Origin of the sequence: Dietzia massiliensis (genome assembly GCF_018390595.1) — a bacterium.
Lineage (GTDB): Bacteria > Actinomycetota > Actinomycetes > Mycobacteriales > Mycobacteriaceae > Dietzia > Dietzia massiliensis.
In genome coordinates this window covers 1-45490 of sequence record NZ_JAHBAV010000025.1, presented here as the reverse complement: position 1 = coordinate 45490, position 45490 = coordinate 1, and the positions used below count along the sequence as shown (strand labels likewise).

At 62.7% G+C, this 45490-nt stretch carries 34 protein-coding genes and 4 pseudogenes; 15 read left to right on the top strand and 23 right to left on the bottom strand.

Annotation, left to right across the window (positions count from 1 at the left end):
• The first annotated feature begins 295 nt into the window (after window positions 1–295).
• From KHA85_RS08995 to KHA85_RS08980, 4 genes are all read left to right on the top strand, one after another.
• A complete protein-coding gene (locus KHA85_RS08995; RefSeq protein ID WP_213185534.1) occupies window positions 296–1570 on the top strand; it encodes a T3SS (YopN, CesT) and YbjN peptide-binding chaperone 1 in 1275 nt (424 codons plus the stop codon).
• A 155-nt stretch (window positions 1571–1725) separates the two neighbouring features.
• Entirely contained in the window at window positions 1726–2544 is an 819-nt protein-coding gene (locus KHA85_RS08990; protein WP_213185533.1) for an LEM-3-like GIY-YIG domain-containing protein, read from the top strand.
• Window positions 2545–2991: 447 nt separating this feature from the next.
• Window positions 2992–4190 (top strand): IS3 family transposase gene (locus KHA85_RS08985; RefSeq protein WP_213185532.1). Its coding sequence is split into 2 segments (ribosomal slippage): window positions 2992–3247 and window positions 3247–4190, totalling 1200 coding nucleotides; the frame shifts between segments, so codons are not numbered across the junction.
• A gap of 10 nt (window positions 4191–4200) precedes the next feature.
• Window positions 4201–4575 carry a DUF5067 domain-containing protein gene (locus KHA85_RS08980; RefSeq protein WP_308936904.1) on the top strand — a complete coding sequence of 125 codons (375 nt, stop codon included), beginning with the start codon at window positions 4201–4203 and terminating at the stop codon, window positions 4573–4575.
• Window positions 4576–4802: 227 nt separating this feature from the next.
• On the opposite strand, the gene KHA85_RS08975 is transcribed toward KHA85_RS08980, so the two are convergent.
• The 5 genes from KHA85_RS08975 to merA form a co-directional block, all read right to left on the bottom strand.
• The gene (locus KHA85_RS08975) at window positions 4803–5546 is read right to left on the bottom strand and encodes an ATP-binding protein (RefSeq protein ID WP_213185530.1); all 744 of its coding nucleotides are present in this window, start codon (window positions 5544–5546) and stop codon (window positions 4803–4805) included.
• Complete coding sequence (gene istA, locus KHA85_RS08970; protein WP_213185529.1) at window positions 5543–7117, bottom strand: IS21 family transposase; 1575 nt, start codon at window positions 7115–7117, stop codon at window positions 5543–5545. Before istA (KHA85_RS08970) ends, KHA85_RS08975 begins: the two co-directional genes overlap by 4 nt.
• A 502-nt stretch (window positions 7118–7619) precedes the next feature.
• Window positions 7620–8411, bottom strand: coding sequence for a recombinase family protein (locus tag KHA85_RS08965; RefSeq protein ID WP_213185528.1), 792 nt, complete (start codon window positions 8409–8411; stop codon window positions 7620–7622).
• Between the two features lie 190 nt (window positions 8412–8601).
• Window positions 8602–9198 (bottom strand): recombinase family protein, encoded by a 597-nt coding sequence (locus KHA85_RS08960; RefSeq protein WP_182641728.1) that lies wholly within the window; start codon window positions 9196–9198, stop codon window positions 8602–8604.
• A gap of 231 nt (window positions 9199–9429) precedes the next feature.
• Window positions 9430–10830, bottom strand: a complete 1401-nt coding sequence (gene merA, locus KHA85_RS08955; protein WP_213185527.1) for a mercury(II) reductase — start codon at window positions 10828–10830, stop codon at window positions 9430–9432.
• A gap of 105 nt (window positions 10831–10935) precedes the next feature.
• On the opposite strand from merA, the gene KHA85_RS08950 reads away from it, so the two are divergent.
• From KHA85_RS08950 to KHA85_RS08905, 10 genes and pseudogenes are all read left to right on the top strand, one after another.
• Window positions 10936–11325, top strand: coding sequence for a heavy metal-responsive transcriptional regulator (locus tag KHA85_RS08950; RefSeq protein ID WP_213185526.1), 390 nt, complete (start codon window positions 10936–10938; stop codon window positions 11323–11325).
• Window positions 11326–11587: 262 nt separating this feature from the next.
• Window positions 11588–12022 (top strand): helix-turn-helix domain-containing protein, encoded by a 435-nt coding sequence (locus KHA85_RS08945; protein WP_213185525.1) that lies wholly within the window; start codon window positions 11588–11590, stop codon window positions 12020–12022.
• A 63-nt stretch (window positions 12023–12085) separates the two neighbouring features.
• The gene (locus KHA85_RS08940; protein ID WP_213185524.1) at window positions 12086–12700 is read left to right on the top strand and encodes a PIN domain-containing protein; all 615 of its coding nucleotides are present in this window, start codon (window positions 12086–12088) and stop codon (window positions 12698–12700) included.
• Window positions 12701–12788: 88 nt separating this feature from the next.
• Window positions 12789–17728, top strand: a pseudogene (locus KHA85_RS08935) (DEAD/DEAH box helicase).
• Window positions 17725–18645 carry a restriction endonuclease gene (locus KHA85_RS08930; protein WP_213185523.1) on the top strand — a complete coding sequence of 307 codons (921 nt, stop codon included), beginning with the start codon at window positions 17725–17727 and terminating at the stop codon, window positions 18643–18645. Before KHA85_RS08935 ends, KHA85_RS08930 begins: the two are co-directional and overlap by 4 nt.
• Window positions 18646–18717: 72 nt before the next feature.
• Window positions 18718–19326, top strand: a complete 609-nt coding sequence (locus tag KHA85_RS08925; protein ID WP_213185522.1) for a hypothetical protein — start codon at window positions 18718–18720, stop codon at window positions 19324–19326.
• Window positions 19327–19334: 8 nt separating this feature from the next.
• Complete coding sequence (locus tag KHA85_RS08920; RefSeq protein ID WP_213185521.1) at window positions 19335–20306, top strand: exonuclease domain-containing protein; 972 nt, start codon at window positions 19335–19337, stop codon at window positions 20304–20306.
• 183 nt (window positions 20307–20489) lie between these two features.
• On the top strand, window positions 20490–22553 hold the full coding sequence (locus KHA85_RS08915) for a phospholipase D-like domain-containing protein (RefSeq protein ID WP_213185520.1): 2064 nt from the start codon (window positions 20490–20492) through the stop codon (window positions 22551–22553).
• A 130-nt stretch (window positions 22554–22683) separates the two neighbouring features.
• On the top strand, window positions 22684–22929 hold the full coding sequence (locus KHA85_RS08910; protein WP_213185519.1) for a type II toxin-antitoxin system prevent-host-death family antitoxin: 246 nt from the start codon (window positions 22684–22686) through the stop codon (window positions 22927–22929).
• Window positions 22930–22950: 21 nt separating this feature from the next.
• On the top strand, window positions 22951–23208 hold the full coding sequence (locus KHA85_RS08905) for a type II toxin-antitoxin system RelE family toxin (RefSeq protein WP_213185518.1): 258 nt from the start codon (window positions 22951–22953) through the stop codon (window positions 23206–23208).
• A 124-nt stretch (window positions 23209–23332) separates the two neighbouring features.
• Here KHA85_RS08905 and KHA85_RS08900 read toward each other — a convergent pair.
• The 18 genes and pseudogenes from KHA85_RS08900 to KHA85_RS17995 all read right to left on the bottom strand — a co-directional run.
• Window positions 23333–23914: pseudogene (locus tag KHA85_RS08900) on the bottom strand (RtcB family protein); the annotation flags it as partial.
• A gap of 113 nt (window positions 23915–24027) precedes the next feature.
• Window positions 24028–24795 (bottom strand): ATP-binding protein, encoded by a 768-nt coding sequence (locus KHA85_RS08895; protein WP_213185517.1) that lies wholly within the window; start codon window positions 24793–24795, stop codon window positions 24028–24030.
• Entirely contained in the window at window positions 24795–26396 is a 1602-nt protein-coding gene (gene istA, locus KHA85_RS08890) for an IS21 family transposase (RefSeq protein ID WP_213185516.1), read from the bottom strand. The genes KHA85_RS08895 and istA (KHA85_RS08890) overlap by 1 nt, the downstream gene beginning before the upstream one ends.
• A gap of 43 nt (window positions 26397–26439) precedes the next feature.
• A complete protein-coding gene (istA, locus tag KHA85_RS08885) occupies window positions 26440–27480 on the bottom strand; it encodes an IS21 family transposase (RefSeq protein WP_308936903.1) in 1041 nt (346 codons plus the stop codon).
• A gap of 146 nt (window positions 27481–27626) precedes the next feature.
• Window positions 27627–27839, bottom strand: a pseudogene (locus KHA85_RS08880) (IS1634 family transposase); the annotation flags it as partial.
• A 117-nt stretch (window positions 27840–27956) separates the two neighbouring features.
• Window positions 27957–28268, bottom strand: coding sequence for a hypothetical protein (locus KHA85_RS08875; protein WP_213185514.1), 312 nt, complete (start codon window positions 28266–28268; stop codon window positions 27957–27959).
• Between the two features lie 197 nt (window positions 28269–28465).
• The gene (locus KHA85_RS08870) at window positions 28466–29806 is read right to left on the bottom strand and encodes a UDP-glucose dehydrogenase family protein (protein ID WP_213185513.1); all 1341 of its coding nucleotides are present in this window, start codon (window positions 29804–29806) and stop codon (window positions 28466–28468) included.
• A gap of 30 nt (window positions 29807–29836) precedes the next feature.
• Window positions 29837–31039 (bottom strand): glycosyltransferase family 4 protein, encoded by a 1203-nt coding sequence (locus tag KHA85_RS08865; RefSeq protein ID WP_236885419.1) that lies wholly within the window; start codon window positions 31037–31039, stop codon window positions 29837–29839.
• 311 nt (window positions 31040–31350) lie between these two features.
• Window positions 31351–32442: a non-hydrolyzing UDP-N-acetylglucosamine 2-epimerase gene (gene wecB, locus KHA85_RS08860; RefSeq protein WP_213185511.1), complete on the bottom strand. Its 1092-nt coding sequence runs from the start codon at window positions 32440–32442 to the stop codon at window positions 31351–31353.
• Window positions 32439–33599 carry a glycosyltransferase gene (locus KHA85_RS08855; protein ID WP_236885418.1) on the bottom strand — a complete coding sequence of 387 codons (1161 nt, stop codon included), beginning with the start codon at window positions 33597–33599 and terminating at the stop codon, window positions 32439–32441. Before KHA85_RS08855 ends, wecB begins: the two co-directional genes overlap by 4 nt.
• 1282 nt (window positions 33600–34881) lie before the next feature.
• Window positions 34882–35892, bottom strand: a complete 1011-nt coding sequence (locus KHA85_RS08845) for a Gfo/Idh/MocA family protein (RefSeq protein ID WP_213185508.1) — start codon at window positions 35890–35892, stop codon at window positions 34882–34884.
• A gap of 1 nt (window position 35893) precedes the next feature.
• On the bottom strand, window positions 35894–36982 hold the full coding sequence (locus KHA85_RS08840; protein ID WP_213185507.1) for a DegT/DnrJ/EryC1/StrS family aminotransferase: 1089 nt from the start codon (window positions 36980–36982) through the stop codon (window positions 35894–35896).
• Window positions 36979–37575, bottom strand: coding sequence for an acyltransferase (locus tag KHA85_RS08835; RefSeq protein ID WP_213185506.1), 597 nt, complete (start codon window positions 37573–37575; stop codon window positions 36979–36981). The genes KHA85_RS08840 and KHA85_RS08835 overlap by 4 nt, the downstream gene beginning before the upstream one ends.
• The gene (locus KHA85_RS08830; RefSeq protein WP_213185505.1) at window positions 37575–38891 is read right to left on the bottom strand and encodes a nucleotide sugar dehydrogenase; all 1317 of its coding nucleotides are present in this window, start codon (window positions 38889–38891) and stop codon (window positions 37575–37577) included. The genes KHA85_RS08835 and KHA85_RS08830 overlap by 1 nt, the downstream gene beginning before the upstream one ends.
• A complete protein-coding gene (locus tag KHA85_RS08825; protein ID WP_213185504.1) occupies window positions 38891–40798 on the bottom strand; it encodes a polysaccharide biosynthesis protein in 1908 nt (635 codons plus the stop codon). The genes KHA85_RS08830 and KHA85_RS08825 overlap by 1 nt, the downstream gene beginning before the upstream one ends.
• A 46-nt stretch (window positions 40799–40844) precedes the next feature.
• Window positions 40845–42239, bottom strand: coding sequence for a tyrosine-protein kinase domain-containing protein (locus KHA85_RS08820; protein ID WP_213185503.1), 1395 nt, complete (start codon window positions 42237–42239; stop codon window positions 40845–40847).
• Between the two features lie 770 nt (window positions 42240–43009).
• A pseudogene (locus tag KHA85_RS08815) lies at window positions 43010–43378 on the bottom strand (acyl-CoA dehydrogenase family protein).
• Window positions 43379–44159: 781 nt separating this feature from the next.
• Window positions 44160–44954 carry an amidohydrolase gene (locus KHA85_RS17995; protein WP_236885414.1) on the bottom strand — a complete coding sequence of 265 codons (795 nt, stop codon included), beginning with the start codon at window positions 44952–44954 and terminating at the stop codon, window positions 44160–44162.
• A 112-nt stretch (window positions 44955–45066) separates the two neighbouring features.
• Between KHA85_RS17995 and KHA85_RS18280 the strand changes: the two genes are divergently transcribed.
• Window positions 45067–45490 (top strand): hypothetical protein (locus tag KHA85_RS18280; protein ID WP_213185502.1); only part of this gene is annotated, 424 nt, incomplete at its 3' end.

Here is a 45490-nt window from a genome sequence, read left to right as displayed (position 1 = left end):
GGACCCCTACATCTTGTGCCTCACCGCATCACCGGCGAACCCCAGCTACGCACTCCGGATCCGGAAGAGCCCCTTATGTCAAGCTGCGGTTGGACCCCCACTACCGCGACGAGGTATCGGAGGCCATCACGCAGGTGCCAGCGGGTCGGTAGTGAAATCGGTGCGTGCCAATGGAAGGCCGGAGAGACTCGACCCCCTCGGACGTCGGCCGGGTCCAGCTTTTCGGAAAGCCGACGGATCGGGCAAGGATCACTAATCCGGAGAAGTTGTCGTACATGAACTTTACTCTCAGGGCATGAGAGAAGGACCGGGCATCAACGACCTCATCGGCGGAGCATGGGATGAGTACGAGCACCTGCTCGCCACACGGATCAAACAGCTCGAGCGCGGTAGCCATTTCTCCTTTGCGCTCACCGAATCGGACGACGACACGACCCCGTACTTCCAGATCTCGACCTCGAGTGACGGTGAGCATGTCCTCGCAGAGGTATCGAGCAATCAGGTCCTCACCGGCAGGTACCGACTCGAACCCCACCAGATTGGTGACCTACTCCACCTGGGATGGCTTCCGCCGACTCCCCCCATGGACAAAGACCAGATCCCCAACTTCTTCGTCGTCGAGGAGTCAAGCAACCCCGCGGTCGCAACCCTCATCGTGGCGACACTCCGCTCCGTCTTCGGCGTGCCCCATCCGGACTTCCTCGACCCCGCACCTCGAGAGGACGATCTCCACAGTCGAGGATCGGAGCCATTCGATCCGCACGAGGGCGAAGACCCGCTACCCGTCGACGACGCCTTCCACCCACGCGATTTCGACGAATTGCGGTGGGCGCTCTCCCAGGCGATGCGGAATCACTTCGGCGCCTACCGAGCGCCCTCCGAGGACGGGTCCTTCAGCATCCGGGTCGGCACGACCATGATCAAGGTGCGCCCGTACGAGCAAGGCATCATCGAGGTCCTCGGTTTCGTCGTCTCCGGTATGCGGCGGCCTGCTCTCGCGGTCGAGAGGCTGGTGGAACTCAACGCGCAGACCTTCTTCGCCAGATTCGAGATCGTCGGCGACAGCATCATCGCCTCGTGCGACTTCCCGGCGCTTCCTTTCGTCCCCCGCCACCTCTACACGGTGCTGAATTTGCTGAGCTCGACCGTCGACGCGGTGGACGATGAGCTCGCCGAGATGACAGGTGGCGCCACCATGTTCGGCGAGTGGGCCGAGAACCATCGCGACATGGAACCGTCCGACTACGATCCGGATGCCGATGAGGACGCCGAAGACGCCGAGCCCCTGCCCGAAGAACTCCTCGCCCTCATCCACATGGACAACGAAGATTCCACCGAGCTCGACCCTGACCTCGTCGCACGCCTGATGCACTGCGACCAGGCGCTGATCCTCAGGTGTATCAGGTTGTGCGAGGAGCAGATGATCTCGTGGAACGAGTCAGCTCGCTCCGCCGACAACAAAGGCGACGACGATGAGACCGCGGCGTGCCGACACGAGGCCGACGCCTGGGGGGCGACGGTGCCGATCCTCACGAGGGCACTGCACTCGATTGCCTCAGGGACGGAGTGAGCACGAGGCAGACCGTGCCAGGTCAAGCTCCCACCAAGTTGCACGCTCTATGGGGCACCACTCCCCTCACCTCGAAACAGACCAGCCCGGAGTACCACCTAAGCGCCAGAAATCAGTTTTCCGTAGTTGCCGCTTCTGACGTGCACACTGTGCTAATGAACAACTTCACGACGATGGACAGCTTCCCCACCGGTGTATCCGAGAAGCTCGCCTACTACGTGTACGCCCTGGTGGACCCGCGAACAGAACAGATCTTCTACGTCGGCAAAGGGCATGGCGAGAGGATCTTCGCGCACGCTCGTGCGGCGGCGATCAAGCAAGACGAGGGTATGAACGTCAAACTCGACCGCATCCGGGACATTACGAAGTCGGGGAGGTCAGTCGGTGTCTACGTGATCAGGCACGGCATCCCGAGCGAAAAGTTGGCATACGAGATCGAGGCCGCGGTCATCGACACCATGAAGCTCGCCAACATCCTGAGCGACGACGACGCGGCGGAACCGCTGACCAACATCGTCAGCGGCCACCGCAGCGCCCAGGTCGGTCTCATGGACCTGCCGACGCTGGTTTCGGAGTACACCGCACCGCGCGCGCCAGACATCACGGAACCGAGTCTGCTCATCCGGATCTCGCGGTTGTGGACACCGACGATCAGTGAGATCGACGGTGGACAGGGCCTATACGAAGCGACCCGACAGTGGTGGAAGCTCGGAGAGCGCCGCGGCAAGGCCCGCTACGCCTTCGCCGTGAGCAACGGCGTCGTCCGCGCCGTCTACGAGATCGACCAGGATTCCTGGGAAGGCGGAAAGCACCACAAGCGTGAGGAAGAATGGAGAATCGTCTCTGCTGCCGAAGCCGAGCGCTGGCGCTTTTCCGGACGATCCGCTTCGTCGATGGCTTCCTTTGTGGGCACTGATGTGTCGCGGTACTTCACCGCGGGGTCCCAGAACCCCATCCGGTACGTCAACTGCTGAGGAGACCGACTGGACCCTGACCCGATTTCCCGGACATGGGGCTGGTGCGGCACTGCTGCTGATCACGGGGCAAAAACTGAACGAGGTTGCACCACGTGGGTTGCGACGTGCGATTCATCTCTAGTTCAGGCTAGTTCAGGGGAGCGACGCAAGTGCGGCATGATCGTGTCTATGAAAAAACCTTTTGCCTTTCTAGCTCCGCTTACGCTCGCGGTAGCCATCGCACTCGCAGGATGTAGCGGGTCAGATACGTCGGGCGGATTCACCAGCGAAAGCGCCGTTGAGGTTGACGTCCCATAGGCGGAATCTCCTGCGAGCGCGACCTTCCAGGACGGCGTCTTGACGACCCCCGAGGTGACGATCAGTGTCAACGACTATCGCGTCATCCAGCCGGGTGGGGTGTATCAAAGATTTTGGACAACCTCTTGAGGCGAGAGGATCGAGATCATGGCAGCGAGTTCGAGGCGGAAGTTCAGTCCGCAGTTCAAGGCCGAGGCGGTGCAGCTGGTCCTGCAGAGTGACCGCTCGATTGCCGAGGTGGCCGGGGAGTTGGCGATCAACCCGGGCACCCTGGGCAACTGGGTTCAGAAGCACCGGCAGGCCAATCCGGAGCCGGACACGTCGATGAGTCCGGCCGACCACGGCAGGCTGGCCGAGCTCGAGGAGCAGAACCGCAAGCTGAAGATGGAAAATGAGTTCCTAAAAAAAGCCGCGGCCTTCTTCGCCCGGGAGCAGGACGATGCGAGAAGTCAGTCCTGATCGAGGCGGAGAAGGCGAACTTTCCGATCGACTGGATGTGCGCCCAGCTCGGCGTGGCCCGCTCGTCGTTCTACGCGTGGCGCGCCCGCGCCGGGCAGGTTACAGCCACCCAGGCGCGCCGCGAAGCGCTGAAGATGGAGGTCGAGCGCGTTTTCCATAAGCAGCGCGGCACTGCCGGGTGCCGGCGCATCGCTGCCATTCTCAATGACGAGGGGCACCCGGCCTCGGTGGGGCTCGTGGCCGACCTGATGCGCGAGCTCGACCTGGCGGCGATCCAGCGCAAGGCCTACAAACGCACCACCGTCCCGGACGAGAAAGCCCAAGTCTTCGCCGACAAGCTGGGCCGCGACTTCGCCCCGAGCAGTCACCGCCCCGGCACCGCACTGGTCGGCGACATCACCTACCTACGCACCGGCCAGGGGTGGCTGTACCTGGCCACCGTGATCGACCTGGCCACGCGCAAGGTGATCGGGTGGCAGACCGCTGAGCACATGCGCGCCAGCCTGGTCGTCGACGCCCTGGAAATGGCCCGTACGCAGGGCCAAGCCGCCGAAGGGGCAATATTTCACTCCGACCACGGGTCTCAGTACACCTCCGACGAATTCGTCACCTACTGCACCCAGCACGGGTTCGTGCAGTCGATGGGCCGCACCGGGGTGTGCTGGGACAACGCCGCGGCGGAGACGTTCTTCGCCACCCTGAAAAACGAGATGTACCACCAGCAGGTGTTCCATACCCGCGCCCGAGCACGGTTCGCCGTCGCCGAGTACATCGAGGTGTTCTACAACCGTCAAAGACCGCACTCCAGCCTGGGCTACCGCACCCCGGCCCAGGCATGGGCCGACGCCCACAATCCCACCGCCGAGGACCTAACCGAGGCGGCCTGACACACCCGAAATCACCGAGGACCTGTCCACAATCCTTGACACAGCCCAGGGAGCCGAGGGCAATGAGTACGGCGATTCGCCTGTGCTCGCGATTTGGTACAACACTACGAATCTCGGCACCTCCAACAGGGAGGTCTCGCCCGTGACGGAGTTCGTCGTGAGTTTTGAGGTCTACCAAGACAACGACTCGGATCTGGTGAACAAGCTCGGGGTGGGCATGCTGCCCGACCCCGCGTTTCTGGATTCTCAGACCGCAGCCATCAAACCGGGCGGCACCGTGCCAAACGCTGTGGCGTATGAGCTCTCAGACCTGACCACCCCGGTCGAGCTGGCCGCGATCTACGGCGGCGGCGAAGTCGGCCGGATGACCTTCAACCTGAACTAGCCCCGGTGATTCACGGGGGTTGAGGAATCTGGTCCCCTACTGATGTGGCGTCCGGGTGGGGATTTGGGCGTGCGGGGGTGCCGGCTGGCGCTGCCGCATGCCCGTAGGTGAGTATTTGAGGGTTTGGGAGCCGCTGGATATTGAGGTTGGGAGCCACCGTTATTGACTTTGAGAGCCGGTGGCCGATGGGGTGGGAGCCACCGGCTCTCGTGCGCCGGTCCCGGGGGTTAGTTCACGGCGGTGTGTTCTCGCATGTTGAAGGTGCCGGTTTCGATCCAGAGGGTGTTGTGGACGATGCGGTCCATGATGGCGTCGGCGTGGACTCCGGAGCCGAGGCGCTGGTGCCAGTCCTTCTGGGCGTACTGGGTGCAGAACACCGTCGAGGCGTGTCCGTAGCGGCGCTCGAGGAGTTCGAGCAGCATGCTGCGCATGCCCTCGTCGGGCGGGTCGAGTAGCCATTCGTCGAGCACGAGCAGCGTGAAGGCGGCGTACTTCTTCAGGAACGTCGTCTTGCCGTTCGGCTTGTCTTGCGCCAGCGCCCACGTCTCGGCCAGATCCGGCATCCGAATGTAGTGCGCCCGGATTCGGTGGGTGCAGGCCTGCTTGGCCAGAGCGCACCCGAGGTAGGACTTGCCGGAGCCGGTGAAGCCCTGGAAGACGACGTTCTGGTGCCGGTCGATGAACGAGCAGGCACCAAGCTGGGCGATCACGCCCTGGTCCAGGCCGCGCTCGTGGAGCATGTCCAACCGCCGCAGGTCGGCGTTCGGATAGCGCAGGCCGGCTCGCCGGATCAGGCCCTCGACTTTGGCGTGGGTGTACGAGGAGTGGGCCTCGTCGACGACGATCTTGACCTGGTCTTCGAACCCCATTCCCAGCATGAGGGTTTCATCGCGGGCCTCGAACGCCTCCAACAGAGAGGTGGCGCCCATCTCGCGCAGCTTGCGGCGCGTCTCGGGATCGAGCCGGGTCATCGGGCACCTCCTGCGGCGTAGTAGTCGGCTCCACGCACATATCCGCCGGCGTCCTGGGCGGGCCGGTCCTGGCTGGCCCTGCCGGTCGGTGGTGCGGGTTTGTCCTGCCCGGTTTCCAGGATCGGGCGCAGGTGGGCGTACCGCGGAGAGCGGATCGGCCCGGCCAACGCGATCCGGCACGCGGCCTCGACCCGCTCCGCTGAATAGCGGCGGGTCAACCGCAAGACGGCCAGCGCGGGGTTGATGCCCTGCTCGGCGACGGGCACCGATTCGAAAATCCGATCGGTGACGACCAGCGCCGAGGGGCCGACTCGTTCGGCCCATTCACGGACTCTGCTTTGGTCCCACTGCCGGTACTTCGGCCCGGCCGGCAAGTCCGCATCGTGGGTGCGGTAGGCGTTGACTACCGTCTCGGGCAGCAGCACGTGGCTCGAAAGGCGCTGGTGGCCGCGGTGCACCTCCAGCATCGACTCGGTGATGCGCAAGTCGACCTTGGCGCCCACGTGCGGGTACGGCACCGAGTAGTAGTTGCGGGCGAACGACACGTGGCCGTTGCGCCCGACCTTTCGGCCGTAGACCCAGCGACTGATCTCGTACCCGGTGGCCGGCAGTGGTCGCAGCAGGTCCTTTTCCTCCGAGGCGAACACGCTGGCCCGCGAGCCGGCCCGCTTCTGGAACGGCTCGGCGTTGTACGCCTCCAGCTGACCGGAGATCGCGGACTTCAACTCCGCCAGCGTGGCGAACGTCCGCGTCCGCAGGGCGGCGATGACCCAGGTGGCCACGTGCGCGACGGTGTTCTCCACGCTCGGCTTGTCCTTGGGTTTGCGCACCCGGCCCGGCAGGACCGCGGCCGAGTAGTGCGCCGCCATCTCCCGGTAGGCGTCATTGAGGACGATCTCGCCCTCACGGGGATGGGTGATCACGCCGGTCTTGAGATTGTCCGGCACGATCCGCGGGACCGAGCCGCCGAAGAACTCGAACATCGCCACGTGAGCGCGCAGCCAGGTGTCCTGCTTCATGTCCAGGGTGGGTTCGACGAAGGCGTAGCGGGAGAACGGCAGGCACCCAACGAACAGATACACCCGCCTCGCCTCGCCAGTGACGGCATCGGTCAGGTGCATCGTCGGGCCAGACCAGTCCACTTCGACGGTCTGCCCGGCCTTGTGCCCGACCCGAGAGGCCAACCCGGCGACCTGCACGTGCTGCTGGTACTGCTTGCAGAACCGGTCGTAGCCCATCGCCGGGGAGCCCGAACTGGCGCAGAGGTCGGTGTACTCGCCGTGCAGGAGCTTCATCGTCACGCCGACCCGGGCCATCTCCCGATGCACCTCGGCCCAGTCGGGCTCGGCGAACACGCTGTCGTGCTCACCCCGTCCGGGGAACAACAGCGAGTACACCTCGCCGTCCGGTAGGTCTGCGACGTCGTCCCAGCTGAGCTCGGCGGCATCGGCGGCCTCCAGTACTGCCGCGACGCTGTTGCGCGAGATCTGCTGCGAGGCCGCGATCGCCCGCCCGGACAGGCCTTCGGCCCGCAACTGCAAAACGAGTTTCGCCTTGATCTTCCTTACCATTGGGAACTGCTCCTTCCGCCAGGTGCCCGTTACACCCAGCGGGAGGAGCCTAAGAAGGTGGCTCTGAAGCCGAATAACGGTGGCTCCGACGGCGTCCAACGCGTCAAGCCGCCGCTGGCTCCCAGGCCCGATATGACTGGCCCTCAGAAGAGCGAATACTCACGTAGGCGAAATCGAACCCACCGGTACCCGGCAGTAGCAGTCCTCACACTCCATGAATCACCGGGGCTAAACGCCGATCCGAATCCCACCACCCAACGGGGCACTATCCTTATCCAGCGTGGGCTCCCGCAGCCGAGGAACGCGGTGGGGTTGGCGGGCCGCACGTGTCACAAACACTGACACCGCCTTTGAACGGGCGTCGCAATAGACGATCGCCTAACGTGACGGCTTGTGGTCACGCCTGCCTTGGGTTTCGCGCTGCTCAGGACGGCGTCTGGTTGATCCGCACTGTCTCGTACACGTGTAGACCAGGCCTCGTCGCGCAATAGACGGGTTGCCGCTACACGTCAGCCGTCTGCGACTTTGGGCGTTGAAGTGCACGGTAGAGCGTGGAACGGCCCACTCCGAGGTCCCGGGCAATTGCCGTCGGCCCCTCCCCTGCCTCGATGCGGGCGCGGGCCTTGTCGATCTGCTCGGCCGTCAGGACTCGCTTGCGGCCCTTGTACTTGCCCTTCGCCTTGGCGATAGCGATGCCCTCGGCTTGGCGTTCACGGATGATGGCCCGCTCGAACTCGGCGAACGCCCCAAGCAGAGAGAGCATCAGGTCTGCTCGAGGATCCTGGGCGCCGGCGGCGTAGGTGGCCCGTTCGTGGACGAACTCCACGCTCGCACCCTTCGCGGTGATCTCGCCGACGATCTGCTTGAGGTCGACCAACGAACGAGCGAGACGGTCCATCGACGCAACAACCAGCTCGTCACCGTCACGCAGATACCTGATGCACTCAGCGAGCTTCACGCGATCAGCGCGTGAGCGAGCGGATTGCTTTTCGATATAGACCTGATCGCACTCCCCCACCGCCTCGAGCTGGCGCGCCTCGTTCTGATCGGCGGCCGACACCCGCACGTACGCCACCCGCTGCCCGCGCGGACGCGAGGCCCGGCGAGCCGACTTCGGATCCGGCTTCGGTTTCCCCTCGACGATGTTTTCCGAGTCCGTCGACTCGACCCGAAAGTTCCAACCCAACTCGTCCCGCCGACGGAACCGAGTCCGCACGCTCCCGCGGCTGACGATGAGCACCTCCTCGCCACCATCACCCGAACGGTTCAAGAGCGTCCCGATCCGATCAGCCATGAGGAGACCCTTTCGCCCGAATCTGTATCAATAGATACTAGACCCGACGGGAGGACGTTTCATAAAGGCCACATCGACCCCGTGATACAGCGGGGACGGTTGGCGGCATATCGTCCCACACGGGTGTACCGGTAAATCGCGCTGCTCGGTGGCGGCGTTCTAGCGGCGATACCTGACGGCGCCACCTGCATTAAGGCTCGAGCGCCTCGAGGGCTCGGGCGGCTTGCTGGTGGCGGTAGAGGGTGGCGCGGGACCATCCGACCAAGCTGGCCGCTTCGGCGGCGGTGCGGCCCTTTCTTCGGGCGTCCTGGGCGATGTCGAGTTTTTCGGCGATCACTGCGGGATCGACCGGGGGCCGACCGAACCTCGTGCCGTTCTGCTTCGCCGCGGCGATGCCGGCGTTGACGCGTTCAGTGATGAGCTCGCGCTCGTACTCGGCCAGGGTGGCGAGCATGCCCAGCATCAACCGGCCGGAGGTGGTCTCCGGATCGATGCCGTCCGAGAGCGACCGGATCTTCACGCCCTTGTCGCGAAGCAGGTTCACGGTATTGAGGACATCGATCAGGGAGCGGCCGAGGCGGTCAATGCGCCACACCACGACGGTATCGCCGGGCTCGATGTAGTCCATCAGCCGCTTCATCCCCGGGCGCTCGATCGCGGTCCGGCTCCCCGAGGTGACGTCGGAGAAGACGTCGCGCTTCTGAACCCCGGAATCTACGAGTGCATCCAACTGCAACTGCGCGTCCTGACTCGCGGTACTGACGCGGGTGTACCCCAGATGCCTCATGGCCCGATTCTGTCCCATAAACCCCTACCGAGGCCGATCCTGAGACGAATGTCGCCAAGATGACTTAATGAGACACCGGCGGGTGGCCGTAGAGCCAGGAAAACTGCTCAAAAGTGGTCGCCGTCCTGGACGGTGTCGGGTGTCTTGAAAACCTTTACGTTTACAAGGCATCTTCACGGCGTCAGGCGGCCGCCGCGTCAGCCCTCGCCCTTCCCGTTGGGGCTGTGGGTTTCAGGCGCAGCATGACGTCGGCATCTGGTTTCGGAAGAGGCCAGCCACGATGCGCAAGCTTTCGCTCATGGTCAGGTACGGTGCCCAGGTTTCGGCCAGATCGTCGACGGTCATGCCGGCCTTGATGGCGTAGGTGGCCGCCAGCATGATTTCCCCGGCCCCGTCCGCCAGGGCGTGCACGCCCAGAATCTTGCCACTCATGGCGTCGGCGACGAGCTTCACCGCGCCGCGGGTGTCGTGCTGGACGAGCGCCCGGGGGACATCGGACAGGTCCAGGACGCGGCAGTCGCACGCGTGCCCTCGGGCGAGGGCCTCGTCCTGGGTCAACCCCGCCGAAGCCAGCTGGGGCCGGGTGAATACGACCGCAGGAAATCCGGCGTAGTCGACCCGAGCTGCTGGCGGGTCTCTGTCCTCGGTTAGGGCGTTGAGCGCGGCGGCCCGACCGCTGGCAGCGGCGGCGTAGACGTACTGAGGAGCCCCCGAGACGTCACCGGCGGCCCAGATGCGCGGGTTGGAGGTGCGCTGGGTCTGGTCGACCACGACAAAGCCGCGATCGTCCACGTCCACACCGGCAGCGACCAGGTTCAGGCCGTCGGTGCGGGCCATGCGTCCGGTGGCCACCAGGACCCGCGCGCCGCGCACCTGTTCGCCCGACTCCGTGGTCACCACAACCTCTCCGGCGGGGCCTGGCTCGCGGGCCACCGTGGCCGCGTGCTCTTCGACCACGGTGATGCCGTCGTCTAGGAAGACCTCCCGAAGTCTCTGGGCCAGCTCCGGCTCGGCCTGCGGCGCCAGACGCCCGACCACAGAGACCCGGGTACCGAGGTGGGCAAACAACTGGGCCTGCTCCATCCCGACGTACCCGCCACCGATGACGACGAGGGACTCGGGCAGCTCGGTCAACTGCATCGCGGTGGTGGAGGTCAGCCGGGCCACAGAGTCGAGGCCGGCCACGTCCGGGATGGCGGGAGTGGCGCCGGTGGCGACCAGATAGGCCCGGGCCCGCAGCGCCTGGCCGTCGACGGCCAGGGTCTCCCTGTCCAGGAAGGCGGCCTGGCCAGAAAGGACCTCGAAGCCGTAGGCGGCGGCCACATCGGCGTACTTCGCATCACGCAGGCGCTCGATAAGTGAGTCCTTCTGGGCCACCAGATCCCCGAGGTTCACCGGTGCGGCTGACGTTGGGGCACCTTTGAAGGGATTGGTGAGCGCGGCGTGCCGGGCCCCGGCGGCCGCCAGGAGCGTCTTGGACGGCACGCAGCCGATGTTCACGCACGTCCCGCCGAGAACACCGCGCTCAACCAGCACGACACTCCTGCCGGCCTGACTGGCCGCGATAGCGGCTGACATCGCCGCGCCTCCTGAGCCGATCACGGCCAGATCGACGTCGTAGTCCACACCCATTTCCGCCCCTTCCTTCGCGTGCCCAATCTTCAGCGCCCATAGTGGACGTTCCAGCGCAGGGGAAGGTCAAGGAGAACATGGACGAGAGCCGAGATAGGGGCCACTGTGCGCATCGGTGAGCTGGCCGTGGCCAGCGGAACCACAACCAAGACGCTGCGCTTCTACGAAGAAGCCGGCCTGCTACCTGCGCCTGCGCGCACCACCAATGGATACCGCGACTACACCCCTGCGGCCCTGGCGCGCCTGGACTTCATTCGCCGCGGCCGCACCGCTGGGCTCACCCTGGCCCAGATCCGCGAGATCCTCGACATCCGCGACGCCGGAGTCGCACCCTGCCAGCACGTGCACGCCCTACTCGAAGCCCACCTGGGCGACCTGGACCGCCAAATCGCCGACCTGCAAGCACTACGACACACAGTCGCGCACCTTCACCACAGCGCCACCACAAGCGATCCCACCAATTGCGACGCCACGACCGTCTGCCGCTATCTGTGACCAGACCAGTGCTCGCGTGTATCGCCATCAGCGGATATCGCCACAGAGCGTCGACAGATCCCCGCCGTATAACGGCGAAAGACACACGCTGATTGCAGATCCCCCGCTGTCCCGCACGGGTGTACCCCAAAGGGACGCATCTGCTCGTAGCCCTGTGTGCAAACTTCGTGCAATATGGGCACTATTGCACTTATAAGTGCAACTGCGTACCGTGGAGCGCACATCCAGTACACGACCCCCAGAGTCGCCGAGGAGGGACGCCATGACGATCACGATTGCAGCCACCAACGAGGTCTTGCTCTCTGCGGACGAGCAGTCTGCCGCTCGCGACTTCGTGCAATCACTCGGTGGGCAGCCCGTCCAGATTGGTACCGGTCAGGACTCCGAACTTCCTGTCGAGGTGGCGAGAGTTTTCGAGTTGGTGCTCGAAGCGATGGCAGAGGGCCGCCCGGTCTCGATCGCGGCCATGCCCGAGAACCTCACCACCACCGCAGCCGCCGGTCTGCTGGGTCTTTCGCGACCAACATTGATGAAACTGGTCCGCGAAGGACGTATCCCCGCCCACAAAGTGGGCTCGCACCATCGACTGCGTAGCGCTGACGTTCTGGCACTAAAGGATGAGCTACGTCTGGAACGCCAGCAGGCCGTCTTCGACGTCATGGACCTGGAAGACGAGCTCGCCAGCAACAACCCCTGACCCCTGCCCAGCGACACCCTGCGGGCACCCTCGGTGTCGCCGGGCACTTATAGGGTGACGGTCATGGCGATCGTGCGACCTCACTCGGTTCTTCCCGACGCGAACATCTGGTGCTCCGCCACACTTCACTCCTGGTTCGGCCTCATCGCTACCGAAACCATCGGCTCATGGACCTTTCACTGGACCGAGGACATCCTCGCCGAAGCGGTGTACCACCGCCGAAAACGATTCCCCCGTGCCTCGTCTCAGCAGATCGAAGCGCTCCGGGATCGATTGATGGCCTCCATGGGCGAGAACCGCATCAGCAGTTTCCCTATCGACGAGTCGGTCACCTACCCGGACGAGTACGACGCTCACGTCCACAGCGCCGCCATCCATGAAGGCATCGCCATCATCGTCACCAACGACCGCACAGGTCTCACCGGCCTGTACCCCGACCCTGACGAATGCCCCTATGAGGTGCACACCGCTGACGAGTTCCTCACCCTCGTCGCCGACAGTGCCCCCCAGGTGGTCGACGCCGTCATCACCGCCCAGCTCATCCACTGGACAGGCAAAGGCCACAGCTTCTCCTTGCCCGACAAGCTCAGGCAAGCCCAGGCGCCCCACTTCGCCGAGTACGTCAGAGCCCGACTACAAACGATCCCCCTGCCCAGCTCGGCCCCGAAGCGGAGCTGAGCTGCTGAGATGGCTGGAACATAGATCCAGTCGTTAAAGAGCCCCATCCGACGGATACCAGTGAACATCGTCTTGTAAGACTGTCGTCATGGCTTCTGTGCATGAGGTGATCGAGGCGTTCCGTCAGGCTCCGACGAACGTGGAGCGGGGAACGAAGTTCGAGCAGCTCATGGTGCGCTACTTCGAACTCGACCCGATGTTGTCGCAGCAGTACGACAAGGTCTGGCGGTGGATCGACTGGCCAGGCCGGGACGGCAAGCCCGATACCGGGATCGACCTGGTAGCCCGCGAACGCGACACCGGTGAGTACACCGCCATCCAGTGCAAGTTCTACGAGCCAAATCACTATCTGCAGAAGGTCGATCTGGACTCGTTTTTCACTGCTTCGGGCAAGTCCCCGTTCACCAACCGGGTCATCATCTCCACGACCAACAAGTGGGGCAAGCACGCCGAGGACGCCCTCGACGGGCAGACCATCCCGGTCCAGCGGATCTCGCTCGAGGACCTCGCCCAGTCGGCGATCGATTGGGACATCGCCTGGCCCCAGGGCGAACTCCAAGTCAACCTAGCCCCGTCTACTACACGCTGCGCCCGCATCAGCAGGAAGCTCTGGAGGCGGTGTTCCGCGGCTTCGCTGAGGGCAATGACCGGGGCAAGCTCATCATGGCGTGCGGCACCGGTAAGACTTTCACGTCGTTGAAGATCGCCGAAAAGCTCACCCAGGACAACGGCGGCAAGGCCCGGATCCTGTTCGCCGTCCCCTCTATCTCACTGCTGTCGCAGACCCTGCGGGAGTGGACCGCCCGCTCCGAGCTCGACATACGGGCGTTCGCGGTGTGCTCGGACACCAAGGTCTCTCGTGCAGCGGAGGACTACGACACCTCCGATGTGGCCATTCCTGTCACCACCAGCCCAGAGCAACTCGCGGAGAAGATGAGTTACCGCAAGCGGGCAGCGGGGATGACGGTGGTATTCACCACCTACCAATCACTGCCCGCGGTCTCCAAAGCCCAAGGCCTTGGTGTGGACCCGTTCGATCTGGTGATCTGCGACGAAGCTCACCGAACCACCGGTGTCACCCTCGCCGGTGAAGATCCCTCAAACTTTGTTGCGGTGCATGACGCGGAATTCCTCAAGTCCAGCCGGCGCCTGTACATGACTGCCACCCCGCGGCTGTTCAATGATGAGACCAAGGGCAAGGCAGAGGAGCACTCCGCGGAGATCGCCTCCATGAATGACCTAGAGACGTACGGTCCCGAGTTCCATCGGCTCTCGTTCGGCGAGGCCGTCGAGCGGGGTCTGCTCACCGACTACAAGGTCCTGGTCCTGACGGTGGACGAATCAGTCATGGCCAGCCGGCTTCAATCCGATCTGGCCGATGCCGGTGAGCTCAAACTCGATGACGCCTCCAAGCTGGTCGGCTGCTGGAACGGACTGGCCAAACGAGCCGGCAGCTCCCCCACCGGGGAAGGCTTCGCCCCCGGCGAGCCGCCAATGCGCCGAGCCGTCGCCTTTACCCGCGACATCAAGTCCTCCAAGCAGGTCGCCGAGATGCTGCCCCGGGTCGTGGAGTCCTACCAAGACCTCCTACGTGATGCCGAGGACGACGGCGCCGATGTCTCCGACACCAACCGGTCCCTGAACTGCTCGGTGCACCACGTCGACGGCACCTTCAACGCCCTCAAGCGCAACGAGGAGCTGACCTGGCTCAAGGCCGAACCAGATGCCAATGAGTGCCGCATCCTGACCAACGCCCGCTGCCTGTCCGAAGGCGTAGACGTACCCGCCCTGGACGCGGTGCTGTTCCTGCATCCCCGCAACTCCGTGGTCGACGTGGTGCAGTCTGTCGGTCGCGTAATGCGCAAATCACCAGGCAAGGACTACGGCTACATCATCCTGCCCGTCGCCGTACCCGAAGGCGTCAAGCCGTCGGAGGCACTGAATGACAACCGGCGATTCAAGACCGTGTGGCAGGTCCTCAACGCCCTGCGAGCCCACGATGACCGGTTTAACGCGATGGTCAACTCCATCGCCCTGAACTCCAAGACCCGGAACAAGACCGGCCAGGGCGTCGACCAGCTCCTCGGCGGACACATCGGCCCCACCGACGAGTCCACCAGCAGCGGAGACTCCCCCAATGACACCGACGCCGACAGCTCGGGCGATGCCGAGCAGACCAAGCAAATGGCATTGTTCTCGCTGTCTGAGTGGACTGAGGCGATCTACACCAAGATCGTCGACAAGGTCGGCACCCGCACTTACTGGGAAGACTGGGCCGCCGATGTCGCCGACATTGCCGCCGCTCAGATCACCCGCATCAACGCGACCCTCGCCGCTGCCGGCCCCGAACTGGCGCAGGGGTTCGACGACTTCGTCGACGGCCTGCGGGCAAACCTGAACGAGTCGATCGGCCGCGACGACGCGATCAGCATGCTCTCCCAGCACCTGATCACCAAACCCGTCTTCGACGCCCTATTTGAGGGCCACGACTTCGCCGCCCAGAACCCGGTCTCCAAGGTCATGCAGACCATGGTCGACCAACTCGCCAGCGCCAACCTCGACGCGGAGACCGCCAGGCTCGACTCCTTCTACGACTCCGTCCGCGTCCGCGCCTCCGAGGTCAACTCCGCTGAAGGCAAACAGCAGGTCATCGCCGAACTCTACGAGCGGTTCTTCAAGCTCGGATTCGCCAAGCAGGCCGACGCCCTCGGCATCGTTTACACCCCAGTGGAGATTGTCGACTTCATCCTCCGCGCCGCCGACCAAGCTCTCCGCGAGACCTTCAGTCGCGGCCTGACCGACCAAGACGTGCACGTCCTCGACGGCTTCACTGGCACCGGCACCTTCATCACCCGACTGCTCCAGTCCGGGCTCATCCAACCTGCTGACCTGGCGCGGAAGTACGCGGGGGAGATCCACGCCAACGAGATTATGCTGCTGGCCTACTACATCGCCGCGGTGAACATCGAGACCACCTATCACTCCATCGCCGGTCACACCGACACAAGCGACTACGAGCCCTTCCCCGGGATTGTGCTCGCTGACACCTTCCAGATCCATGAGCACGGTGACGAGCTCGACCTCAGGATCTTCCCCGCGAACAACGAGCGCATCACCCGCCAGCTTGCAACCCCGATCAACGTCATCGTCGGCAACCCCCCGTACTCGGTCGGGCAGGGGTCGGCGAACGACCTCAACGCCAACGTCAAGTACCCGCACCTCGACGCCCGGATCGCAGAGACCTACGCGGCCCGCTCCACCGGGACTAACAAAAACAGCCTCTACGACTCCTACCTCCGAGCTTTCCGCTGGGCCACCGACCGAATCGGAGACACCGGCGTCGTGGCCTTCGTCTCCAACGGTGGCTGGATCGACGGCAACACCGCCGACGGCATTCGCCTCACTCTTGCCGACGAGTACAGCTACGTCTACGTCTTCAATCTCCGGGGTAATCAGCGCACTGCAGGCGAGCTTTCCCGCAAGGAGGGAGGGAAGGTGTTCGGTGCGGGAAGCCGTAACACCGTGGCCATCTTTATTGGAGTGAAAGACCCCGCTCATATCGGCCCGTGTCAGATCCGCTACCGCGACATCGGTGACTACCTCAGCCGCGAGGACAAGCTCCACGTCGTAGCCGACTCCGATCTCAGCAGCATCGACTGGACACCGATAACCCCTAACAGCTACGGAGACTGGGTCGGCCAGCGGAGCGATGAGTTTTCTACCTGGCCGATACTGGGAAGCCGGGGAAGGGGCGCGGAGCCAGAGTTCCGGGTGTTCCAGCGGTACTCACTGGGGCTGGGAACGGCGAGAGACGCGTGGGTGTACAACTTCTCCGCGCGCAAGCTTGAGGCCAACGTCCGCCGACTCATCGACAACTACAACCACGAGCTGCGCGAGTTCGACCAGTACTGCACTGAGCAGGGCATCATCAAGCGCACTGAAGCCACCGTCACCGCTTTTCTCGACGCTCGCCCGGCTGCCGCCGACCCGTCCTACATCAAATGGTCCCGTAGTCTGCGCACGCACACGGCCCGCGGAACGCGTGCACAATTTTCCCCCGCTCAGGTAGTAACCAGCACCTACCGTCCGTTCCAGCGGTCCTACGCGTACTTCGATCGAATCCTTAACCACGAACGTGGTCAGACACCGTCGATGTTCCCGACCCCCCACCACACCAACATCGGTTTCTACCAAGTAGGAAATGGCTCGGCCGTTCCGTTCAGTGTCCTGATGCTCAGAACCCTGCCGGACCTGCATGTCACCGGAGCCGGTAGTGGCGGTCAGTTCTTCCCCCGGTGGACCTATAAGAAGGTCGATGCGACAGATGGCGGGTTCAACTTCGCCGACCACACCGAGGTCGACGAGTACGGGTATCGCCGGGTCGACAACATCACCGATGAGATCCTCGCGATCTACCGCGAGGCTGTCGGCCCTCAGGTGAGCAAGGACGACATCTTCTACTACGTGTACGGCCAGTTGCATGACCCGTACTACCGAATTGACTATGCCGCTGACCTGAAGAAGATGCTGCCGCACATTCCGACCCCGCAGACCCGGGACCGGTTCGAGACGGTCACGCGTGTGGGCCGAATGCTCGCAGACCTGCACATGAACTACGAGAAGGTCGAGCCGTACCCCGTGAAGGTCGAACTCAGAAAGGGCGCTTCCGCCGAGGACCGCGAGACCTGGCGGGTGTCGAAGATGAAGTGGGGCCGCATCCGCGATGAGGAGACCGGCAAGCTCGTCAACGACCCGACCACGATCATCTACAACTCGAAGGTGACGATCACCGGCATCCCACCCGAGGCCGACGACTACATGCTCGGCTCCCGCTCCGCGCTTGGCTGGGTCATCGATCGGTGGCAGGTCAAGACCGACAAACCCTCCGGCATCGTCAACGACCCCAACGACTGGTGCGACGAGATCGGCGATCCGAAGTACATCGTCGACTTGATCGCCAGAGTCACCACCGTGGCCACCGAAACCAACTGGCTCGTCGCAAGCCTCACCACCGAGGACTCCCAGTGACGATCCCGGACTATCAGACCCTGATGCGGCCGGTCCTCGAGTACCTCGCCGACGGAGGCGAGCATCGGTTGCGCGACCTCAAAGAAGCGATGGCCGACCAGTTCAACCTGACCGCCGAAGAGCGGGCCCAGATGACCCCTTCGGGGCGCTCACGTCTGATCTACAACCGGGTTGGCTGGGCCACCTCCTACCTGGCCCAGGCAGGGCTCATCCACCGCCCACGGCGCGGCTACTCGGTCATCACCGCCGAGGGGCGCCGTGTCCTCGCAGAACACCCCGACCGTGTCGACCTGACCGTGCTCGAACAGTTCGAACCCTTCCGAGCCTTCCGCGACCGAGCCCGGAACCGAGACGGCAACAAGACACCGCAACCCCCGGTGGACCTGGACGATTCGATCGCCACCCCACAAGACCTCATCGACGCCGCGGTCCTGGAAAACCAGGCCACCCTGGAAACCGAACTCCTCGACCGAGCGCTCACCCTGTCCCCCACCGGGTTCGAAGACCTCGTGATCCGCCTGCTGGAGAAAATGGGCTACGGCCGGGCGGGCAACGTGGAGCGCACCAGCGCCAGCGGAGACGCCGGCGTCGACGGCATCATCAGCCAAGACCCCCTCGGACTGGACCGCATTTACGTCCAAGCCAAGCGCTACGCCCTCGACCGCACCGTCGACCGCCCACGCATCCACGAATTCGCCGGCGCCCTCCTAGGCAAACAAGGCGACCGAGGCGTCTTCATCACAACCTCGTCGTTCACCCGCGGCGCCCTACTGGAAGCCGAGCGAATCAACGCCCGCATCGAACTCATCGACGGAGCTCGACTGGCCCGCCTGCTGGTCCAGTACGGCGTCGGAGTGCAGGAATCGCACACCGTCGTGCTGCATCGCATCGACGAGGACTTCTTCGAAGAAATTTAGAAACCCGCCATCGCGGATGCACTGAGCGGTAAATTCCCATGTGAACACCCCTCCGGAACCTCAAGGGGACACATGGACTACCTCCCGCCCGTGGCGTGCGTCGAGCTGACGGCAGACCGCTTCTACGTCTGCCTCATCGACGTCAACGGCGCCGCTGACTTGCCCCGCCAGCTCGGCGGCTGGACGGTTGAACGCAACGACCGCGAGCTTCTCCGGGCGCTTCTTGGGGGCCGGCTCGTCGTCAAGACGACGGACGACCCGATGCCCGAAGTGGACCAGGCGGAGATCGCCGGGTACTTCACCGTGGAAGACGCAATCGGCAGGGTTGAGGCTGAGATCGCCGAGCTGAAGAACCGGTTCACCGCGGTTCTCGAATCGCCTGAGCGGCAAGGACTGGGCGCCCTGACCGAACCACGCTGGCCCGACCTGGCATCGCTCACCACCCGGACCCCTAACCCGCAGGCCTCACGGGAAGGCCAGGGGCGCGCAGCTTTCGCTCTCGGAGTCACCGTCAAAGACCTGGCCACCGGGTGGGGCAAGCTGGAATCGATTCGTCTCACAGCGGCCTACCCACTGCCTCGAGACCCAGGATTGCCGAAGAGTCATCCTCGACAGTTCAGGTACTACCTCAACGATGATTCCAGTCCGACTGCTCGGCCTCTGCCGGTGGGTGGCCGATGAGCTCCGAGATGACATTCGTCGCCTTCGACACCGAAACTGCCAACTCCAGCCGTGCCAGCATCTGCTCGCTTGGCGCGACAGTGGTCACCAACGGCGTCGTCACCGACGAACGTAGCTGGCTGATCCGTCCCCCCGAGGGACACGACGAGTTCTTTGCCCGCAATGTGTCCATCCACGGCATCACCCCGGAGATGGTCCAGCACAAGCCCCGGTTCGGTGAACTGTGGCCCGAAATCTCGCAGTACCTCGACGGGCACACCGTCGTGGCGCACAACGCCTCCTTCGACACCAGCGTGGTGCGCTACGCATGCGAGACCTCTGGACACCCGTGGCCGGAGTGGACCTACGGCTGCACACTCGTCATGGCCCGGCAGGCCTTGGACCTGGTGTCCTACCGACTGCCGATCGTGGCTTCTCACCTGGGCGTGCCGCTTGAGCGCCATCACGACGCCGCGGCGGATGCCCGCGCGTGCGCCGGTGTCCTGCTCGCGCTCGCCGACCGCAACGAGTGTGCAGACCTGACGCACCTGACCGCCGCGCTGACGGTGAACCTCGGTCGTCTCTTTGCCGGCGGCTGGGACCCGTGCAGGCAGACTCGCGCTCTCCGCTCCCCCAGTCACGCTGCTCGCGGCCCATTAGTCATTCCCGAGGCGTCTATCGACGCCGATCCCGGGCATCCTCTCTACGGTCAGGTTGTGGTCTTCACTGGAGGTCTGGGCAGCATGACCAGGCAAGACGCCTGTGACGCGGTCGCAAACGTCGGAGCCACACCCGCCAAGGGGTTGACGCGAAAGACCACCGTGTTGGTGATCGGCGATGGATTCCGCGGCGACGACCTCGCGGAATTTCAGACCGGCAAAGCCCGCAAAGCCCTCGAACTGCGAGCCAAGGGACAGCCGATCGAAGTCGTGACCGAGGACGAACTGCTCGAACTCCTGACCATCGAGCGCAACACCTCCGCATCAGTTCGGGCCGTATGACCAGGACTTGCCTGGCTTAACCACGCAGGCGCAGCCAGGCGATCCCTTCGGGGCTTCCGCCTACGCGTGGAAGTGCCGATAATGTGTGTTCCGTAAAGTGTGCAGGTCAGCTGGGTTAGGCGATCTCAAAGGCCGATACAGTGACCGACGCGTTAGCCGCTGAGACGTTTACCATCGGCAGGCATGGCCCCTGCCACGACTGCCCGCAACCAGCTGCACGTCTCAGTGCTCACGCCGGCTCACAAGGCGGTGGCGTTTTTCACCGGCGACGACACGGTGGATCTGGACGATGTCGACTGGCTTCTTCCCCAGGGGTGCGCCCCCGGTGATGAGATCTTCCACGTCACCGGATCGGCGAGGCCGGCCATCGTCGAATGGGACCACATCATCGACGGGCCGCACAGCCCAGACGGGCTCGATTTCGAGAGCATCGAGTTCTACCCGGACGGTGTCTCGGTAGCCGCAGTCGAGCGTCGGCTTGGATATCCGCTGCCGTCTCTGCCAGGCACGATCGATCCCGACCTGGCAGACAAGGTCCGGGCAGCGGTCCGGGCCGAAGCCGAATCCCCGACCTCGTGGCGGGAGCTGAGCGATGCGCGGTGCGCCCAGCTCACCGTGGTCTCCGAGGAATATTCGGCCTACGGCTGCCCGGTGTGCGAGCGCACCGAGCTAGACCTGGAACGGCACATTATGGAGCACTCAGACGACGTGTTCAGTGAAATCGCAGTCTGTCGGGACTGCCACGACCGTCTCCACTCCCCTGTCGAACCGCAGCTAGCCGACTTGCTGGGGGAAGGCCGGCCACCGTGTCCCTCCTGTTCAGCGGAACACACGGTACGGGTGCTGTGGGGGTTTCCCCCCGGCCCGCCTCCGCCCGGGTACGAAACGGCCGGCTGCGCCATCTTCGGCGTGACGCACGAGTTCCGGTGCGGCGATTGCGGGCTGTCTTGGACCGAGGACGACTCTCACTACCCGCGGGTGCCAGCCCCGACCGGCGACATACTGGTCCGGGCACGGATTGCGGGCACCGTCATGCGCCCTGAGCTCGAGCATCCACGGCTGCGGCAAAACGGGCGACTGGTCATCGGACGGTACGCGGGACCGCCGGATCACGGTGTCGACCCGGCCTGGGAGTCGGACGGCAAGACCTGCGTAATGCTCGGTGAGGACGGCCGGATCTACAACGTGGACCCGACGTCGATACGAAGCACCGAACCCCGCGACCGGCTTGATGAGCTCCAGGAGACCACCGTGATCGTTGACCACGTCGAACCCGAACTGCTCGAGGCCTTGGACTCCGACAATGGGCAGGTCACACTGGCCAGCCCCTACCTGTCCGAGCCGGTAGCGCTGCGCCTGGCCGAACTCGCCGAACGCTCGAGGCACGAGTGGTACCTGCTCACCTGTCTCGATCCTCGAGCCGCGGCCAACCACTACCTGTCCATCGCGGGGTTGACCAGGCTGTTCGAAGCGGGAGTGATGATCCAACACTGCCCCCAGCTCCACGCCAAGGCCTACGTGGTGGGTACCTCGTTCGCCATCATCGGGTCGGCCAACCTCACCGGCGCCGGCCTGGGCTCCGCCCAGGCTTCCAACTTGGAGTTGTCGGTGACCGTTCCCCGCCCTGACGTGCCCCGGGTGCAGAGCATCCTGGATCAGTGGTGGGACGAGGGCTTTGAGGTCGGGCAGGATGACATCGACCGTCTTGAGCGCCAGGCGGCCGCGTTGCCGCCCGACCCACGTCCCGGCCCACCTGCGCCCCGCCCCGCTAATGACCTGGACGCTGTCGTAGATCAACTGCTCAACGAGGCCCGCCAAGACAACGTCGGGCTGTGGATCAAAATGCTCGACGGCACTCCGGATCCGGATGACTGGATCTCTGGTGGATGGTTCTCCTCCAGCAGAAGACCATCTTGCGAACCCGGCGACCTGGTCCTTCTCTACTCCAAGAAGGAACACGGATGCGTCGCCGTGGTGGAGATCGCCCAAAGCGCTGAGCAGGACCCAAATCTAGTGTCCGACCACCAGGGAGAAGAAGCCGGCCGGCGATGGCCCTGGGTGAACCATGCTCTGCCTCGGTTCATGCCCTACGACCCCGTCGCGGTCACCGCTCGAGACCTGGACATCAAGCCCCAACGACTGCAGGGAGGGCCGAAAAAGCTCCAGATCGATGAGTTTGAAACTGGGGTACGGGCGCTCGCAGCAGGCTGTCAGATCACTGACACCAACGGCGGGTTCGTCGGATAAGCAGACCGGCGCTTCGCCGATAAGTCGGATTACGTCAAACCCACAGGGTAGACGTCTCGAAGCAGACTCGGCGCCCATGTCGCGCGCAGGCCACTAGACCGCTAATTGTACAAGATGTACTATTAGCGGAATGGTCACCACGACGCTTAGCAACTTCCGCGCCAATCAGAGCGAGCTACTCGATGCCGCACAGCGGGCGCCGGTGGAGATCCTTAGCCGGGGCAGCCGTCGTCGCGCCGTTGTCGTCTCGCCGGAGTTCTTCGATCGCGCCCTACAGGCCCTGGAGGATCAGGCCGACGTGGAAGCCGCGGCTCCCGCTCGCCGCGAGGACGACAGCATCTCCCACGAAGACCTCATGTCGGAACTGGGCCTGTAGACCAGCGCCCCCGCTTGTCTGATGCCCTATTCGATCTCCTATAAGCCCTCGGCTGCCAAAGCCCTGCGCGAAATTCATCCCACCGAGCAGAAGCGAATCGTCCGGGCGATCGAGGCGCTGGCCGTGACACCGCGACCGTCCGGAGCGATCCAATTCGCCGGAGGTGACGGCGAACTCCGCATCCGCGTCGGTGGCTATCGCGTCATTTATGACATCGAAGACGATGCCCTCGTTGTGCTCGTACTACGCATCGGCCACCGCGGAGACGTCTACAAGTGACCTCATCCCCACCGAGCCGGTTCCGGCTACGTGGGGCGCACTACCCCGCCGGCACCGATAAGGCGCGCTCCACGAAGAAGCGGATAACGCACTTTCCCATCAGAACATTGCCTCCGGACTCCCTCTACGTCCCCTTGAGGTTCATCACCTGCCGCAGGGTGTGCACGATTTCGACGAGGTCGTCGGCGTCCTCCATCACCCGGTCGATGTCCTTGTAGGCGGCGGGGATCTCGTCGACCCACGCCTCGCCGGGCCGGTAGACAATTCCCTGCATCGCCGCGTCGAGGTCGGCTGCGGTGAACTGCTTCTTGGCCTGTGTCCGCGACATCCGACGACCGGCACCGTGCGGCGCGGAGAACAGCCCGTCCGCGTTCCCCTTGCCTCGGACGATGTACGACCGGGTGCCCATCGATCCCGGGATGCATCCCATACGGCCCTCGGTCGCGTCGATGGCTCCCTTGCGCGTGAGCCACACTTCCCTTCCGTCGAGCTCGATCTTCTCGGTGTAGTTGTGGTGGCAGTTCACGCGTTCCGATTCGCCGGCGTCGTCGTCGCGGAAGATCCGGGCCAGTTCCGTGAGGAATCGATCCATCATCTCGTCACGGTTGAGCCGCGCGAAACGCTGCGCCCACCGCAGCTCGCCGAGGTACTGCGAGAACTCGGCAGTGCCCTGCTTCACGTACGCATGGTCTCGATCCTCGAGCTGGACGCCCCGCTGGCAGATAGGGCTTGTCGGTACTGCTGGTCCGGCGAGTTGGTACCGCCATTCCGGCGACCCGGAACCGGCCCGTGTGTGAGGCGGGCCGGCACCGTCGGGGGTTACTCCCAGTAGCCGGTAGTGGCTCGGGCTTGGTCGTCGCGTTGGCGGCGCATGTCGACTTCGCCGAGGTTGATCTCGCGGGCGTTGTTGGCCAGGCGGTTGACGATGGAGTCCGCGGCGACCCGGTCGGGCAGCGCCTCGACCCAGTACGCCGGCCGGGATTGGGAAGCGATCATCGTCGGCAGCCGGTGCTCCCGGTTGGCCAGCACGGCGAACAAGTCGTTCGCGGCTTCGGGGTCGATGCCCACGGTGAGGAAGTCGTCGATGATGAGCAGCTCCACGTCCGAGAGGTCGTTGAGCATTTTCTGGTGGCGGATGCCGTCGCCGCGGGCGATGACCAGCCGCCGGGCGAGTTCGTCCATGCGGGCGTAGGTGACGGTGTGCCCGTTCTGGCAGGCGGCGATGCCGATCGCGCAGGCCAGGTAGGTTTTCCCGCCGCCGGTCGGTGAGAGGACCAGCAGGTTGGTGGGGTCTTGGCGCCAGTGGTGCCCGGCGTAGCGTTTCATCCGCACCGGGGTGATCCCGCGTCCTTCCTGGTAGTTGATCTCGGCGATCGAGGCCTGCGGGATCGGGAACTTGGCGGCGCGGATGAGCTTGTCGATCCGGTGGGCTTGGCGCTGGTCCAGGGCGTCGTCGACGGCGGTGAGGAAGATCTGCTCCGGGGTGAGCTCGTCGTTGGCCTCATCGCTTATGAGCTCCTCGAATCGGGTGGCCACGTGCGTGATGCGCAGGTTGCGGAACTTCTGGTGATCGATCTCGGTGAACATCAGGCACCAGCTCCTGTGCGGCCGCGGGAGTAGTGATCGGCCGACCGGACTTGGATCGCGCCGTCGTCTCGGGCTCCGGCCGGTGGTGGGGGCTTTCGTGTGGCGGCCGCCGGCACGGCGGGACGGGGCGCCTTGCCGTCGGAGTCGATGGTGGCCATGACGCGTTTGAGCACGCTGTAACTACCGGCGCTGTTCTGGTTGAGCAACACTTGGCAGGCTGCCTCGAGCCGCTGGCGACTGCGCTTGCCGAGAGTGTCGAGGATGTTCTGGCAGTCCAGATAGCCCTGCGCCTCGATCACGTGACGATCCAGGATCTGAGCGATCACCTTCTCGGTCGCGGGACCGAACCCGCGGGCACGGTCGGTGAACCACCGCCGCGACCAGAGCCCGTCGATACCCTGATGGGACTTCGGGGCGTGAGCGAGCACGGTCGAGTACTGGCCTTTGCGGCCGTGGCGCCGTGGGTGCTCGCAGACGACCTGGTCGCCATCGAAGATCGTCACCGATTGCGCGGTCAGCCGGACCCGCAGCAGCTGACCGGCGAAGGTGTACGGCACCGAGTAGTACTGAGAGTCGCAGGAGATGTGATAGTTCCGCCCAACCTTGAGCTGCTTCCACTCGACTGTTGCGAACTCGTCGTCGGGCAGGGCGGCCAGCAGTGGGGATTCGTCGGATTCGAACCGCTCCCACCGGGTCGTCCCGTCAGCCCGGCGAATCTGGGTGTTGATCTCCGCGACCCGTTCGTCGATCGCCGAGTTCAGGGCCTCGACGGTGGTCCACACCTCCTCGGCGAGGTACCCGATGACGCGCTTGTTGACCACCTCCACCGCGGACTCTACGGCCGCCTTGTCGCGGGGTTTGCGGACCCGCGCCGGCACGATCGCGGTGCCGTAATGGTCGGCTAACTGCTGGTAGCGGACGTTGACCGCCCTGGCCGCCTCGCCCTTGGCCTGCCGATGGGTGGCGGTGGTCGGATTGTCGGGCACCACCATCTGCGGCGCTCCGCCAAAGAAGTCGAACGCGGCGACGTGCGCGTCGATCCAGGACGGCGACTTCATATCCGTGAAGCCGCGGCAGAACACCGCACCGGAGTACGGCAGCACCCCCACGAACAGGTACAGCTTGGTGACCTGACCGGTGACCGCGTCGAGGACCTCGAGGGTGTCACCGGCCCAGTCGACCAGCATCGTCCTGCCGGGTTCGTGATGCAGCGTGGCCACGACGTCCTTGATGCGGGCGTGCTCGGCGAACAGGGCGCAGTACTGCGAGTACCCGTACTTCTTCCCGGCCCCAGTGGGGTCGGCGAGGTATTTGCCCCACGCCTGCTGGATGGTGAAGTGCCGGTTGAACTTCATCGACGCCAGCACCCGATCGAAATCCGGTTTGGCGTAGTCCTCCGAGACGCGTTTGCGCCCGTCGGGGAACATCCCGGCGATCTCGGCCGGGTTCATCGACGACGCTTGGCCGGCGGTGATGCCGTACGCGGTGATCGTCTTCTTCACCGCCGCGATCTCCCGACGCGAACACCCGACGGCGGCGACGATCTCGCTGTAGCTATGCCCGGCCAGCGCCAACGTCATGATGGCCTTGTACTCGGCCACATCAGCCTCCTCAAATAGGAAGAAGCGGCGCAGTCGCGCCGCCTCACCCCGAGCAGACCACCCCGCCCGCCCCAAGGAGTACCGAGTCGCCGAAATCGAAGTACCGGATCGCCGGACTAGGCGTACCCACTGGCCCTATCCGCCACTCGGTGAACAGCTCCCGTCGGCTGATCTTCTGGCCGCGGAACGGGGTCCGGTCGTTGATCGCCCCCACCTCGGCGGCGATCGCCTCATTCAGATCGTCCAGGCTAGCGAACCGCCGATCGGCCAGCCGGCCGATCACCCAGTTCGTCACCACCTTCACCCCGGCCTCGACGTGCCCCTTGTCCGTCGGGCGCACCGGCCGAGTGGGCACGGCAGCGGTCTGGTGATACTCAAGGAAGTCCCGGTACTCACGGTTGACCTCCCGGGCCCGGTCACCGCGGGCGATCTGGTTCGACGCCGTCGAGGCGTTGTCCGGGACGATCACCTGCGCCGCGCCGCCGAAGTACTCGAACGCCTGCAAGTGCGCGTCGAGCCAGTTCGGCATCTTCTCGTCCAAGCAGCCGCATGCGAAGACCATCCCCGAGTACGGAAGCGACGCCACGAACACCGACACCGTGGTCTTGGTGCCGATGACGGGATCGAAGATGGCCATCTTCGTGCCCGCCCAGTCGACCTGCATCGTGTGCCCGGGCACGTGCACGATTCGCATCGTGAGCTCGTTGACCTCGACGTACTCGCCGATTATCCGGCAGAACCGCTGATAGCTGTAGTGGCGCTGCCCCGGCGTGCCGTCAGTGTCGAGGTAGTTCGCCCACAGCACCCGCAGCGGCAGCTTGTTCTTGCCCGTCCGCTTCTTCACGGCAGCCGCCACGTCGAAGGCGACGAACTCCTTCGACGGCGTCTTGCGCCCATCGGCGAACAAGACGTCGATCTCCTCGACGCTGAGCGCCTCGACCTGGCCGGCGGCGGTCAACCCGTGCTCGCGGCACACCTTCTTCGCCTTCGCGACCGTGCGATGCGAGCAACCCGCGATCGCCTCGATGTCCCGGTAGGACCTGTCCTGCAGCAGTAGCGACATCACCAATCGGTAATCAGTCACCCGTGCCTCCTGTTCGGATCCACGCGCAGCCTGGTTGCCACGCGTAGAACCGACACGAGCACACGAGGACCGGCACCGCTATCCGATGCTCATACTCGCGCTACCCGATCATCAGAACCCTGCTATCCGAAGCACGCCCCTAACAAGCTGGCGGGCAGATCGATCACCGCCGATGCTCGGTCCTCTAGTCCGAGATCGAGTTCGTGCTGGTCAGCATTGATTCGTTGCTTGGCGATCAATGCCGCAAGCTCGCCGGGCGTGTGGGCGGAGCCGATGTGCGCGATCATCTGGCGCCGACCGCGGATCTTCTCCCAGATCTGCACGCCGATGGCCCCGGAGGCGGTCTTGGACTGCACCACGTACAGATCCACCACCTCCAAATTCCGCTCGATTAGTGACCCGCGCGCCACATGATCAAACTCGTGACCTGCAGCGAGCCTAACGAAGCGGCCAGGAACGACGTCAACTTGTGGAACTCAGGGCTGATAGTGCACATGCACGTCGTGCTCGTCGGCGAGACGCTCGCAGATCACTGTGGCCTTGATATCGATGCAGGCTCGCAGCATCGCATCGATCAGCGCTGCGATCACCTCGGTGATCGCCACCTTCTGGGAGCCCTTGCGCGAGGGCGACGACGGCGGCGCCGTCGGGGCATCCTCAGCCAGGTACTTGCGTACCGTGCGCCAGTCACAGCCGCACTCGCGACCGATCTCGGCGTACGTCATGCCCGTGGCATGCAGCTGTTTGAAACGTCGGATATTCATCCAGGACTTCTGATCCAGGATCATGGGGGTGGGCCACCCTTCGGAAATCGTCAACTTGCCGGAAGACGACTCCAAGGGTGGCCCACCCACCTCGGCGAACAACTACGGAACGCCGAACACCGACCTACATATGAACCTGTCCCCAAACCGACATATCAGGGTGTACGCGGACACCCGTCGACGCCACATAACCACCCTCTACAAAACCCGGGGCGTGACAGTTACGGATGGGGCGCAAATCCGAGGGCGCGGTAGGTCCAGCCCGCCTGGCGCCACTGCTCGGCGGGCATGCAGTTGCGGCCGTCCAGCAGGATTCGCCCGCGCGCCACCAGCGCCACGTCTGTCGGTTCCAGCTTCAGAAACTCGGCCCATTCGGTGGCCACCAGCACCACGTCCGCTCCCTCACACGCTTCGAGCGCCGACCCAGCGTACGCCAGCGTAGGAAACAATGCGCGGGCATTGTCCAACGCCTGCGGGTCGTACACCACGGTGGTCGCCCCCTTGAGGGAGAGCATTCCGGCCACGTTCAGCGCTGGCGAATCCCGCACGTCGTCGGAGTTGGGTTTGAACGCCGCCCCCAGCACCGCCACCGTCTTACCGAGTACAGTTCCGTCACATACCTCGGTGGCCAGCTCAACCATACGCTGCCGCTGGCGCATGTTGATCGAGTCGACCTCCCGCAGAAACGTCATCGCCTGATCAGCGCCCAACTCACCGGCACGGGCCATGAACGCGCGGATGTCCTTGGGCAGGCATCCGCCACCGAAACCCAAACCCGCGTTCAGAAAGCGCCGCCCGATCCGCGGATCCATCCCGATCGCATCCGCCAACACGGTCACATCCGCACCCGCCGCCTCACACACCTCGGCAACGGCGTTAATGAAGCTGATCTTGGTGGCCAAGAACGCATTCGCACTGACCTTCACTAACTCCGCCGTCGCCAGATCCGTCACCACCACCGGACACGGATCGGACTCGAGGATCGGCGCATACGCCTCATTCACCAAGTCTCGGGCCAGCCCCCGCACCGCTTCACCGCCCGCCAACCCGATCACGATCCGATCAGGCGTGAGCGTGTCTTTGACTGCAAAACCCTCGCGCAGGAATTCCGGATTCCACACCACCTCGGCCCGCACACCCTCACGCACCCCGCGGTCAACGATCCCCTGCAACCGAACCGCAGTCCCCACCGGCACCGTCGACTTGCCCACCAACACCGCATCTCCAGTCAACAGCGGCGCCAGCCGCGCCACCACCTCCTCCACATGCGAGGTATCGGCCGCGAACTCACCCTTGCATTGCGGGGTACCTACCCCGATGAAATGCAGATCAGCGAACTCGGCCGCCTCGCGATAGTCGGTTGTGAACCGCAACTGACCGGCCTCCACCTGCCGCAACAGGATCTCCGGCAACCCCGGCTCGTAGAACGGCGCCTCACCCCGCCTCAACCGCTCGATTTTGCCCTCGTCGATATCCACCCCCAGCACCTCATGCCCCAACTCCGCCATACAGGCGGCATGGGTCGCACCCAGATACCCGGTACCGAACACAGTCACACGCATAGAGAGTCTCCTTTTCGAATTCCGACAGAGCTAATAATCTCCGGAATATCCACTTGGCCGCACTGACTCACCGGTAACTGCCGAATAAAAAAGACGATAGAGCGCCTCTCTCGAATATTCAACACGGCCGAGTCGGCCTGCGCGAGATTCCTCACCCGCAACGTCACGGGTTTCCAGCCACCGCAGCGTGTTAGCCGCCGCAACCTCGGCCTCGCGGGGCACAATCAGCCCAACCGACTCGGTCGAAATGATATCGGAAAGCCACCCAGCATGATTTGCCACTATAGCGCGAGACGCCGCAAAGGAATCAAACACTTTATTGAGAGAATTGTCTTCGAGGCAGTGGTATTCCGCCAAGGAAGATATAGTGGCGTCAGATGCCCTAAGCAAAAGTGCAACCTTGGATTTTGGCACTGCTCCGAGAAGGATAGTTTCCGGATCTATTCCTGATTGGATGAGCCTTGATGCTATCGTCTCCATGCCAGCGCCTTGGCCTGCAATCCTCACCTGGACGCCAAATCGAATCAGCGCCGAAGAATAATCGGCTATCCACTCGGGATCGTAACTTATCCCCAAACTCCCAGCGTACGCTAGAAGTGGGCCATCGTCGACGTTCAACAAACGTTTTGCATCTAACCGGCTTGGCAAGTCTCCAGAGTCGAACGTTTCAACATCTGAGGCATTGGGGATAACAACAATATCCGAATCTGATTCAACATCCCTGACCCCCCTGGCCATACCATCCGATAGCGCGACTACCTTGGCCGCCTTTCTGTAAGCCCAACGCTCGAGCAGCCTTGCGGCACGAATCAAGACCGGATTACTCAGCTGGCCCATTTGGATAGGTACGGCCGGCCATAAATCGCGGACCTCGAATACAAATCGTGCGCGATTAGCCAAGCTGCCTAAAATCCCTGGAACCGCCACCGTTAGCGGGGTACTGCTTGCGAAGACAATGTCTGCACGGGTGGAAATCGAAACCAATGAGGCGGCAAGCATGAAACGGACAAATGACAGAACACGCCCGCCAAAGTTCATTCGGCCACTGTATGGCGCTCGAATATATATGATTCGCACACCGTCCACCGTCGTACGGCGCGACCGAGATCCCCCACAGATCACGGTTACATTATGCCCGTCCGAGGCCAGCCGGCGGGAAAACTCGTACGGACGACTACCACCCGACTCTGTAGGCAACTTGAAGTGCTGATGGATATACGTAACGTTCGCCATCATGCTCACATCCTCTTCAATCGAGTAGCTATGTCTACCGGCATCACCCTGTCGGCAAGCCTGAATCTGCTTTCCCAAAACAACGCATTCAAAGCGTGTCCACTTCCCTGACTCCAGCCTTGAGTGAAAGACATACCCGGTCGGGCGCGGTCATCTGATGACACGGACCGAACTAGCCCGGCCCCTTATTGCACGAGATCTTTTCGGGCCAAACGGAAAAGAATCAGCAGCCAAAGAGGCCCGATCGTTAGCCGGGATCAGGAATCCACTCCAATAAACCGAGGTCACTCCCACTTGGTGGATGTCGCGCCCTAAGAATGCTCGGAGCCAGGCAGGCCTCGTGAATCGCGAAAAAAACCATAAATGCTATCGATGACACGCTGCGCCGAATCTCCGGCTCCGTAAGGCTCTGCTCGTGTAGCGGGAGGATCGTAACTCCGCAGGACGTTCGGGAGGGACATCGGCGAGACTAGAGTATTCCAACCGAGTTCTACAGTTTCCGGCCACTCTGTCTCCGATCGAAGCGTCAGACACGGAGTGCGAAGTAGAAAGCATTCCTTTTGCAAACCTCCCGAATCAGTAATAACGCATGACGCATCCCTCACGGCGCGGATCATATCTGGGTAGCTCAGGGGGTCAATTAGTTCAATCACGCCCGCTTCGATATCAATCCCGTGAGCGGTGGCTTTGGACACAAGCCTCGGGTGCGCAGCCAGTAGAACAGGCCTATCCAACCGGGATAAGCTCTCCACGATTTCCCGGAGTCGTTCTTGATCATCCGTGTTATCTGCTCGATGTATCGTAGCTAAATAATAGCCGGACGCGAGCGAGATATCGAGGTCTACGCGAAGATTGTCGGGGAACCTTCGCGCCGTCTCGAAACACACGTCGGCCATGACGTCGCCCACAATAATCGACCGATCCGAGAGGCCTTCGGATTCTAGATTTCTCATAGCCAGCTTCGTCGGAGCCAAACACAGATCTGCACAATGATCCGTTATCACTCGATTGTGTTCCTCCGGCATTCTTCGGTTGAAAGAGCGGAGTCCGGCCTCAAGATGGAACAATGGGATGTGCACTTTTACAGCTGCGAGTGCAGCAGCGACTGTGCTATTTGTATCGCCGTACACAATGACGCCGTCGGGCCGTTCACCTACGAGCACGGCCTCAACTGATTCGAGCATTCTGCCTGTCTGGGCTCCATGCGACCCGGAACCAACTAGGAGGTTGTGTTTCGGTGCGGAGATACCCAATTCTCTGAAGAAGCTATCTGACATAATATCGTCGTAGTGCTGTCCAGTGTGAACTATTACATGCTCGATTCGACGCTCTCGAGCCACCCTATCTATTGGTGCCAGTTTGACAAACTGCGGCCTAGCGCCAACCACACTTAGTAGCTTCATTCGGCACTCCCCTCGTGTACGCCTTGTTCTGCCCCGGGGAAGATTCCCAAACCTGTCATGAACTTAGATAGCGTCGCTAACTCCGGCTCAAAGCTAAATTTCTCTATTATCAGGCGCCGGCCAGTGCTCCCCAGTCTTCGCGTCATTTCTTTGTCTGAACTCAAGAGTTGCAAAGCATTAGCGATCTGCCCGGCATCCAGTGGATCCACAAACAAACCGCATTCTTCTCCTCCCATAAGGTTGATCCAATGGGGGTAGTTCGATGCTATAAATGGCCGCCCGGAGGCCATATATTCAAACAATTTTGTAGGCTGAGACTCAATATGGTTGGGATGTGGTTGGAACAGGACTAAGCCGGCAAATCCCTTTGCGATGAAGCTGGGAACCTGATCGGCTCCAATTACCCCCTCATAAGAAACCCCAATTGGCTTATGGTCAATTATCTGCTTCGTGACGGCATCGAGAGGACCAGCGACGCTCAACGTGACGGACCCGTTCAATTGGTCAAGTGCTTCGACGATTTGACGGCTGCCTCTGATTTGAGATAGCCGGCCAACATATATCGCCGTGTCGAAATCATTCACATCGCTTGGCTCGGGATACTCATCCAGTAGAGGAAAGTTTTGGACAATGCAAAGGTTCTTTGCATTCGGGAAAGTCTTTGCAATAGCTGGTGTGGCAGCGACCACGTTTCCAACAACCCGCTCCACGAGAAACAGCAAGAGGGACGCTAGCTTCGTGACAATTGGCTGAGCGTTTCGCCTGATATAGGATTTGCCCGTAATTTGTGCCTTAAGATCTTCATGCGCATCATAGATCGTTCTAATTTTCGGACGTAAGACGCGTAGAGCTATCAGAACTGGGATGAGTTCGGGATCGTGCGCATGCACTGCAGACGGATTAGTTCGCAGAAGTTCACGCATCACCCGCATTGATCCAAACACCGCTCGCGCTAATCTGCCCCCGGAGCGTGGCGGTTCCAGCCTTACTACCTGTACACCGTCTTCCAACTCGGCTTTACTTTCCTCGGCTCGACCCGGGCCCACTATTGCAACGGAGTATCCTCTTTTTACGAGCCCAGCGCACTCTTTGCGTCGTATCCGGTTATCCAGAAGAGAATGGGCGGTTGTTATGTGCGCTACATCGATTCTACGCATGTTCTTACCTCTCTTGCTCATCGGCATCTATGTTGCCGAGCCGGTTAGGGAGAATGCAAGTTAACTTGTCGACTTGGACCTGCAACCGACGAGAATATAAGTATGATCATCGCAATGTATATCGGCACCTGCGCAGTACTGTACGCTCCGAGCGATACCGTCCAATCAAAGCCGGAGAGCGCTGGAACTACGATAGCGCCCACAAAGATAACTAGTCTTGACAGGTCCCAGTAGAGCAGTGAGCGATTGTTACCGCTGATGTTGAGAACCTGACTGAACGGCGCGGCGACAAACTGAAAGTAGCCGCCTACTGCCAAGATGGAGATTGCTATACCAACCTTTCCCCACTCTGCGCCGAGAATCGGTGCCGCGATAGCCGGTGCGATTGCGGCCGCAATGGCGCAAGGGACAATCCCGATCAAGGCCTGGTCTCGCATTCCTTGCTTGATTATCTTCCGTGCCCTGCCGTTGTCGCCTGCGCGTATGGCGGCCCCCACCTCTCCCGCGGCCGCACTGGCAACCGCCTGCCCTACAACATTAAGTGGAGTCACCGATGTACGTAGAGCCATAGCTACGATTCCCGACACCGCCGGGCCAAATAGTGCCATCACCAGGATCGGTAGCAGCTGGCCCGAGGCGCTGTTTACCAACGCACTGCTGCCAGCGTAAACTGCCGGCCTCCTACTTTCGCGCCACACCGGTCGGATGAGGTCGCTTTCACCTCTCAGGGTCGTACCCACCGACCTCAGCCATGTCAATCGGCCGAGGACAAACCCCGAAGCCAGCCCTAGAGGCCCCAAGCCGAAGAATCCCAATACCGTCTGAAAGACGGCCGTTGATGATTGGTGTGAAAAGTTTCGGATTGCGAGGACTCGATACCGCTGGCGAATTACCAATGCTGCGGTCCCTATCGGAGCTAAGCTAGCCGCCCAGATTATTAGACCAACCATAATCCATATTGGTTCGGCCAGCCCGAACGCGACCAGCAATCCCGCTACTAGAGTAACGACTAGCGAAAAGACCGTTGCTAAATATAGCGCTATTCGCAACATAGCTACCCTCCGAAAGTTCCTAGACTCTCCTTGGGCAAGAACCTCCATCCTTTGGCTGGAGAAACCGACGCCAACAGAGGCTGTAGCCAGGACTGTTGCAAAAACTCCGAACTCGGACGGTTCATACACTCTGGATAACAATGGAGTCGCTGCTAGAGTGACGATCATCCCACCGGCCGAACCGATCAGGATCGTCAGGCCAGCTCTGCGGACACCTTTACTCATTGGTCTTACTGGTTCTGCGTCGTGACCGGTATTGAAACTGCGGTTCCAGCGTTACTGGCGGACTGAATGCAAGCCTCTGCAACGTGCACGATCTCCATACCCTGCCTTAGTGACACGACCTCCCCGTCCCCAGTCATGATCGCGTCGCGGAACGACTCGTGTTCCACCTTCAGCGGCTCGGGCTTGGGGAAAGCGTATCGAATTGAATCGCCCTCCGACACTCCTCGAAATTGTGAAAGCTCGCTCCATGTAGTCTCCACACTGCCATTGGCGAAGAACGTCAAGTCAGCAGTCAATGTGTCAGCGACAAATGTGCCTCTCTCACCAGTGATGACGGTCGTTCGTTCTTTCAACGGCGACAGCCAATTCACTAAATGGTTGGTCACTGTGCCAAACGAGAGCTTACCGATTGCCGCCACTAAGTCCTCATGCTCACGCCCGGACTTGAAGCCAGTATGCGCAGATACGGTTACAAACTTCTGCTGCGTCACCCATGTAGTCAAGTCAACATCATGGGTGGCTAAATCTTTAATTACCCCTACATCCGCAATCCGCCCAGGGAACGGCCCGATGCGCCTGGTCACAACTTGATATATATCGCCAAGATCGCCGTTGCCGATTCGGACTCGAGCCTGCTGGATGGCGGAATTGTAGCGTTCGATGTGACCCACGCCGCCAATTAGGCCTGCGTTCTCGAACGCTTCTACTATCCGCAGAGAGGATGCCGCATCGTGGGAGATCGGCTTTTCAATAAGTGCATGGACCCCGGCGCTCGCGAGTGCCAGTGCCACTTCTTCGTGGAACCTGGTGGGCACAGCAACCACACAGTAGTCAATTCTCTGTTCAATTAGTTCGCTAATCGTCGCGAGCAGTGGCCGGCTCCCGGCGACCCCAAAAGTGTCTCCGGCTGGATCTGCGACAGCAACCAGGTCAACGCCTTCGAGTGAACTTAGAACGCGTGCGTGATGTCGCCCCATCATTCCGAGCCCAATTAGCCCAGCCCTTAGATTCGCCATGTCAGCTACCCGCCTTTGCCAGTGCGTTTACCGCGGTGACGATTCGATCTATCTCGGCTTCCCCAATCGACGGGTGCACCGGGAGTGATAAGCACTCCTTTGCGGCGATTGCTGTCTCCGGCAAGTCGACGTCGACAGTAAACGGGGTGAGCTGGTGGTTGGGCACCGGGTAGAACATCCCTGACCCCACCCCAAATTCACTTTTAAGCGCGGCAGCGAAACCGTCGCGGTCCTCCGGGATTCGTACCGTGTATTGGTGGTAAACGTGGCGAGCGCCGTCCGCCACCGGAGGCACCACGACTCCCTCGAGGTGGGCATCGAAGTGCGCTGCGTTGGCCCGGCGGGTCTCGGTCCAACCATCGACCTTTGTGAGCTGGACCCGCCCGATTGCAGCGTGGATGTCGGTCATCCGGTTGTTCAGACCCACGACCTCATTGTGGTACTGCTTCTCCATGCCCTGGTTACGGTAGAGCCGCATCTTGCGACTAGTTTCGGCGTCTGCCACGGAGACCATGCCCCCCTCGCCGGAAGTCATGTTCTTCGTCGGGTAAAGCGAGAACATGCCGAACCGGCCAAAGGCCCCAACTGGAGTCCCATTAAGGGATGCACCGTGCGCCTGTGCCGCATCCTCGTAGACTTCGAGGCCACGGGACTCTGCAAGGCGAAGGATGGCAGGCATGTCTGCCGGATGGCCGTAGAGGTGGACCGGCATGATCGCTCGCGTGCGATCAGTGATTGCGGCCTCAGCCGCTGCCGGGGAAAGGCAGAACGAGTGGGGGTCAATGTCCGCGAACACCGGCGTTGCGCCCGTGAGCGCGACGGAGTTGGCGGTTGCAGCGAAGGTGAAAGACGGGACGATGACTTCGTCGCCGGGACCGATGCCGCTGGAAAGTAGGCCGAGGTGAAGGCCCGAGGTCCCAGAGTTTACTGCAACACACTCACGGCCCAGGCCGAAGTGAGCTGAGAATTCCTCCTCGAACGACCGTACTTCCGGCCCCTGCGCGATCATGCCGCTACGCATTACGCGGTCGACCGCGGCGCGTTCCTCATCACCAATAATCGGTTTGGCGGGGGGAATGAAGTCCATCATTCTGTCTCCTCGGTCAAAATATCTCCGGTTTCGCGGTACCGGTCGCCAGTCTGCGGACACGTCCACGCACCATCCCCAACGGCCTCGAGCGGCACCCCGGCCTTACCGACCCAGCGAATGCGGCGAGCAGGAACGCCCGCGACGAGCGCGAAATCGGGGACGTCCTTGGTCACCACGGACCCTGCCGCGACCATTGCCCAGCGACCAATGGTGACTGGCGCAATGCACACCGCACGAGCCCCGATAGAAGCTCCCGTGCGGCACGTAACGCCCACGGCCTCCCAGTCGTTTGAGCGCTTGAGGGAACCGTCTGGCGAAATCGATCGTGGGTAGTGATCGTTGGTAAAAACCGCGGCAGGACCGACGAACACACCATCTTCGAGTTCGGCGGGTTCGTAGACGAGCGCATAGTTCTGAAGCTTGCATTTGTTGCCCATCGTCACACCTGTGCCTACGTAGGCACCTCGTCCGATGACACAGTTTTCGCCGACTCGGGCGTCTTCGCGCACCTGAGCGAGATGCCACACCGCGGATCCGTCGCCAATTATCGCCGTCTCCGCAACGTCCGCGGAGTCCACTACACGTGCCGCCATCAGCCGTCGGTCCCGTCGAGAGCGCGTCCCACAACGAGGAAGGTCGCTGAGCCGAAACGACCGGGGTCTAGGGCCCGTCTCCCGTCCACGACGATGCTTACCCCGGGCAGGTCGTCGGCCGAGAGCTCGCGGTAGGATCCGTGATCAGCCTGCAGAACGGCAACGTCAACGGGACGTCCCAAGGTGTACGGCTCCCACTCAAAGCCACGTAGCTCGTCGTCTGAGTACATGGGGTCGTGGACGCTCACCTCAGCGCCAGCCTCCCGAAGAGCCTCCACAGTAGCAAAAACTCCGGAGAACGCCGTCTCCTTGACTCCGCCTCGGTAGGCGGCGCCGAGAACGACTGCCTTCTTGCCCTCGAGTGACCCGCCAGCGGCACCGACGGCAAGTCCCACGGTGTAACTCGGCATCGCTGCGTTGGCCTCGCGCGCAGCACGGACCACGGTGGCATCCGGGTCGTTCCACAGGTACAACCGTGGGTACACGGGAATGCAATGCCCACCAACGGCGATTCCCGGCCGGTGTATGTGGCTATACGGCTGCGAGTTACTCGCATCAATAACTTGGTAGACATCAATGCCGTTCTTCGCTGCGAACACCCCGAACTGGTTTGCCAATCCGATGTTGACGTCCCGGTAAGTAGTCTCAGCGAGTTTCGCCATTTCGGCGGCCTCCGCCGAACCCAAGTCCCACACGCCGTTGCCTCGCTCGAGGTCTGGGCGGTCATCAAACTGGAGGACTTGTTCATAGAAGTCGCCCGCACGGCGCGCACCGTCCTCGGAGAGCCCACCGAGCAATTTGGGGTACTTGCGAAGGTCCTCAAAGACCCGTCCGGTAAGCACCCGCTCCGGGGAAAAGACGACGTGAAAATCTATTCCCTCAGTCAGGCCGGATTCGTGCTCGAGTTTAGGCTTCCACCGGGTTCTTGTCGTGCCTACAGGCAAGGTGGTCTCGTATATTACAAGAGTTGAATTCTCCGAGCGGAGTCCACGCGCAATCTCGCTGGTGGCGGAATCCATCCATTTAAAGTCCGGACGGGCCTCTTCATCAACAAACAGCGGCACCACAATCACGACGACATCGCTCTTCGATACCGCTTCCGCGGTATCGGTCTGAGCAACGAGAGCGCCGGCGGATACGACCTCTGCAAGGTACTCCGCCAAGTGTGCTTCACCCGGGAACGGCTCTGTTCCGCTATTAACCAAGTCCACAACGTTTTGATTGACATCCGCACCGTACACTTGGTGCCCAGAACGGGCGAACTGAACGGCAAGCGGAAGACCAATTTTCCCAAGGCCGACTACTGTAATTTCCATTAACGCAAGTTCTCGCTCTCAATCAGATGTGGCCGCCTGCAGGGAGGGCTGTCGTCCCGGGCGTGGTCTAGCGGGTACACATTCCGGTCCAACCAGTTCCTCGCCTGCTCGTGATCCGAGATGGCATCGATCTCACTCCGGTTAAACGCTACTGGCGGCACGCGAACTTCGGAGAGAGCCCCGTGCTCGTTACTGACCTGCGGCGATTCCGAGTCGTCGAATAGTTCCTCCGACAGCTTTTCATTGTCGCGTAGACCGGTGTAGATAATCTCTAGTTGCTTTCCAGACTGCTCGATAAGCGTCTTGGCCACTTGTGCAATCTTGACGGGCTCGCCCATGTCCAGGACGAGCGTGTCACCACTCGATCCGACAGCTGCGGCCTGGAGCACTAGCTGGCAGGCCTCGGGGATGGTCATGAAGAAGCGGTCGACCTCGGGGTCAGTCACCGTGAGGGGACCGCCGTCCTTAATTTGCTTTTCGAATACCGTCAATACTGAACCGCGCGAACCGAGAACGTTGCCAAATCGAACAGATACGTACTTGGCGCGCTCGTTCTTATCAGCTTCTGCCGCAGTGAGTCTTTCCGCTATCCTTTTGCTCGTACCCAGTGCCGAACTTGGGTTCGCGGCCTTATCCGTAGAAATATTGACGAAGGTCTCTACGCCGCTCATTGAAGCGGCGTCGAGCAGGTTCAGTGTTCCGAGAACATTAGTTTTGAGAGCCTCCAGCGGGTAGTGCTCAAGAAGAGGCATATGCTTAAGCGCAGCGGCATGAAATACAATCTGAGGCTTTCGCTGGGCGAATATGTCCAAGATTGAACTCCGGTCGCGGATCGACGCGAGGATGGTGTCGTCACCGTCGAGCATCGCCTGGTCCTGAAGAGAAAGCTGGACCGAATGAAGCCCCGATTCATCTCGGTCAAGCATCATCAGTTCAGCAGGCCGAAACCTGCTAATCTGGCGGCACAGTTCGGAACCGATCGAACCTCCCGCACCGGTCACCATAATTCGCTTTCCGCGAAGGTACTCGGCGATCTGCGTCTGATTGAGTTGGGCTGGTTTTCGTCCCAACAGATCATTCACGTTGATTTCACGAAGTTCATCCGCAGCGACCCGACCCCGCATCATCGAATCGAGTGGCGGCAACACCAGGACATGCAGTCCTGCCTCTTCCGCCCGGTCACGAATGTCGATGAGTTCGTCGCTCGGCAGGCTCGGCACCGCGAGCAGGAGGGTGGAAGCCCCCGTCTTCTTGGCCAGCTCTTCGATCTTATCGCGTCCACCATGCACGCGAACACCCTCGATCACCATGTGGCGCTTGCCTGCGTCGTCGTCCAGAATGCCGACTGGATTGAAGTGGGCGACGTCTGATCGACGAAGTTGGCGCACGAGCTGGAGACCGCCGTCACCGGCGCCGAAGACCAGCGCACGCTCCGCATTCTTTGTCTGACCTGCACCGAATAGCCTTTTTCGCCGCACTAGCGATCTGAGGACGAGCGCGCCGAGGATGGTAAAGGCTCCGGTCACGATGGACGTGGAGCGTGGGACCGCCTCGTACTGCCCTCCGACGATGTGCCCGAGGAAAACCGTGAACGTGGCCGCCGAGAAGACGAACGTCACGACGCTGCTCTCCAGAACGCTGCCGGGCACGAATCGGCCGCGGTACAACCCGACCAGCCAGCCTGCGATCCACGTCACCACGATGAGCGCAACTAGAACTAGGTACGCGCTCCCCATCCGCAGGGATTGAGCCAGCCGGTCCACCGAAAAATCGAATCGCATCCACAGGGCAAGGACGAACATCGCCGCCCACAGGACGGCATCGACGGCAATCCACTGGGATGTGCCGAGACCGATGGGGCGACGAAAAAACCCTCTGAACCGTTCGGCTTCGACCTCCCCGGTCATCTCAATCCCCCCCTGGTCCACAATTGCTTTGCACTGGAAAGATCATTCAGGCTCCCCCAGCTGCTGACGATGTCTTGGACGAGTAGTAGTACGAGTCGTAGTACCCGGCTGAGCCCTTCTTCGCGGGCTTGTTGGCTACCATCACGATGCCCAAGAGGGTGGCGTCTGCCTTCGCCAGGTTGTCCACTGCCTGCGCGACCTGATCTGCGGTGGTCCGGTGTGAGCGGACCACGAGCAGTGCGCCATCTGTGATCCTGGCGAGTAACGCGCCGTCCGTTACAGGGAGAAGCGGCGGAGAGTCAATGATCACGTAGTCATACTTGCTGCGCAGCTCGTTGACGAGGTGTCGCGCCATATCGGAGGCGAGGAGCTCGGAGGGGTTGGGCGGCAACGGGCCGCATGCCAGCAGGTCCACGCCGTCGTGTCGGGTCTCCTGCACCACGTCGGCGAACTTGGCCTGACCGGACAGGATGTTGGTCAGGCCCACTTTGTCCGGCATGGACATGTAACTGACCACTAGGGGGCGGCGGAGGTCCGCCTCGATCAACAGAACCCGGTTACCGGACTCGGCGAGGGCAAGCGAGAGATTGATTGCGGTCTCGGACTTGCCCTCAGTGGCCACTGACGAGGTCAGCACGAATACGCGCGGGGGATTGTCGACGTTGAGGAACTGCAGGTTGGTCCGCAGCCGCCGGAAGGATTCCGCCGCCGGGGAGTGTCCTTCACGGAACGGAACGATGTGCTCGGCGCCCTTTTCCTTGTCCTCCGCCTTGCGGAACGGAATCGACCCCACGACTGGCTTACCCGCGATCGATTCCAATTGCTCCGAGGATTTGACCGTGCGGTCGAAAGCGTTGATCAGGAGCGCGATACCAATGCCGGCGAGAAGCCCCAGGACGAGCCCGATCGCCACGTTCTGCTCGGTCTTAGGCGCGATGGGCGAAGTCGGCAAGGCGGGCGGATTGACCACGGTGAGCTTCGCCAGCGCCGGGCCGCCGCCATCCGGGGTCTCGAGGCGGTTGATGGCCTCGGGGAGGACCTCACCGAAGCCCTCCGCCAACTGCAGTGCACGCTGCGGGTCGGAATCCGTGACCGCGACGTTGAGCAGAACGGTCTTTGCATCGGCAGTGGCTGTGGTCTGGCCCGCCACCTGGGCAGGGGCGAGGTCAGCCCCGACGGTGTCCACCACCTGCTGGGTGAGGTTCGTGCTCTTGACGAGCGCAGCGTAGGACTGCACGCGCTGCTGAGCGCCGAGTGAACCCTGGTAGGCCGCCGCAGCGGAATCCCCGCCGGCGACGGTCACGTAGAACTGGACTTTCGCTTGATAGCTCGGGGGGATGAGCAAGCTCATCCCTAGCGCCAAGAGACCCCCGATGAGCGTTGCAGCCACGATGACGATCCAGCGGGCTCGGAGTACGGACAACAGGTCCCGCAGATCCACTCCAGGGTCCTTTCCTTTAGACAGTCACACAGAAGCGACCCGCTTCAGCGGACGCGATCGGGTCAAACTATGACACTACTTTGCTGAGGGCCGCCTCAACACTGGTCGTTCACACGATGAACATGGATTCACCGAAACGGGTCACGCTGCGGGCTCGCTCCGTCTCCACTCGTTCTCAGTCGGGGTACGTGGTCTCACCTCCGTGAGACCACGACCCCGCCGCCGTTGGCCGACGCTTGTTGTCACGACACTTTTCCTGCTGGTATGGGGATTGCGGGCGTGTCCGGCGCCAGCGCAGAGCTCCACCCTTGGCCATCTTTTCCGAGCCAGTCGACGCAATAGTAGTGGTGGCGGGGCTAGGGACGGCCGGTCCGTTCTCGCCCGGCATCACGCTGAGAAGGGGTGAGGGGCCGCACCTTTATGGCCTGATCGCGCGAGTCCTCTGGGCGATCCACCACCGCTCTAGAGTCCACCTGCGCCGCCGCGCCCGTCCTCGCACTCGATGGGCGGGGCGTCGCGTTCTACTGCTTCGCTCCCGACGTCGAACCCACGAGGTTGAAACCACTGCCCCGGATAGCCCACAGCCGGGGGTGGAAATCTTGCCCCGGCGTCGTCATCCTCGTTAGCGTCGGCGTCACGAAAGTGGTCCCTCACCCTCGCTCGCAATGCGGCGAGCAGGTCGTCGACGGCGGCTAGCACTTCCTGACGGCCTCGGATCCCGACACCGCCGACACCACGACCCTGGCGTTCGTGGAGAGGTGGAGCTGACGTCACCGAACAGTGAGGGACTCCCCGATCGCCTGGACATACGCGTACTCGTCGCCGAACACCAGCTGATCGGCCTTCGCCTGCCGGAAGTAGTGGTGCAGCGGATGCTCCCAGGTGAATCCGATCCCCCCGTGCACCTGGATCGCCTCCTCCGCCGCCGTCATCGCAGCCCGCGAGGCCAGCACCCGGGATACCGCGGCGAGGTCGGCCACCTCCGCACCACCGCGCTCGGCGTCTCCCGAGGCGTCCAGCACGGTGGCCTCGGCCAGCTAGATCGCCACCAGGAAATCCACGAGCTTGTGCTTGATGCCCTGGAAGGAGCCGATCGTCCGCACGAACTGCTGACGCGTCCCGGCATACTCCACCGCCATCTCCAGGCACCTCCGCGCGAGGCCCACCTGCTCCGCGGCCAGCGCGATGAGGATGCGCGAGCGCGCCCTCTCGAGACGCGACGCGACATCCGGCCCCGAGATGCGGCGCCGTCACCCCGTCGAACTCAACGGTCGCGAGCTGGCGGGTGCCGTCCACTTGCTCGTCGACGGTCCGCCGCACGCCGGGGTCACAATGGACGAGCTCTTCAGCGCTCGCGCCTCAGCCTCGACCGCGAAAAGCTCAGCGATGCCGTTCCCGGCTCACTTCAGCTAGTTCCGCCGCCGTGGTGACCGCGGGGGCCGAGCGGCAAGCGGGGACTTGTCGTCGTTGTCTATACAGCCCGGCCCTCGGCGCCCCGGTAGGCCGGCGCCGCCACGACCTGGGCGCGGGTCGCCGTGAGCAGGGACGGGTCCTCCCGCGGCGCGAAGTGCGGCGAGTGATTGGCCGGTATCTCCGGTGCCGCCGCGCCGCGGACAGTGCGTCCCGGTAGCGGGCCGGGTCGACCGAACCCACTATCCAATACGTGTACGGCACCCCGAACGCATCCGGGATGCGGGAGAAGTCCTCCGACGCGGTGACGCGGGTGGCCTCGTACACCGCCCGCGGCCCAAAGTGCTCGACGAACGCGTAGGTGACCTGGTCGGTGACCTCCGCGTCGTTGCTGGTGCGCGGGCACTGGTCGAAGTACTAGAATACCGGCGCGCGAGGTGCATCGGCCGTGCACTCGGCGCGAACGATCCGCTCTATCGACGCCATCACCCGCTCCCGCACGGCCAGGTCCTACGTGCGGATATTGAGCAGCAGTTCCGCCGCATCCGGAATGATGTTCGCCATGGTGCCGGCGGTGAGCGCCCCGACCGCCACCACCGCGAACTGCCCCGGCTCCACCTCCCGAGAGACGATGGTCTGCAGGCGCAGGACGACCGACGAGGCGAGAACCACCGGATCGACAGATGTGTGCGGCATCGAGCCGTGCGCCCCGCGACCGTGAATCGTGATCCGCAGCGACTCGTCGGCCGAGAGAACCGGACCCGTCACCGTGCCGATCGTCTTAGCCGCCGTGGGCATCACATGCTGCGACAGCGCCACGTCAGGAGTGGGCACCCTGTCCCGCAGGCCGTCCTCGATCATCGCCCGGGCACCTGCGGCTGTCTCCTCCCCCGGCTGGAACACCGCGATGTACGTGCCACTCCACCCCTCACGGTGCTCTGACGGCACCCGCACCGCGCCCAGGAGCGCGACCGCGTGCGCGTCATGGCCGCACGCGTGCATGACGCCCGGCGTCTGAGAGACATAGTCGAGGCCGGTGCCCTCCTGCATCGGCAGTGCGTCGATGTCGGCGCGTGCGAGGACGGTGGGGCCTTCGCCGTTGCCTATGACCGCCACGACGCCCGTCCCGCCGATGCGCTGTGACTCCAGGCCCAGCGCAGTGAGTTCCCGCTCGATCTGATCCGCCGTCGCGTGCTCGGCCACGCTGAGCTCCGGGTGGCGGTGCAAGTGGCGGTAGAGGTCGCGCAGCCACGGGAGGTGGCGTGCCACCTGATCTGCCAGACCTGCCCCGAGCAGTTCTGACATCAGGCCGAGTTCTTGGCGATGGACTTCGAGGCTGTCGACTTCTTGGCCGTGCTTGAGCCCGAACTGCCGGAACCCGACTTGGACGACGTCGACTTCTTGGCAGTCGACTTTTTTGCCGTGGCCTTTTTGCCGTGGCCTTTTTGGCGGGCGCCTTCTTCGCCGCCGTCTTCTTGGCTGGGGGCTGCTTCGCCGAGCTCGAGCTGCTCTTCTTGGCAGGCGCCGTCTTTCCGGAGCCGGAGTCCTCGTCATAGTCGTCATCGTCGCTGGCGTCGGCGTCTCCCCCACGGTCCTTCACATTCGCCCGCAGGGCGGCGAGCAGGTCGGCGACCTCGTCGTCACCGTCGTCGTCGGAGTCGTCCTCACGCTCCTCGACCGTGAACGTCTCTCCCCCGGCCGCCTTGGCTTCGAGGAGCTCCTTGAGCTGATTCTGGTAGTCGTCCTCGTACTTCTCCGGCTCGAAATCCGCCGCGATCGTCTCAATGAGTGGCGGATAGGGCCAGTGGGTACGCCTAGTCCGGCGATCCGGTACTTCGATT

Bases quoted from the DNA above. Each gene is read 5' to 3' on its own strand.
- KHA85_RS17995 (WP_236885414.1), bottom strand. From the start codon at position 44,954: ATGTCAGAACTGCTCGGGGCAGGTCTGGCAGATCAGGTGGCACGCCAC.
- KHA85_RS08830 (WP_213185505.1), bottom strand. From the start codon at position 38,891: ATGGAAATTACAGTAGTCGGCCTTGGGAAAATTGGTCTTCCGCTTGCC.
- merA (WP_213185527.1), bottom strand. From the start codon at position 10,830: ATGGGTGTGGACTACGACGTCGATCTGGCCGTGATCGGCTCAGGAGGC.
- KHA85_RS08825 (WP_213185504.1), bottom strand. From the start codon at position 40,798: ATGACCGGGGAGGTCGAAGCCGAACGGTTCAGAGGGTTTTTTCGTCGC.
- KHA85_RS08915 (WP_213185520.1), top strand. From the start codon at position 20,490: ATGGCCCCTGCCACGACTGCCCGCAACCAGCTGCACGTCTCAGTGCTC.
- KHA85_RS08870 (WP_213185513.1), bottom strand. From the start codon at position 29,806: ATGCGTGTGACTGTGTTCGGTACCGGGTATCTGGGTGCGACCCATGCC.
- KHA85_RS08905 (WP_213185518.1), top strand. From the start codon at position 22,951: ATGCCCTATTCGATCTCCTATAAGCCCTCGGCTGCCAAAGCCCTGCGC.
- KHA85_RS08965 (WP_213185528.1), bottom strand. From the start codon at position 8,411: ATGGCTGATCGGATCGGGACGCTCTTGAACCGTTCGGGTGATGGTGGC.
- KHA85_RS08945 (WP_213185525.1), top strand. From the start codon at position 11,588: ATGACGATCACGATTGCAGCCACCAACGAGGTCTTGCTCTCTGCGGAC.
- KHA85_RS08840 (WP_213185507.1), bottom strand. From the start codon at position 36,982: ATGATGGACTTCATTCCCCCCGCCAAACCGATTATTGGTGATGAGGAA.
- KHA85_RS08865 (WP_236885419.1), bottom strand. From the start codon at position 31,039: ATGGCGAACGTTACGTATATCCATCAGCACTTCAAGTTGCCTACAGAG.
- KHA85_RS08910 (WP_213185519.1), top strand. From the start codon at position 22,684: ATGGTCACCACGACGCTTAGCAACTTCCGCGCCAATCAGAGCGAGCTA.
- KHA85_RS08920 (WP_213185521.1), top strand. From the start codon at position 19,335: ATGACATTCGTCGCCTTCGACACCGAAACTGCCAACTCCAGCCGTGCC.
- istA (WP_213185529.1), bottom strand. From the start codon at position 7,117: ATGGTAAGGAAGATCAAGGCGAAACTCGTTTTGCAGTTGCGGGCCGAA.
- KHA85_RS08960 (WP_182641728.1), bottom strand. From the start codon at position 9,198: ATGAGGCATCTGGGGTACACCCGCGTCAGTACCGCGAGTCAGGACGCG.
- KHA85_RS08975 (WP_213185530.1), bottom strand. From the start codon at position 5,546: ATGACCCGGCTCGATCCCGAGACGCGCCGCAAGCTGCGCGAGATGGGC.
- KHA85_RS08940 (WP_213185524.1), top strand. From the start codon at position 12,086: ATGGCGATCGTGCGACCTCACTCGGTTCTTCCCGACGCGAACATCTGG.
- KHA85_RS08895 (WP_213185517.1), bottom strand. From the start codon at position 24,795: ATGTTCACCGAGATCGATCACCAGAAGTTCCGCAACCTGCGCATCACG.
- KHA85_RS08845 (WP_213185508.1), bottom strand. From the start codon at position 35,892: ATGGCGAATCTAAGGGCTGGGCTAATTGGGCTCGGAATGATGGGGCGA.
- KHA85_RS08990 (WP_213185533.1), top strand. From the start codon at position 1,726: ATGAACAACTTCACGACGATGGACAGCTTCCCCACCGGTGTATCCGAG.
- KHA85_RS08925 (WP_213185522.1), top strand. From the start codon at position 18,718: ATGGACTACCTCCCGCCCGTGGCGTGCGTCGAGCTGACGGCAGACCGC.
- KHA85_RS08875 (WP_213185514.1), bottom strand. From the start codon at position 28,268: ATGATCCTGGATCAGAAGTCCTGGATGAATATCCGACGTTTCAAACAG.
- KHA85_RS08835 (WP_213185506.1), bottom strand. From the start codon at position 37,575: ATGGCGGCACGTGTAGTGGACTCCGCGGACGTTGCGGAGACGGCGATA.
- KHA85_RS08855 (WP_236885418.1), bottom strand. From the start codon at position 33,599: ATGCGTAGAATCGATGTAGCGCACATAACAACCGCCCATTCTCTTCTG.
- wecB (WP_213185511.1), bottom strand. From the start codon at position 32,442: ATGAAGCTACTAAGTGTGGTTGGCGCTAGGCCGCAGTTTGTCAAACTG.
- KHA85_RS08995 (WP_213185534.1), top strand. From the start codon at position 296: ATGAGAGAAGGACCGGGCATCAACGACCTCATCGGCGGAGCATGGGAT.